Origin of the sequence: Streptomyces sp. NPDC059010 (genome assembly GCF_042740355.1) — a bacterium.
Classification (GTDB): domain Bacteria; phylum Actinomycetota; class Actinomycetes; order Streptomycetales; family Streptomycetaceae; genus Streptomyces.
Map to the genome: position 1 here is coordinate 143,688 of NZ_JBHYJA010000016.1, position 51,262 is coordinate 194,949.

Annotated in this window: 47 protein-coding genes and 1 riboswitch; of the genes, 17 read left to right on the forward strand and 30 right to left on the reverse strand. The window is 70.3% G+C overall.

The window, feature by feature from the left end; genetic code table 11:
- Positions 1-134 precede the first annotated feature (134 nt).
- Positions 135-1,487, reverse strand: a complete 1,353-nt coding sequence (locus tag ACFWYS_RS19400) for a class II 3-deoxy-7-phosphoheptulonate synthase (protein ID WP_384769996.1) — start codon at positions 1,485-1,487, stop codon at positions 135-137.
- 102 nt (positions 1,488-1,589) lie between these two features.
- Between ACFWYS_RS19400 and ACFWYS_RS19405 the strand changes: the two genes are divergently transcribed.
- On the forward strand, positions 1,590-1,652 hold the full coding sequence (locus tag ACFWYS_RS19405) for a trp operon leader peptide (RefSeq protein WP_384770181.1): 63 nt from the start codon (positions 1,590-1,592) through the stop codon (positions 1,650-1,652).
- Between the two features lie 93 nt (positions 1,653-1,745).
- A complete protein-coding gene (locus tag ACFWYS_RS19410) occupies positions 1,746-3,638 on the forward strand; it encodes an anthranilate synthase family protein (RefSeq protein WP_384769998.1) in 1,893 nt (630 codons plus the stop codon).
- Here the strand turns inward: ACFWYS_RS19410 and ACFWYS_RS19415 are convergent.
- From ACFWYS_RS19415 to ACFWYS_RS19435, 5 genes are all read right to left on the reverse strand, one after another.
- Complete coding sequence (locus tag ACFWYS_RS19415; RefSeq protein WP_384770001.1) at positions 3,590-4,585, reverse strand: 2-hydroxyacid dehydrogenase; 996 nt, start codon at positions 4,583-4,585, stop codon at positions 3,590-3,592. The two genes, ACFWYS_RS19410 and ACFWYS_RS19415, sit on opposite strands and share 49 nt — an antisense overlap.
- 96 nt (positions 4,586-4,681) lie before the next feature.
- On the reverse strand, positions 4,682-5,710 hold the full coding sequence (locus ACFWYS_RS19420) for a 6-phosphofructokinase (protein WP_384770003.1): 1,029 nt from the start codon (positions 5,708-5,710) through the stop codon (positions 4,682-4,684).
- A 169-nt stretch (positions 5,711-5,879) separates the two neighbouring features.
- Entirely contained in the window at positions 5,880-6,572 is a 693-nt protein-coding gene (locus tag ACFWYS_RS19425) for a response regulator (RefSeq protein WP_384770006.1), read from the reverse strand.
- Positions 6,569-7,798: a MacS family sensor histidine kinase gene (gene macS, locus ACFWYS_RS19430; protein ID WP_384770009.1), complete on the reverse strand. Its 1,230-nt coding sequence runs from the start codon at positions 7,796-7,798 to the stop codon at positions 6,569-6,571. The genes ACFWYS_RS19425 and macS overlap by 4 nt, the downstream gene beginning before the upstream one ends.
- Positions 7,799-7,843: 45 nt before the next feature.
- Complete coding sequence (locus ACFWYS_RS19435; protein WP_384770184.1) at positions 7,844-8,578, reverse strand: lysophospholipid acyltransferase family protein; 735 nt, start codon at positions 8,576-8,578, stop codon at positions 7,844-7,846.
- Between the two features lie 171 nt (positions 8,579-8,749).
- Here ACFWYS_RS19435 and ACFWYS_RS19440 point away from each other — a divergent pair, with 171 nt between their 5' ends.
- Together ACFWYS_RS19440 and ACFWYS_RS19445 are read left to right on the forward strand one after the other, a co-directional pair.
- Complete coding sequence (locus tag ACFWYS_RS19440; RefSeq protein WP_384770011.1) at positions 8,750-9,529, forward strand: alpha/beta hydrolase; 780 nt, start codon at positions 8,750-8,752, stop codon at positions 9,527-9,529.
- Positions 9,522-10,205: a hypothetical protein gene (locus ACFWYS_RS19445; RefSeq protein WP_384770014.1), complete on the forward strand. Its 684-nt coding sequence runs from the start codon at positions 9,522-9,524 to the stop codon at positions 10,203-10,205. The genes ACFWYS_RS19440 and ACFWYS_RS19445 overlap by 8 nt, the downstream gene beginning before the upstream one ends.
- A gap of 1 nt (position 10,206) precedes the next feature.
- Here the strand turns inward: ACFWYS_RS19445 and ACFWYS_RS19450 are convergent, their stop codons facing one another.
- The 6 genes from ACFWYS_RS19450 to ACFWYS_RS19475 all read right to left on the reverse strand — a co-directional run bounded on the left by ACFWYS_RS19450 (position 10,207) and on the right by ACFWYS_RS19475 (position 15,394).
- Entirely contained in the window at positions 10,207-10,956 is a 750-nt protein-coding gene (locus ACFWYS_RS19450; RefSeq protein ID WP_384770017.1) for an endonuclease/exonuclease/phosphatase family protein, read from the reverse strand.
- A 128-nt stretch (positions 10,957-11,084) separates the two neighbouring features.
- Positions 11,085-12,038, reverse strand: a complete 954-nt coding sequence (locus ACFWYS_RS19455) for an ROK family glucokinase (protein ID WP_384770020.1) — start codon at positions 12,036-12,038, stop codon at positions 11,085-11,087.
- A gap of 114 nt (positions 12,039-12,152) precedes the next feature.
- Entirely contained in the window at positions 12,153-12,647 is a 495-nt protein-coding gene (locus tag ACFWYS_RS19460; RefSeq protein WP_384770023.1) for a DUF5304 domain-containing protein, read from the reverse strand.
- A gap of 57 nt (positions 12,648-12,704) precedes the next feature.
- A complete protein-coding gene (locus ACFWYS_RS19465; protein ID WP_384770025.1) occupies positions 12,705-13,880 on the reverse strand; it encodes an ArsA family ATPase in 1,176 nt (391 codons plus the stop codon).
- A 75-nt stretch (positions 13,881-13,955) separates the two neighbouring features.
- On the reverse strand, positions 13,956-14,396 hold the full coding sequence (locus ACFWYS_RS19470; protein ID WP_384770028.1) for an SRPBCC family protein: 441 nt from the start codon (positions 14,394-14,396) through the stop codon (positions 13,956-13,958).
- Positions 14,397-14,596: 200 nt separating this feature from the next.
- A complete protein-coding gene (locus tag ACFWYS_RS19475) occupies positions 14,597-15,394 on the reverse strand; it encodes a metallophosphoesterase (RefSeq protein WP_384770031.1) in 798 nt (265 codons plus the stop codon).
- Positions 15,395-15,690: 296 nt separating this feature from the next.
- Here ACFWYS_RS19475 and ACFWYS_RS19480 point away from each other — a divergent pair, with 296 nt between their 5' ends.
- Positions 15,691-17,487 carry an AMP-dependent synthetase/ligase gene (locus tag ACFWYS_RS19480; RefSeq protein WP_384770034.1) on the forward strand — a complete coding sequence of 599 codons (1,797 nt, stop codon included), beginning with the start codon at positions 15,691-15,693 and terminating at the stop codon, positions 17,485-17,487.
- Between the two features lie 24 nt (positions 17,488-17,511).
- Here the strand turns inward: ACFWYS_RS19480 and ACFWYS_RS19485 are convergent, their stop codons facing one another.
- Positions 17,512-19,098, reverse strand: coding sequence for a GMC oxidoreductase (locus ACFWYS_RS19485; RefSeq protein WP_384770037.1), 1,587 nt, complete (start codon positions 19,096-19,098; stop codon positions 17,512-17,514).
- 199 nt (positions 19,099-19,297) lie between these two features.
- Positions 19,298-20,440, reverse strand: a complete 1,143-nt coding sequence (locus ACFWYS_RS19490) for a glycosyltransferase family 4 protein (RefSeq protein WP_384770040.1) — start codon at positions 20,438-20,440, stop codon at positions 19,298-19,300.
- 119 nt (positions 20,441-20,559) lie between these two features.
- Here ACFWYS_RS19490 and ACFWYS_RS19495 point away from each other — a divergent pair, with 119 nt between their 5' ends.
- Positions 20,560-21,795, forward strand: a complete 1,236-nt coding sequence (locus ACFWYS_RS19495; protein ID WP_384770043.1) for a glycosyltransferase 87 family protein — start codon at positions 20,560-20,562, stop codon at positions 21,793-21,795.
- Between the two features lie 92 nt (positions 21,796-21,887).
- Here ACFWYS_RS19495 and ACFWYS_RS19500 read toward each other — a convergent pair whose 3' ends face one another.
- From ACFWYS_RS19500 to ACFWYS_RS19520, 5 genes are all read right to left on the reverse strand, one after another.
- Entirely contained in the window at positions 21,888-23,081 is a 1,194-nt protein-coding gene (locus ACFWYS_RS19500; RefSeq protein WP_384770046.1) for a hypothetical protein, read from the reverse strand.
- 106 nt (positions 23,082-23,187) lie between these two features.
- Positions 23,188-24,201, reverse strand: a complete 1,014-nt coding sequence (locus ACFWYS_RS19505) for an NlpC/P60 family protein (protein WP_384770049.1) — start codon at positions 24,199-24,201, stop codon at positions 23,188-23,190.
- 228 nt (positions 24,202-24,429) lie between these two features.
- Complete coding sequence (locus tag ACFWYS_RS19510) at positions 24,430-25,464, reverse strand: NlpC/P60 family protein (protein WP_384770186.1); 1,035 nt, start codon at positions 25,462-25,464, stop codon at positions 24,430-24,432.
- Between the two features lie 211 nt (positions 25,465-25,675).
- Entirely contained in the window at positions 25,676-27,019 is a 1,344-nt protein-coding gene (locus ACFWYS_RS19515; protein WP_384770052.1) for an NYN domain-containing protein, read from the reverse strand.
- A 37-nt stretch (positions 27,020-27,056) separates the two neighbouring features.
- Positions 27,057-27,296: a hypothetical protein gene (locus ACFWYS_RS19520; protein WP_384770055.1), complete on the reverse strand. Its 240-nt coding sequence runs from the start codon at positions 27,294-27,296 to the stop codon at positions 27,057-27,059.
- Between the two features lie 165 nt (positions 27,297-27,461).
- On the opposite strand from ACFWYS_RS19520, the gene ACFWYS_RS19525 reads away from it, so the two are divergent.
- The 7 genes from ACFWYS_RS19525 to ACFWYS_RS19555 all read left to right on the forward strand — a co-directional run bounded on the left by ACFWYS_RS19525 (position 27,462) and on the right by ACFWYS_RS19555 (position 33,935).
- Positions 27,462-28,220, forward strand: coding sequence for a rhomboid family intramembrane serine protease (locus tag ACFWYS_RS19525; RefSeq protein WP_384770057.1), 759 nt, complete (start codon positions 27,462-27,464; stop codon positions 28,218-28,220).
- Positions 28,217-28,498 (forward strand): Lrp/AsnC family transcriptional regulator, encoded by a 282-nt coding sequence (locus tag ACFWYS_RS19530; RefSeq protein ID WP_272123209.1) that lies wholly within the window; start codon positions 28,217-28,219, stop codon positions 28,496-28,498. Before ACFWYS_RS19525 ends, ACFWYS_RS19530 begins: the two co-directional genes overlap by 4 nt.
- 78 nt (positions 28,499-28,576) lie before the next feature.
- Complete coding sequence (locus tag ACFWYS_RS19535) at positions 28,577-28,876, forward strand: small secreted hydrophilic protein (RefSeq protein WP_384770060.1); 300 nt, start codon at positions 28,577-28,579, stop codon at positions 28,874-28,876.
- A gap of 155 nt (positions 28,877-29,031) precedes the next feature.
- A complete protein-coding gene (locus ACFWYS_RS19540) occupies positions 29,032-30,471 on the forward strand; it encodes an ATP-binding protein (RefSeq protein WP_384770063.1) in 1,440 nt (479 codons plus the stop codon).
- The gene (locus ACFWYS_RS19545) at positions 30,468-31,130 is read left to right on the forward strand and encodes a response regulator transcription factor (RefSeq protein WP_384770066.1); all 663 of its coding nucleotides are present in this window, start codon (positions 30,468-30,470) and stop codon (positions 31,128-31,130) included. Before ACFWYS_RS19540 ends, ACFWYS_RS19545 begins: the two co-directional genes overlap by 4 nt.
- Positions 31,131-31,187: 57 nt before the next feature.
- Positions 31,188-32,603, forward strand: coding sequence for an SLC13 family permease (locus tag ACFWYS_RS19550; RefSeq protein WP_384770069.1), 1,416 nt, complete (start codon positions 31,188-31,190; stop codon positions 32,601-32,603).
- Positions 32,604-32,741: 138 nt separating this feature from the next.
- Complete coding sequence (locus ACFWYS_RS19555; RefSeq protein ID WP_384770072.1) at positions 32,742-33,935, forward strand: glycerate kinase; 1,194 nt, start codon at positions 32,742-32,744, stop codon at positions 33,933-33,935.
- On the opposite strand, the gene ACFWYS_RS19560 is transcribed toward ACFWYS_RS19555, so the two are convergent.
- From ACFWYS_RS19560 to ACFWYS_RS19585, 6 genes are all read right to left on the reverse strand, one after another.
- A complete protein-coding gene (locus ACFWYS_RS19560) occupies positions 33,890-35,257 on the reverse strand; it encodes an aminotransferase class V-fold PLP-dependent enzyme (protein ID WP_384770074.1) in 1,368 nt (455 codons plus the stop codon). The two genes, ACFWYS_RS19555 and ACFWYS_RS19560, sit on opposite strands and share 46 nt — an antisense overlap.
- A gap of 115 nt (positions 35,258-35,372) precedes the next feature.
- A riboswitch (SAM riboswitch) is annotated at positions 35,373-35,489 on the reverse strand.
- Positions 35,490-35,562: 73 nt separating this feature from the next.
- Positions 35,563-36,627 (reverse strand): anthranilate phosphoribosyltransferase, encoded by a 1,065-nt coding sequence (gene trpD, locus ACFWYS_RS19565; protein ID WP_384770077.1) that lies wholly within the window; start codon positions 36,625-36,627, stop codon positions 35,563-35,565.
- 141 nt (positions 36,628-36,768) lie between these two features.
- Positions 36,769-38,403 (reverse strand): cytochrome bc complex cytochrome b subunit, encoded by a 1,635-nt coding sequence (locus ACFWYS_RS19570; RefSeq protein WP_384770080.1) that lies wholly within the window; start codon positions 38,401-38,403, stop codon positions 36,769-36,771.
- Positions 38,400-39,449 (reverse strand): Rieske 2Fe-2S domain-containing protein, encoded by a 1,050-nt coding sequence (locus ACFWYS_RS19575; protein WP_384770083.1) that lies wholly within the window; start codon positions 39,447-39,449, stop codon positions 38,400-38,402. Before ACFWYS_RS19575 ends, ACFWYS_RS19570 begins: the two co-directional genes overlap by 4 nt.
- The gene (locus ACFWYS_RS19580; RefSeq protein ID WP_384770086.1) at positions 39,446-40,258 is read right to left on the reverse strand and encodes a c-type cytochrome; all 813 of its coding nucleotides are present in this window, start codon (positions 40,256-40,258) and stop codon (positions 39,446-39,448) included. Before ACFWYS_RS19580 ends, ACFWYS_RS19575 begins: the two co-directional genes overlap by 4 nt.
- An 81-nt stretch (positions 40,259-40,339) precedes the next feature.
- Positions 40,340-40,960, reverse strand: coding sequence for a heme-copper oxidase subunit III (locus tag ACFWYS_RS19585; RefSeq protein WP_384770088.1), 621 nt, complete (start codon positions 40,958-40,960; stop codon positions 40,340-40,342).
- A gap of 145 nt (positions 40,961-41,105) precedes the next feature.
- On the opposite strand from ACFWYS_RS19585, the gene ACFWYS_RS19590 reads away from it, so the two are divergent.
- Positions 41,106-41,507 carry a hypothetical protein gene (locus tag ACFWYS_RS19590; protein WP_384770091.1) on the forward strand — a complete coding sequence of 134 codons (402 nt, stop codon included), beginning with the start codon at positions 41,106-41,108 and terminating at the stop codon, positions 41,505-41,507.
- Between the two features lie 37 nt (positions 41,508-41,544).
- Here ACFWYS_RS19590 and ACFWYS_RS19595 read toward each other — a convergent pair whose 3' ends face one another.
- The 4 genes from ACFWYS_RS19595 to coxB all read right to left on the reverse strand — a co-directional run bounded on the left by ACFWYS_RS19595 (position 41,545) and on the right by coxB (position 46,031).
- The gene (locus ACFWYS_RS19595) at positions 41,545-42,807 is read right to left on the reverse strand and encodes an Ig-like domain-containing protein (protein ID WP_384770094.1); all 1,263 of its coding nucleotides are present in this window, start codon (positions 42,805-42,807) and stop codon (positions 41,545-41,547) included.
- Between the two features lie 130 nt (positions 42,808-42,937).
- A complete protein-coding gene (locus ACFWYS_RS19600) occupies positions 42,938-43,336 on the reverse strand; it encodes a cytochrome c oxidase subunit 4 (protein ID WP_384770097.1) in 399 nt (132 codons plus the stop codon).
- Positions 43,333-45,069: a cytochrome c oxidase subunit I gene (gene ctaD, locus ACFWYS_RS19605; RefSeq protein ID WP_384770099.1), complete on the reverse strand. Its 1,737-nt coding sequence runs from the start codon at positions 45,067-45,069 to the stop codon at positions 43,333-43,335. The genes ACFWYS_RS19600 and ctaD overlap by 4 nt, the downstream gene beginning before the upstream one ends.
- Complete coding sequence (gene coxB / locus ACFWYS_RS19610; protein WP_272123191.1) at positions 45,066-46,031, reverse strand: cytochrome c oxidase subunit II; 966 nt, start codon at positions 46,029-46,031, stop codon at positions 45,066-45,068. The genes ctaD and coxB overlap by 4 nt, the downstream gene beginning before the upstream one ends.
- A gap of 286 nt (positions 46,032-46,317) precedes the next feature.
- Between coxB and ACFWYS_RS19615 the strand changes: the two genes are divergently transcribed.
- Entirely contained in the window at positions 46,318-47,697 is a 1,380-nt protein-coding gene (locus ACFWYS_RS19615; RefSeq protein ID WP_384770102.1) for a cysteine desulfurase/sulfurtransferase TusA family protein, read from the forward strand.
- A gap of 103 nt (positions 47,698-47,800) precedes the next feature.
- Here ACFWYS_RS19615 and ACFWYS_RS19620 read toward each other — a convergent pair whose 3' ends face one another.
- A complete protein-coding gene (locus ACFWYS_RS19620; RefSeq protein WP_384770104.1) occupies positions 47,801-48,775 on the reverse strand; it encodes a carbohydrate kinase family protein in 975 nt (324 codons plus the stop codon).
- Between the two features lie 129 nt (positions 48,776-48,904).
- Between ACFWYS_RS19620 and ACFWYS_RS19625 the strand changes: the two genes are divergently transcribed.
- Positions 48,905-49,123 carry a hypothetical protein gene (locus ACFWYS_RS19625; protein ID WP_384770107.1) on the forward strand — a complete coding sequence of 73 codons (219 nt, stop codon included), beginning with the start codon at positions 48,905-48,907 and terminating at the stop codon, positions 49,121-49,123.
- A gap of 163 nt (positions 49,124-49,286) precedes the next feature.
- Positions 49,287-51,137 carry a hypothetical protein gene (locus tag ACFWYS_RS19630; RefSeq protein ID WP_384770110.1) on the forward strand — a complete coding sequence of 617 codons (1,851 nt, stop codon included), beginning with the start codon at positions 49,287-49,289 and terminating at the stop codon, positions 51,135-51,137.
- Positions 51,138-51,262: the final 125 nt, after the last annotated feature.

Here is a 51,262-nt window from a genome sequence, read left to right on the forward strand (position 1 = left end):
CATCGACCGACACACCCCCTCTCAGTCTCATAAACCCATAAAGACACCAACACACCTAGTGAGTCATGTTTAGACGAACTACTCATCAAACCCCCCCCCCCCCCCCACTCACGCCCCTGTAACAGGTGACCCCGTCACTGGTCCCTGTACATCTCCGCGACGAGGAACGCCAGGTCGAGCGACTGACTGCGGTTGAGCCGCGGGTCGCAGGCCGTCTCGTAACGCTGGTGCAGATCGTCGACGAAGATCTCGTCGCCGCCGCCCACGCACTCGGTGACGTCGTCGCCGGTGAGCTCCACGTGGATGCCGCCCGGGTGGGTGCCCAGCGACTTGTGGACCTCGAAGAAGCCCTTGACCTCGTCGAGCACATCGTCGAAGCGGCGGGTCTTGTGACCGGAGGCCGCCTCGAAGGTGTTGCCGTGCATCGGGTCGGTCACCCAGGCCACGGTGGCGCCGGAGGCGGTGACCTTCTCGACCAGCTCGGGGAGCTTGTCCCGGATCTTGTCGGCGCCCATACGGACGATGAAGGTCAGCCGGCCCGGCTCACGCTCCGGGTCCAGGCGGTCGATGTACTGCAGCGCCTCCTCGGCCGTCGTCGTCGGGCCGAGCTTGATGCCGATCGGGTTGCGGATCTTCGAGGCGAACTCGATGTGCGCGCCGTCCAGCTGCCGGGTGCGCTCACCGATCCACACCATGTGCCCGGAGACGTCGTACAGCTGGCCGGTGCGGGAGTCGACGCGGGTCAGCGCGGACTCGTAGTCGAGCAGCAGCGCCTCGTGCGAGGAGAAGAACTCGACCGTCTTGAACTCCTCCGGGTCGGTCCCGCAGGCGTGCATGAAGTTCAGCGCGTTGTCGATCTCGCGCGCGAGCTGCTCGTAGCGCTGGCCGGACGGGGACGACTTCACGAAGTCCTGGTTCCAGGCGTGCACCTGGCGCAGGTCGGCGTAGCCGCCGGTGGTGAAGGCGCGCACCAGGTTGAGCGTGGACGCGGACGCGTTGTACATCCGCTTCAGGCGCTCGGGGTCCGGGATGCGGGCGGCCTCGGTGAAGTCGAAGCCGTTGACGGAGTCGCCGCGGTAGGTCGGCAGGGTCACCCCGTCGCGGGTCTCGGTCGGCTTGGAGCGCGGCTTGGAGTACTGGCCGGCGATCCGGCCGACCTTGACGACCGGCACCGAGGCGGCGTACGTCAGCACGGCGCCCATCTGGAGCAGGGTCTTGAGCTTGTTGCGGATGTGGTCGGCGGACACGGCGTCGAAGGCCTCGGCGCAGTCGCCGCCCTGGAGGAGGAACGCCTCTCCCTTGGCGACGGCCGCCATCCGGGCGCGCAGCTGGTCGCACTCGCCCGCGAAGACGAGCGGCGGATACGACTCCAGCTCCGCAACGACTGCGCGCAGAGCCTCGGTGTCGGGGTACTCGGGCTGCTGCGCCGCGGGCAGATCTCGCCAGGTGTTGCCAGCGCTCGCGCTGGTCTTAGCGTTCACGGTCACGCCTCAACATTACGGGGTCGTGTCGGGCGTCCTGCCCCATGCCCAGCAATTGAGACACGGAGTACACGACCCGGACACCGCCCTTGGGGTAAGGTGCCTCGCATGTTCGCGCACTCGACCCAGATCCAGAACTGGTGGTGGACCGCTCATCCGGCGGCCCACTGACTGCGCGTACGAAAGACTTCGCGAAGGCCGCCCGAGGGGCGGCCTTCGGCGTTTCCCGGGGTCCGTTCCTCCCAGCGACAAGGAAACGGACCCATGCGTCTGCTCGACCTGCTCGACGATCCCCGCCCGTTCGCCCTCCTGCGACGCCGCACCCCGGGCCATGACCAGGAGACGGTCGAGGTCCTGATCGGCCCGGTCGCCGCCTGCGACCGCCTCGCCGACCTCCCCGACGAGGGCCTGGCGCTGGTCCCCTTCCGGCAGATCCGTGAGCGCGGCTTCGACGTCCGCGACGACGGCACGCCGCTGACGGTGCTGACCCCCGAGGAGTCGTACGAGATCCCGCTCGCCGACGCCCTGGACCAGCTTCCGTCCCACGAGGTGCGCGTCGAGGGAGGTGGATTCGATGTGGCCGACGAGGAGTACGCGGAGATCGTCGGACGCGTGCTGCGGGAGGAGATCGGGCGGGGCGAGGGCGCGAACTTCGTGATCCGGCGGACATATGAGGGGCAGATCCCGGGGTTCGGCCGGGCCGACGCGCTCGCGCTGTTCCGGCGGCTTCTTGAGGGCGAGCGGGGCGCCTACTGGACGTTCGTCGTGCACACCGGGGAGCGGACGCTGGTCGGGGCGAGCCCCGAGGTGCATGTGCGGATGTCGGGCGGCACCGTCGTCATGAACCCGATCAGCGGGACGTACCGCTATCCCGCGGAGGGGCCCACTCCCGAGCACCTGCTCGACTTCCTCGCCGACGGCAAGGAGATCGAGGAGCTGTCGATGGTCGTCGACGAGGAGCTCAAGATGATGTGCACCGTCGGCGACATGGGCGGGGTCGTGGTCGGGCCGCGGCTGAAGGAGATGGCGCACCTCGCGCACACCGAGTACGAGCTGCGCGGGAAGTCCTCGCTGGATGTGCGGGAGGTCCTGAAGGAGACCATGTTCGCGGCCACCGTGACCGGGTCGCCCGTGCAGAACGCGTGCCGGGTGATCGAGCGGCACGAGGTCGGCGGGCGCGGGTACTACGCGGGTGCGCTCGCCCTGATCGGCCGGGACTCCGGCGGCGCCCAGACCCTCGACTCCCCCATCCTCATCCGCACCGCCGACATCGACGCGGACGGCGGGCTGCGGGTGCCGGTCGGCGCCACGCTGGTGCGCGGGTCGGACCCGGCGAGCGAGGTCGCCGAGACCCATGCGAAGGCGGCGGGTGTGCTGGCCGCCCTGGGCGTACGGCCGTCCCGGCCGCGTGCGGAGCAGCACGCGCGCGTACCTCTCGCCGACGACCCACGCGTGCGTGCCGCGCTCGACGGGCGCCGGGCCTCCCTGGCGCCGTTCTGGCTGCGGATGCAGGAAGCCCCCAGGAAGGGCGCGGAGCTCACCGGACACGCCCTGGTCGTCGACGGCGAGGACACCTTCACGGCGATGCTGGCGCATGTGCTGCGGTCGAGCGGGCTTGAGGTGACCGTCCGGCGCTACGACGAGGACGGGCTGCGGGAGGCGGTGCTCGCGCACGAGGGACCGGTCGTGCTGGGCCCCGGCCCCGGTGATCCCTCCGACCTCACCGACCCCAAGATGCGCTTCCTGCGCGACCTCACCGCCGAGGTCCTGCGCGGCCACCGGCACGGCGTGCTCGGCGTCTGCCTCGGCCATGAGCTGGTCGCGGCCGAGCTGGGGCTGGAGATCGTACGGAAGGAAGTGCCCTACCAAGGCGCCCAGACGACGATCGACCTGTTCGGGCTGCCGGAGACGGTCGGCTTCTACAACAGCTTCGTGGCGCGCTGCGACGACGAGGCGTCCGCCGAGCTGGCCGAGCACGGCATCGAGGTCAGCCGGTCCGGCAACGGGGAGGTGCACGCCGTACGCGGACCGGGCTTTGCCGGCGTCCAGTTCCATCCCGAGTCGATCCTCACCCTGAACGGCGCCGCGGTCGTACGCGATCTGGTGGGTCAGCTGCGCGGCACGAGCACGTTCTCGGAGCGGCGGCCCGCCTTGTAGTCGAGGACGTTCTTCAGCGTGGCCTCGACGATCTGGCCGACGGCTTCCCGGGTGTAGTACGCCTGGTGCGAGGTGACCAGGACGTTCGGGAAGGTGACGAGGCGGGCCAGGGTGTCGTCCTCGATGGCCTGGAGGGACTTGTCGAGGAAGAACAGGCCCGCCTCCGCCTCGTACACATCGAGGCCGACGCCCGTGAAGCGGCCCTCGCGCAGCTCGGCGACGAGGGCCGCGGAGTCGATGAGGCCGCCCCGGCTGGAGTTGATCAGGATCGCGTCGTCCTTCATGGCCTTGAGCGCACCGGCGTCGATCAGGTTCCGGGTCTCCGGCAGCAGCGGGACGTGCAGGCTGACCAGGTCGGACTCGGCGAGGAGCTGGTCCTTGGGGACGTAGCGCATGCCGAGCTGCACACAGACGGGGTTCTCGGCGATGTCCCAGCCGAGCAGGTTCATGCCGAAGCCGTGGGCGATGCGGGCGAAGGCCTCGCCGATCTTGCCGGTGCCGAGGACGCCCACGGTGCGGCCGTGCAGGTCGCGGCCCATCAGGCCGTCGAGGCGGAAGTCGAAGTCACGCGTGCGCGTGGAGGCGCGCACGACACGGCGGTTGACCGCCATGGCGAGGGTCCAGGCGAACTCGGCCACGGAGTACGGCGAGTAGTACGAGACCCGGGCGACCGTCATGGCGAGGCGCTCGGCGACCTGGAGGTCGATGTTGTTGAAGCCGGTGGAGCGCTGGGCGACCATCTGGGTGCCGCCGGCCGCGAGGGTCTGCAGGACGCGGTGGCCGAGGTCGCAGTTGACGCTGGTGCAGACGACCTCGTAGCCGGTGGCGATCGGGGCGGTGTCCTCGTTGAGGAAGACGTCCAGGCAGCGCACCTCGTGGTGGCCCTGGAAGGCCCGCTCGACCAGGGGCTTCTCGTCCGCCTGCACGCCGAAGGCCAGGATCTCCAAGACTGCTCCCTTTTCGTAGGGTTATGGGCCGAATATACGGCCCACAACCCCGTGCCGCCGGAAGGAAAGCGGCCATCGAAAGGACCGTCGAACGGGTCAGCCGAAGAAGACCCCGACCTCCTCGTACAGCTTCGGATCGACCGTCTTCAGCTTGGCCGTCGCCTCCGCGATCGGGACGCGGACGATGTCCGTGCCGCGCAGCGCGACCATCTTGCCGAAGTCCCCGTCGCGGACCGCCTCGATGGCGTGCAGCCCGAAGCGGGTGGCGAGCCAGCGGTCGAAGGCGCTCGGAGTACCGCCGCGCTGGATGTGCCCGAGAACCGTCGTACGGGCCTCCTTCCCCGTCCGCCTCTCGATCTCCTTGGCCAGCCACTCGCCGACGCCGGAGAGCCGGACGTGCCCGAAGGAGTCCAGCGACTCGTCCTTCAGCACCATGTCGCCGTCCTTGGGCATGGCGCCCTCGGCGACGACCACGATCGGGGCGTACGACGCCTTGAATCGGGAGGTGATCCAGGCGCAGACCTTGTCGACGTCGAAGCGCTGCTCGGGGATGAGGATGACGTTGGCGCCGCCGGCGAGCCCGGAGTGGATGGCGATCCAGCCGGCGTGACGGCCCATCACCTCGCAGACGAGGACCCGCATATGGGATTCGGCGGTGGTGTGCAGCCGGTCGATGGCCTCGGTCGCGATGCCTACGGCGGTGTCGAAACCGAAGGTGTAGTCGGTGGCGGACAGGTCGTTGTCGATGGTCTTCGGCACGCCGACACAGGGCACGCCGTACTCGTCGGAGAGCCGGGCGGCGACGCCGAGGGTGTCCTCGCCGCCGATGGCGATGAGCGCCTCGACCTCCTGCTTGGCGAGGTTCTCCTTGATGCGCCGGATGCCGTCCTCCTGCTTCAGGGGGTTGGTGCGCGAGGAGCCGAGGATGGTGCCGCCGCGGGGCAGGATGCCGCGCACGGCGGGGATGTCGAGACGAACGGTGTCGTTCTCCAGTGGACCCCGCCAGCCGTCCCGGAAGCCGACGAAGTCATAGCCGTATTCCTGTACGCCCTTGCGGACGACGGCCCGGATGACGGCGTTGAGACCGGGGCAGTCGCCGCCTCCGGTCAGTACTCCGACCCGCATGGAAATGTCCCTTCGCCGCGGTTGCCTGGTGAGGCCACGCTAATGGTGAGCCAGGTCACAACGGGATGGGTCGGAACGGCAATTCCGGTGAATGGCCGGGTGTTCGGTTTACGCGCCGTCAAGGAGACGGCGGAGGGATCACTCGCCGACAAGACGGCGAGGCGGCGCGTCACTCGTCGTCGAGGCCACGCTCGATCGCGTAGCGCACCAGCTCCACGCGGTTGTGCAGCTGAAGCTTGCCGAGCGTGTTCTGCACGTGGTTCTGGACCGTGCGGTGGGAGATGACCAGGCGTTCGGCGATCTGCTTGTAGCTCAGGCCCTTGGCGACGAGCCGCAGCACCTCCGTCTCACGGTCGGTGAGCTGCGGGGCCCCCGGCTGGTCGGCGTCGGAGGCGGCGGGTACCGGCTCGGAGGCGAGGCGGCGGTACTCGCCGAGGACCAGTCCGGCCAGGCCCGGCGTGAACACCGGGTCGCCGACGGCCGTACGGCGCACCGCGTCCAGCAGCTCTTCCGTGGACGCCGACTTCAGCAGATAGCCGGTGGCGCCTGACTTCACGGCTTCGAGTACGTCGGCGTGCTCGCCGCTCGCGGACAGGACGAGGACGCGCAGCGCCGGGTTGTGGGCCACCAGCTCCTTGCAGACCTGGACGCCGGGCTTGGCGGGCAGGTTGAGGTCGAGCACCAGGACGTCGGGGGCGGCGGCCTTCGCGCGGCGTACGGCCTGGTCGCCGTCGCCCGCGGTGGCGACCACGTCGAAGCCGGACTCGCCGAGGTCACGGGCGACCGCGTCGCGCCACATCGGGTGGTCGTCGACCACCATGACCTTGATCGGGCCCTGCCGTCCGCTCGCGGTGTCCGTCATCGCTGCTCCGCCTTCCCCCGTGAAGCGCTGCTGTCCTTCGGTACCTTCAGTTCCACCTCGGTGCCCTGCCCCGGCACCGAGATCAGCTCGGCGGAGCCGCCGAGGTCCCGCAGCCGCCCCCGGATCGACAGGGCGACGCCGAGCCGCCCCTCGCCCTCGGCCTGCGCGAGCCGGCCCTCGGGAATGCCGGGTCCGTCGTCCCGCACGGTGACGATCACCTCGCCGGGCTCGTCCTCGACGAGGATCCACGCACGCGCGTGCTCCCCCGCATGCCGACGCACATTGTCCAGGGCCGCCCCCACGGCCGCGGCCAGCTCCCGCGCGGCTACCGGCGCCACGGGCACCGGAGCACCGGGCTCGGCGAGACTGACCTTCGAGCCGGCGTACGGGGCGAGCAGCGCGCGGAGATCGACGGGGCCGTCGGAGTCGTCCGGCTCGTCCACGGCCCGTACGACGGCGCCCTCGGCGGCCTCCTGCGACACCCGCGGCACGGGCACGAGGCCGCCCGAGACCAGCGTGCGCAGCGCCACCTCCTGCTCACCGGCCATCCGGCCCAGCTCGGCCGCCTCGCCGCCGATGACGGCACCGCGCCGCTGCACCATCGCCAGCACCTGGAGCACGCTGTCGTGGATGTCCCGGGCGAGCCGCTCCCGCTCACGGGTCGCCGCCTCGATCTCCAGGGCGCGGGCGAGGGTGCGCTCGGAGGCGCGGGCGACCTCCACGACGTAGCCGATGGCGATGGAGGCGATCCAGACGAGCAGCACCATGTGGACGGTGTCGCGGGTGGGCACGCCGGAGCGGTGGACCAGGTTGGCGGCGGCGACCAGCGTGGAGGCGAACGCGGCCCAGCGCCAACCGCCCTTGATGGCGAAGGCGAGCACGGCGCCCGCCGTCCATATCGACGGCAGGGTCGGGGCGCCTGCGTCGATCCGCTCGTGCGTCTCGGCGAGGCGGGTGAGCAGGATGCCGGCCAGGGCGATGGTGAGGTCCGCGGTGAGGAAGCGCTTGGTGCAGCTCGCCGCGTTCGCGACGCAGGGCAGGGTGGCCAGCGTCCACACGGCCAGGACGGCGAGGTAGGCGATGGACACCCAGGGGCGGGCGACCTCGTGGTAGGCGCTGATGAAGAGCCCGATGGCGTACACCATGGTCAGCACTCGGTAGCCGGCGAGCGCGCGCCACAGCGGCTGCTCGACGGACATCCTCATGACCCGCTCACGCTCGGCCATGCCCCCACCCCCCTGTTCGGGAAACCCAGGCCCAGACTGCCCGGCCTAGGCCCCGGACCGCTCGTCGTCCGCCTTCTTCGTCTTCTTCGTCTGTTCCTTGTCGGCCTTCGCCGCCTCCGCGATCTGCCGCTTGGCGGCGGTCGCGTACATGTCGACGTACTCCTGGCCGGAGAGCTTCATGATCTCGTACATGACCTCGTCGGTCACCGCGCGGAGCACGAACCGGTCGTGCTCCATGCCCTGGTACCGGCTGAAGTCCAGGGGCTTGCCGATCCGGATGCCCGGCCGCATGAGCTTGGGCATGACCTTCCCCGGCGGCTGGATCTTCTCCGTGTCGATCATGGCGACCGGGATGACCGGCGCCCCGGTGGCGAGCGCCACGCGCGCGAGGCCGCCGGGCTTGCCCCGGTAGAGCCGGCCGTCGGGCGAGCGCGTGCCCTCCGGGTAGATCCCGAACAGCTCGCCGCGCTCCAGGACGTCTATGCCGCTCTTGATGGCCGCCTCGCCCGCGCCGCGCGCCCCGGAGCGGTCCACCGGCAGCTGGCCGACGCCCTTGAAGAACGCCGCCGTCAGCCGGCCCTTGACGCCCGGGGTGGTGAAGTATTCGGCCTTCGCGATGAAGGTCACCTTGCGGTCGAGGACCGCGGGCAGGAAGAACGAGTCGGAGAAGGAGAGGTGGTTGCTGGCGAGGATCGCGGCACCCTCGGCGGGAACGTTCTCCAGGCCTTCCACCCAGGGCCTGAAGGCGACCTTGAGCGGTCCCCCGATGGCCACCTTCATAGCGCCGTACAACAACCTCGTGCCTCCTGTGTCTGTCGATCAGACCTTAACCCGGAGCACTGTCAAAGAGTTCGACGGCCCTGGTCGGTGTCAGTGCGGTCGCGTACGGTGAAGCACACCTGGCTGTATCGATCCCTTTACCGATCCCTTTCACGAACAGGAGACCGTAAGGTGCCGGTCCTTCCTGGAGCCGAGCCGTACCGCCACGAGGGCGGGGAGGTCGGGGTCCTCCTCTGCCATGGCTTCACCGGTTCCCCCCAGTCGCTGCGCCCCTGGGCCGAGTCTCTCGCCGAGCGCGGGCTCACCGTCTCGCTGCCGCTGCTGCCGGGGCACGGCACCCGCTGGGAGGACATGGCACTCACCGGCTGGCAGGACTGGTACGCCGAGGTGGACCGCGCCCTGCGCATCCTGCGCGACCGCTGCGAGCGGGTCTTCGTGGCCGGCCTGTCCATGGGCGGCGCCCTCGCCCTGCGGCTCGCCGCGAAGCACGGGGAGGACGTGGCCGGCGTACTGGTCGTCAACCCGGCGAACAAGGTGCACGGCCTGTCCGCGTACACCCTTCCGGTGTCCCGCCACTTGGTCCGTACGACGAAGGGGATCGCCAGCGACATCGCGAAGGAGGGCGCCGTCGAGCTCGGGTACGACCGGGTGCCGCTGCACGCGGCCCACTCCCTGCGGAACTTCCTCCGCCTGGTCGACGGTGAGCTGCCGCAGGTCACCCAGCCGCTGCTGCTTCTGCGCAGCGCGCGGGACCACGTCGTGCCACCGGCGGACTCGGCCCGGATCCTGAGCAGGGTGTCGTCCACGGACGTAACGGAGATCGTGCTGGAACAGAGCTGCCATGTGGCGACGTTGGACCATGACGCGGACCGGATCTTCAAGGAGAGCCTCGGCTTCATCGACCGGCTCGCAACCGGCGTGGGCAAGGAAGGGACGACCACAGGTGGCTGAGCACGACTCCGACCGCGAGAGGCGCGAGGACCGCGATGATCGCGAGCCGGAAGAGCAGCACGTGCCGTTCGACGAGGACGCCGCCTGGGCCGCGATCGTCGCCGGGTACGGCGACGAGCCGCCGGACCCGCCGGGCGCGAAGCCGTTCAAGTCGGTGGAAGACCTGGCGCTGCTGGAGTCCGGCACCAACGACGGGACGGACGACGAGACAGGCGGCGAGACGGACGACCGGCCCGGCGGCCCGAAGGCCGGGCAGCGGGAGAAGAGCGAGCAGGCCGACAAGGTAGACCGGGCCGACAAGGCCGGGGAGCCCAAGGAGGACGAGCCGGTCAGGCCGCTGGGCAGCTCCATCGCCTTCGCCCCCGGCGTCGGCCCGCGTGACTACAGCGCGCCCGAGCCGTCCGAGGACGACTTCGACGGTGACGACGAGGGCCACTTCGTACCGCCGGAGCCGCCGCCGCTGCCCGCCGCCGACGCGACCGCGAAGTTCGCCTGGCTCGGGGTGATCGGCGGGCCGGTCCTGCTGCTGCTCGCCGTCGTGTTCAGCTGGGACATGACCTGGTGGCTGGCCACGCTGGGCATCGGCGGGTTCCTGGGCGGGTTCGCCACGCTGGTGATGCGGATGAAGACGGACGACGAGGACGACGACGATCCCGGCCGGGGTGCCGTCGTCTGACCTACTGAGCTGCGGGAAGCCTGAGGGCGGCCAGGACCGGAAGGTGGTCCGTGGCCGCCCTCAGGTCTGTCTGCGTCACACCGGGCTGGCCGAGGGGGACACCGCAGCCGAGCACCTCGATGCCCTCGGTGGCGAAGATCGCGTCGATACGGCGGTGGGGCTCGTCCTGGATCCAGGTGTGCTCGCCGCCCCAGGGGACGGTGGCCCGGCAGTCCTGGAGGTGACCGGCGAGGCGCTGGAAAGTCGGGCCGGTGGGGCGCTCGTTGAGGTCGCCGCCCGCGATGGCGTGCGGGGTGTCGAGGCCGGCGAGGCGGTCCAGCAGCATGCCGCCCTGCTCGTGGCGCTCGTGTTTCTCCAGGGAGAGATGGCAGCTCAGTACGCCGATGCGGGCGCCGCCGAAGTGGACCACCGCGGTGGCGAAACCGCGTCGGTGGAGGCCGGGGGTGAGCGGGAGGAGTACATCCTCGGTGCGCTCGACGGTGGCACGGAGGTTGCAGAGGATCGCGGGGCCGGCCGCGGTGGCGCCGCCGGTGAGGGTGACGAGGTTCGCTGCGCGGGCCAGGCGGGCGAGTTTCTTGCGCCAGCGGAAGAAACGGGGGGCTTCCTGGATGAGGACCAGGTCGGGGTCGCAGGCGCTGATGATGCGGGCGAGGGCGGCTGTGTCGTCGCGCATCGAGCGGATGTTGTAGCTCAGGACGCGGATGGTGGCCGAACCGTCGGGCTCTGTGAGGGAGTTCGGGAGGAACGCCATGTGGATCAATCTACGCCCAACGGGGAGGGGCGCAGGGTGTGTGCGCGACTGCCGGTTCGTTGTGGCTGGTCGCGCAGTTCCCCGCGCCCCTGAGGGACATGCAGTCACCGCGCCCCGAGAAGTGGCCGCTACATGATCGGGTCGGGCTCCCGGGCCAGGTCCGCGGCACCGACCAACCCCGCCTTGTTGCCGAGCTGGGCCGCGATGACGTCGGCGACCGGGCGCCAGTTGCCGCCCACCAGCCAGCGCTTGTAGGACTTGCGGATCGGGTCGAGGACGAGTTCGCCCTCGTCGGAGAGGCCGCCGCCGACGATGAAGGCGGAGGGGTCGAAGAGGGAGGCGAGGTCGGCGAGGCCGGCGCCGGCCCAGCGGGCGAGTTCGCGGTAGGAGTCGACGGCGACCGGGTCGCCCTGGCGGGCGGCCATGGAGATGTGCTTGCCCTCGATGCCCTCGGGGCTGCCGTCGCCCATGCCGAGCAGGATCTCGGCGTTCTCGGGGGTGGCGTTGGCGCGCTGCTTGGCGTATCTGACGAGGGCGCGCCCGGAGGCGTACTGCTCCCAGCAGCCCTGGCTGCCGCAGCCGCACAGCAGGCCGTCCGGCACCATACGGATGTGGCCGAACTCGGCGGCGACGCCGTAGTGGCCGCGGCGCAGCTTGTTGCCGATGATGATGCCGCCGCCGAGGCCGGTGCCGAGGGTGATGCAGATGACGTTGCGGTGGCCCTTGCCCGCGCCGAACTTGTACTCGCCCCAGGCGGCGGCGTTGGCGTCGTTCTCCACGACGACCGGGAGACCCACGCGGGCCTCGACCTTCTGCTTCAGAGGCTCGTTGCGCCAGTCGATGTTGGGGGCGAAGTAGACCTCCGCGCGCTGCCGGTTGACGTATCCGGCGGCACCGATGCCCACGCCGACGATCTCGTGCCCGGCGCGCGCGCCCTCCACCGCGGTGGCGATGGCGTCCACGATTCCCTCGGGCGTGCCCGGGGTCGGCACCTTGTGGGTCGAGAGGATGTTGCCTTCCTCATCGACCACGCCGGCCGCGATCTTCGTGCCGCCGATATCGACGCCGATGGTGAGTCCCATGAATCCCTCAGTTTCGGTCGAGCCCCGCTACGGCCAACCGTACCCGAGGCCCCGTTGCCGGGTTCGCGTCGTCCGGCGGGCGGACAGGGCCTCCGGGAGGGAGTCGTACCGCGTTCAGTCCAGGTCGATGCGCTCTCCGGGGCCTGCGTCGTCGCCCCGGTCCCGCCGCTCGTCCAGGTCGTGATCGCCGCTGTCCCCGGTGGTCCAGCGCCGCTCCTGGTTCTGCACCGCGGAGCGGTACGCGGCGAGAATCTCGTTGCCGGCGGCGGCCAGGTGGTCGAAGACGTCCGGGTTGCGCTCGATGACGGGCTCGACGGCGGCCTTGGCCTGCTCCACGACCTGCTTGACCACCTGCTGGGCGGCCGGTCCGGCGACCGCGCCGAGCAGCGGGGACTGGATGGTCGAGAGCTTGTCCGCGACGGCGTCGACGAGCTTGCGCAGTTCCTCGGCGGCCGAGCCCGGCGGCGGGCCGTACTGGGTGCGGCGGCGGGCCTTCTCCGCCGCGAGGTCCTCGGCGCACGCCGTCGCCCAGGCGTCGGCGTCGGTCGCCCGTACCTCGTCGTCGGCCTGCCGGTCAGTGGCGTCGGACGGGGGGAGCTCTTCGCTCATGACGGACTCCTGACTACGGTTCGTCTCTACGACGTTACCCGAACGGCCGTGCCTGCTTCACCGGGTCCTCGGCCAGAGATCCGGATCCGGCGCGAACCGGATCCGCAGCTCGCCGTCGCGCAGTGCGGCGCCGTCCACGGCGCATCGGCGCAGGGCGGACGGCAGCGGCACGATACGCCGGAACTGCCCCGCGGTGAGGACGAGTTCGTCGCCGCGCCGGATGAGGTCGAGCTCGTCCCGTACCGCCCCGGGCAGGGGGATGTGCCAGACGAGGACGCCGTCCTCGGCGAGCCGGTCGGTGACGGGCCACTCGACGGTGGACGACGTGCCGTTGACGGCGGGCACGGCGAGGGCGGCGAGATCGTCGGCGCCGCGGGGGTCCCGCCCGAGATGGGCGACGTGGCGGACGTCGTACGCCTCCTCCCACGCCTCGACGGCCTTGCGCTGCTGGGCGACGGGCCCGGCGAGCCAGCTCCCGGCCGCCGCCTCGGTCTCCGGCAGGACCCGGTTGGCGATCAGCAGGTCGGGGCGCAGACCGCGCAGGGCGAGGGCGAGTCCGGCGGCACGCACGGCGTCGGCGCCGCCGGGGCCGGGTTCGGCGACGAGCCGTACGACGGTCTCCTTGTCGGCGACGACGGCCGCCACGGCGGCGAGCTCGACGTCCCAGCGGGTCGCGGTCTCGTACAGCCACTCCGCGGGCATCGGAACCCCGGCGAGCCGCCCCAGGACGGGCCGCAGCGCCCGCGCGGCCTGCCGTTCGGGCGGCAGCAGCCGACGCAGATAGCGGCGCAGCTCCTCGGGGAGGGACAGCAGGGCGAGCGCCTGCGGGGTGGCCGGCAGGTCGACGACGAGCAGTTCGTGCGCCTCGGCCAGCGCGGCATCCCGCAGCGCCCGCAGGAGCGCGAGCTCCTCGGCACCGGGGAGCGGAGTGACCTCCTCCGGGTCGAGCCGGGAGGCGCCGAGAAGCTCAAGCGCGGAGGCGGCACGCTCCTGGAAGGCGGCGAGATCGTCCCGGAACCCGGTGGCGGCGTCGGGCCGCCAGGCGGTGAGGTTCGGGGCGACGGGGACGGGGGCGGCACCGGTCCTCGTGCCGAGCGCCGCGCCCAGGGTGTCGGTGCGGTCGGCGCTGAGGACGAGGGTGCGGGTGCCACCACTCGCCGCCGTCAGCGCGGTGGCGGCGGCGACGGTGGTACGGCCGCTGCCGCCGGGGCCCGTGATCAGGATGGTGCGCATGGGGGTGAACGGTAACGGACGCCGAAGTTCGGCCCGGTTGGCAGGTACCCGGCGCGGGCGCTGGGCGGACAGGCCCTACTTGCCCGACTCCACCCGCTTCTTCAGGCCCGCCAGCGCCCGGTCGATGATGACCTTCTCGGCCTTCCGCTTGATCATCCCCAGCATCGGGATCTTGACGTCGACCGTCAGCCGGTAGGTGACCTCGGTGGCACCCGCCCCGGCCGGCTTGAGGAGGTACGTGCCGTCGAGCGAGCGCAGCATCTGGGACTTCACCAGCGTCCAGGACACCTCGTTCTCGCCGGTCCAGGTGTACCCCAGCACCTGGTCGTCCTTGATCGCGCCGGCGTCCATGACGAGACGGACCTGCTCGGCGCGGCCCTCGGCGTCGGTCTTGAGCACCTCCGCCTCCTTCACCTCACCGGTCCAGTCCGGGTAACGGGCGAAGTCGGCGATCACCCCCATGACGTCGGCCGGTGCCGCCTCGATCGTGATGCTCGAACTGGTGTGTTCCGCCATCGCCGGGGCTCCTCCAGATGCGGGCCGCTAAGAAGTCGTGATGCGCACGCGTGTGCAGCGTGAAGGCTACCGCGCGCCCGACCGGCCGAGTTCACCCCCACCTGCGCCGTCGTCGCGAAACCGCCCACCGGACCCCCGCCGGACCCCCACCAGCCCCTCGGCCGGAACCCCTCAGGAGCCCTGACCGGCCCCGGACCCGCTCACCATTCCAGCGCCCATGGCTTCCCGGATCCCGCGAAGTGCCCCACGTTCACGCACTCCGTCGCGCCGATCCGCATCCGCCGGACCAGCGGCTGATGGACATGACCGAAAAGGGAGTAGCGAGGGCGAGTACGGCGAATCGCCTCCAGCAGCGCCCGGCTCCCCCGCTCGAAGCGCCGCGCCACCACGTCGTACACCAACTCCGGAACCTCCGGCGGAATGTGGGTGCACAGCACGTCCACCTCGCCGACGGCCTCGATCTTCGCCGCGTACTCCTCGTCGCTGATCTCGTAGGGGGTGCGCATCGGGGTGCGCAGGCCGCCGCCCACGAAGCCGAAGGTCCAGCCGCCGATCTCCACCCGCTCCCCGTCCAGCACCGTCGTCCCCGGCCCGGCGTACTCCGGCCACAGGGGCGGCATGTCGACATTGCCGTAGGTGGCGTACGTCGGGGTCGGGAGCGCCGCGAACATCTCGGCGTATTGCTTGCGCACCGCCTTCTCGATCACCGCGCGCCGATCCGAGCCGATCCCGGCCCACAGCAGCGCCCCGAACTCCCGCGCCTCCTCGAAGCGCCGGGCGGTGCGCAGCTCGACGATGCGGTCGGCGTTCTCCACGCCGAACAGGTCGGGGAAGATGCCGCGCGAGTGGTCGGCGTAGTCCAGGAAGAGCACCAGGTCGCCCAGGCAGATCAGGGCGTCGGCGCCCTCGCCGGCCCTGGCCAGGTCGCGGACGTTGCCGTGCACATCGCTGACCACATGGACGCGTGTCCTGCGGTTTCCCCTCGGTGTCGGTGCCATGGCGATCAAGGGTAGGCGTGTGCGGCATACGTGAACAGTGGCGGCGGGACCGATGGTTACTGGCCAGTCGTCAGACAGCTCGACTACTCTGCGCGCAGAAACACCAATCCGTGTGACGCAGCGAACATCTCGCCGGGACCCCCTGTCGAAGAAGCCATACCGGCGGGTAACGTCCGGTCGGTCCAGTCGTGCTCTGGATTTCAACATGTGAATCCAAGAGCACTTGCCCGAGCCTTGGACCGCACCGTCGCATCACACAACGTCGTGGCGCCGGCGCCCTATGAGGAGCAGCAGTCTTGCGCGAGTTCAGCCTTCCGGCTTTGTACGAGGTCCCTGCGGACGGCAATCTGACCGACATCGTCCGCAGAAACGCCGCGCAGCACCCGGACGTCGCCGTCATCGCCCGCAAGGTCGACGGTGTCTGGCAGGACGTGACGGCCACCGCCTTCCTCGCCGAGGTGCGCGCGGCCGCGAAGGGGCTCGTCGCCGCCGGGGTCCGGCCGGGCGACCGGGTCGGCCTGATGTCCCGCACCCGCTACGAGTGGACCCTGCTCGACTTCGCGATCTGGTCGGCGGGCGCGGTCACCGTGCCGGTGTACGAGACCAGCTCCCCGGAGCAGGTGCAGTGGATCCTCAGTGACTCTGGTGCCACCGCGGTGATCACGGAGCTGGACAACCACACGGCCGCCGTCGAGTCGGTGCGCGACCGGCTGCCCGCGCTGAAGCACGTCTGGCAGATCGAGGCCGGCGGTGTCGAGGAGCTGGGCCGGCTGGGCCAGGACATCAGCGACGCCACGGTCGAGGAGCGCAGCTCGCTGGCGAAGGCCGACGACCCGGCGACGATCGTGTACACGTCCGGCACCACCGGGCGCCCCAAGGGCTGTGTCCTCACCCACCGCAGCTTCTTCGCGGAGTGCGGGAACATCGTGGAGCGCCTGCGGCCGCTGTTCCGCACCGGTGAGTGCTCCGTGCTGCTCTTCCTGCCGCTGGCGCATGTCTTCGGCCGGCTGGTGCAGATCGCTCCGATGATGGCGCCGATCAAGCTGGGCACCGTCCCGGACATCAAGGACCTCACCGACGAGCTGGCCGCGTTCCGCCCGACGCTGATCCTGGGTGTGCCGCGCGTCTTCGAGAAGGTCTACAACTCGGCGCGCGCCAAGGCGCAGGCCGACGGCAAGGGCAAGATCTTCGACAAGGCGGCGGACACCGCGATCGCCTACAGCAAGGCGCTGGACACTCCGTCCGGTCCGTCGGTCGGCCTGAAGATCAAGCACAAGGTCTTCGACAAGCTGGTGTACAGCAAGCTGCGCGCGGTGCTCGGCGGCCGTGGCGAGTACGCCATCTCCGGCGGCGCCCCGCTGGGTGAGCGCCTCGGCCACTTCTTCCGCGGCATCGGCTTCACGGTCCTGGAGGGCTACGGCCTGACCGAGTCCTGTGCCGCCACCGCGTTCAACCCCTGGGACCGGCAGAAGATCGGCACGGTCGGTCAGCCGCTGCCGGGCTCGGTGGTGCGGATCGCGGACGACGGTGAGGTGCTGCTGCACGGCGAGCACCTGTTCAAGGAGTACTGGAACAACCCGGGCGCGACCGAGGAGGCGCTGGCCGACGGCTGGTTCCACACCGGTGACATCGGCACCCTCGACGAGGACGGCTACCTCAGGATCACCGGCCGCAAGAAGGAGATCATCGTCACCGCGGGCGGCAAGAACGTCGCGCCGGCCGTGATCGAGGACCGTATCCGGGCGCACGCACTGGTCGCGGAGTGCATGGTGGTGGGCGACGGGCGGCCGTTCGTGGGCGCGCTGGTCACCATCGACGAGGAGTTCCTGGGCCGTTGGGCCGCCGAGCACGGCAAGCCCGCGGATGCCACCGCGGCGTCGCTGGCCGGGGACGCGGACCTGGACGCTGCGATCCAGGCCGCGATCGACGACGGCAACGCCGCGGTGTCGAAGGCGGAATCGGTGCGGAAGTTCCGCATTCTGCCCTCCCAGTTCACGGAGGAGTCGGGCCATCTGACGCCGTCGCTGAAGCTCAAGCGCAACGTCGTGGCGAAGGACTTCGCGGACGAGATCGAGGCGATCTACCAGAAGTAGCCAGTCAAGCGGCTCGTACGACGACTATGGCGCGGTGTCCTCCACGAGGACCCGCGCCATCGTGCGTTCGGCGAGTGCGGTGATCGTCACGAACGGGTTCACCCCGATCGACCCGGGCACGAGCGAGCCGTCGGTGACGTAGAGCCGTGAATACCCCTTCACCCGGCCGTAGTTGTCGGTCGCCCGCCCCAGCACACAGCCGCCGAGCGGGTGGTAGGTGAAGTCGTCGGCGAAGACCTTGCTGCCGGAGCCGAACAGGTCGTACCGGTAGATCGTGGCGTTGGCCGCGTTGATCCGGTCGAACAGCTTCTTCGCCATGCCCACCGACACGGCACTCTGCGCGGCGCTCCACCCGAGCCGTACGGCCCCGCTTGCCGAGTCGTACGAGAACGACGCGCGCTCGGGGTTCTTGGTGATCGCCAGATAGAGGCTGACCCAGTGCTCCAGCCCCGTCGGCAGGGGCGCGATCTCGGCGAAGACGGGGTTGGCGGTGTTGGCCCAGTCGTCGATGCCCATGACCGGCATGGTCGACTGGTTGGCCCCGACGGTGTCCCACAGGTGGTTGGCCCGCCCGAGCATCACGTTGCCGTTGGTCCCCCACCCGGTGCCGACGCTGGCGTCCAGGGCGGGCAGGGTGCCCGACTCCCGGGCGCGGACGAGGAGTTCGGTCGTTCCGATGCTGCCGCCTCCGAGGAAGAGGTACCTGCAGCCGTACTCCTTGGTCTCCACGACGGTGCCGGTGTCGTCGATCCGGTCGGCGGTCAGGACGTACGTCCCGTCGGCGGCCCTGCTGATCGACCTCACCCGCTCCAGGGTGTGGATGGTGACGTTCCCGGTGCCGAGCGCGGAGGCGAGGTACGTCTTGTCGAGGGTGCGCTTGCCGTGGTTGTTGCCGTAGATGACCTCCTGGCCGAGCGCGGACCTGGTCGCCGTGCCGGCGGCCTCGCGCTGCATATGGTCGAAGTCGTAGACGTTGGGCACGAAGGTCGTCCTGAGGCCGGCGTTGGCGGCGTGCTTGCGGGAGATCCGCGTGAACCGGTACCACTCGGTCGACTCGAACCACGCGGGGTCGATGGTGTTGACGCCCAGCATGGAGCGGGCTCGCGGGAAGTACGTGCCGTACATCTCCGCGGTGTCCACGGTGGGGAACTGCTCGGCGAAGTAGGACTGGAGCGGGGTGACGGCCATGCCGCCGTTGACCAGGGAGCCGCCGCCGACGCCCCGGCCGACGTAGACGGACATGTCGGCGTAGCGGACCCGGTCCAGGACGCCCGGGTAGGGGCTGATGTCCTTGTTGACGACGTCCAGCCACAGGAAGGTGGCGAGCGGGGCCTCGGTGCGGGTGCGGAACCACATGGAGCGCCGGTCGGGGGCGGCGGTGGAGCAGAAGATCCTCCCGTCGGGGCCGGGGGTGTTCCAGAGGCGGCCCATCTCCAGGACGAGCGTGCGGATGCCTGCCTGGCCGAGGCGGAGGGCGGCTACGGCGCCGCCGTAGCCGGAGCCGATGACTATGGCGGGGGCGGATTCGACTGCGTCGGGCTCGGCGGACTGGGCCGACTTGAGGCCGATGCGGGTGAAGCCGAGGGTGGCGGCGGTTTGGAGGGCCGCCATTCCCAGGATTTGACGTCTTGTCAGCTGACGCTGCATCAGGTTTGATGTCATGTGCGCAGCATGGGCGGATTATTGGGTTCCGCCTAGTGGCTCCGCCGGTTGAACCGTGTGCCATCTGGGCTGCCGGGTAATCGTCGTTGGCGTCTGCGGGTTGTTGGTGGTTGATCGCGCAGTTCCCCGCGCCCCTGAGGGCGTTGTCCTACAGCAGCTTTTTCAAGTTCTCCGCCAGCAGGTCCCAGCGCCACTTCTCCTCGACCCATTCCCTGCCCCGCTCCCCCATCCTCCGGCGCAGCTCGGCGTCTCCCAGGAGTGTGACGATGCGGTCGGCGGCCTCCTCGGGGGAGCCGCCTCCCACCACCCACCCCGTCTCGCCGTCCAGTACGGCGTCCGGGGCGCCGCCCGAGTCACCCGCGACCACCGGCAGGCCCGTCGCCGACGCCTCCAGGTAGACGATGCCGAGGCCCTCCACGTCGAGCCCCCGCCGCCTCGTCCGGCACGGCATCGCGAAGACGTCGCCGGCGCCGTAGTGGGCGGGCAGCTCGGACCAGGGCACCGGGCCGGTGAAGCGGACCGAGTCGGCGACGCCCGTCTCGTGCGCCAGCCGCCGCAGGTCCTGCTCGTAGGGGCCGCCCCCGACGATCAGCAGCACGGTGTCCGGCTCGGCGGACAGGACGCGGGGCATGGCCTGGATCAGGGTGTCCTGGCCCTTGCGGCGGACCAGACGGGAGACGCAGACGACGACCGGCCGGTCCGTCAGCCCCAGCCGCGCCCGGACCTCGTCGCCCCCCGACCCGGGATGGAAGGTCTTCTCATCCACCCCCGGTGGCAGTTGCACCATCCGCGAGGCCGCCTGCGGGGTCAGGGCGGTGGCGATGCGTGAGCGCGTGTACTCGCCGAGGTAGGTGATCGTGTCCGTCGACTCGCCGATCCGGCGGAGCAGCTGCCGGGAGGCGGGCAGCTGGGCCCAGCCCGCCTCGTGGCCGTGGGTCGTGGCGACAAGGCGCCGGGCGCCCGCCTTGCGCAGTGCCGGGGCCATCAGGCCGAGCGGGGCCGCGGCACCGAACCAGACCGACGTGCAGCCGTGCTCGCGCAGCAGGCCCACCGCCCGCCGGGTCGCCCCGGGCGTCGGCAGCAGCATCGTCGTACGGTCCCGTACGACCGTGAAGGGCTGCTCGGCGTCGAAGGCGGCGGTGGCCTCGGTGCCCTCGTGGCCGCGCTTCCAGGTGGAGGCGTAGACGACCAGCCGCTCCGGGTCGAGGCGCAGCGCCATGTTGTGCAGGAAGGCCTGGATGCCGCCGGGGCGGGGCGGGAAGTCGTTGGTCACGATCAGGGTCTTGTGCATCGCCGCCGACTTTATCGAAGCCGCCGTTCACAGCCGGGGCTCGGCCACGCTTATGGCCTGCTCACAGCTGGACAGGACATCATGTCCATGAAGGCGGTGTGCGAACGGCAGGGGATCCGGTGGAGACGACGGGCGGGCGGCGGTCCCTGGCGTGGCTGCTGGGTGTCTGGGGTCTGACCAGAGCGGTACTGCTGCTCTTCGTGTTCAAGGTGTACGTCTTCCCCGGCCCGGACGTCACCAGCGACGTGTCGGTGATCTACCAGGCCTGGTACGAGGTGCTGCGCACCGGGACGTTCCCGCTGGACGACGTCACCTGGCAGTACCCGCCCGCCGCGGCCCTCCCGGTCCTCTCCCCCGGGCTGGTGTTCTGGCTGGACTACCCGTCGGCGTTCTTCGTCCTCTGTTTCGCCGCCGACCTCGCCGTCCTGCTGCTCCTGCTGTACGCCGGCCTGCGCCCGGGCCGCTCCCTGCGCGGGGCCTGGGTGTGGGTGGCGGGCGTACCGCTGCTCGGCCCGACCGTGTACGCCCGCTACGACGTGATGGTCACCGCCGTCGCCGTGGCCGCGCTGCTCGCGGGCGCCCGGCATCCCCGGCTGATGGGTGCGCTGACGGCCTTCGCGGCGATGCTGAAGGTGTGGCCGGTGCTGCTGCTGGTCGCGGCCCGCAGGCGCGCCGCCTGGGGCTGGGCCGCGCTGACCGCAGGCGTCCTGGCGGCGGGGTTCGCCCTCACCATGCCCGGCGCCTTCGCCTTCCTGACCTTCCAGCGCGACCGCGGCACCGAGGTGGAGTCGCTGGGCGCGCTGGTCTTCCATGTGGCCCGGCAGTACGGCTGGGACGGCCAGGTGCTGCTGAACTACGGCTCGGTGGAGTTCCTCGGCCCGTATGTCGACGTCGTCAGCACGGCCGCGCTGGTGCTGAGCGGGCTCGCCTTCGGCTGGCTGCTGCTGTGGCGGCTGCGGGCGAGGCGGTTCGGGTCGCACACGCTCGCGGACGCGGCCTTCGTGGCGGTGCTGATGTTCGTGACGACGAGCCGGGTGATCAGCCCGCAGTACATGGTGTGGCTGGTCGGTCTGGCGGCGGTGTGCCTGTGCTTCCGCGGCAGCCGGATGCGGCTCCCCGTCGCGCTCGTCCTGGCGGCGTGCTTCGTGACGGTCCTGGAGTTCCCGGTCTGGTTCGCGCACGTCGTCGCCAGCGACGCCCTCGGCGTCACCCTGCTGTCCCTGCGCAACGGCCTGCTGGTCCTCGCCACACTCCTCGCGGCCCGCGCACTCTGGCGCTCGACGGTGCCCCGCACCACCCCACTCCCCGTACCGGCTCAGACGACCCGCGCCAAGGAGACGTCGCTGCCCTCCTGACCCCGGGCCGTGCGCAGCGACACCAGCACCGCCGCGCACCGCACGCCCATGGAGTGCCTGCGGCACCGTGCCCCTAACAGGCCCTCTGGCCGTCAGCCGAGCTGAGCGCTCAGGTACTGCTGCCAGCGGGCCGTGAAGTCCTCCAGCGACGTCCCGAGTACGTCCTTCAGCGCGTCCTCGACCGCCCCGGCCCGCCGCTCGTGCGCGCCCACGGCCCGGTAGAACTCGACGAGTCTGACCTCGCCCCAGCGCTCCGCGATCATCCGGCAGGCCATCCACCCGCTCTCGTAGGCCCGGGCCAGCCTGCCCGAGTCGCCGGTGAAGCCGAAGTCCGCGTCGGACGGCAGCGTCTGCGGCGGCCGGCCCTCGCTCACCACACGTCCCAGTTCGGGCGCGACCTGGGACGGGGAGCGGCCGCTGCCGAGGTAGCCGACCCAGTCGGCATAGCCCTCGGAGAGCCACAGCGGGGTGGCGGCGGTGGTGTGGACGCGGGTGGCGACATGGGTGGTCTCGTGGGTCAGGACGACCTGCCTGCCGCTGCCGCCGAGCACACCGTACGCGTCGGGGTTGACGATGATCCGGTCCGCGGGCGCGCTCGCCGGGGCGCCGGTCTCGCCCGTGGTGACCGCGGCTATCCCGCGGTAGGCGGACTCGGGCGAGCCCAGCAGCCCCGCCATGTCGGCGAGGGAATCCGGGACGAGGACCACGATGTGCCGGGGCCAGTCCGTGCCCCACGCCTGTGACACCGCCGGTACCGCGTCGTCCGCCAGCTCCGCGTACGACCGCAGCTGCGCGGCGGACTGCCCGACGCCCAGCACGAGGCTGTGCTCACCGCGGGCGAGGCCCACCCTGCCCTGGTCCCACAGCTGCTCCGCGGAGCCCTTGGCGGGCCGCTCGGCCTCGATGTACCAGCCGCCCGACGCGTCCTGGCGCAGGCTCAGCGTGCGGCCGGCGCTGACGGGCGCCCGGTCGTAGCCCTGGACGCGATAGCGCAGTTCGGCCTCGGCGGTGGCGGTGTCGCCGGTGCGGCGCAGGGTGGTCAGGCGGTACGACCAGTCGGCGAGGGGCACCGCACGCAGGTTGCCGAACCAGTCCCGGGCGCCGGTGCGCAGGAACGCCGCCTGGTCGCGGTCGAGTATCGCCTCCGCCCGCCGGTCGAGGAGGCGCTGCACCTCGGCCTGCGTGCCGTCGGTTGCGGACCGCCCGCCGCAGCCCACCAGTGAGACGAGCAGCAGACAGAGCGTGACGACCATGCGCGCTCCGGACGCCCGCCTTCGACCAGCCATTTCCCGATCGTACGGCGACGCGGGCGCGAAGGTCAGACCCGCGTCGGGCCCCGGTGACCTTCGGTCCCACAGTCCCCGGGCCTTCGGTGCCTCAGTCCCTGGACGTTCAGACCCTGGTGACCGTCGCCCCCGGGATCATGCCCACCGGGTCGTAGCGCACGGGCGCGCCGGGGTAGGGCGCGTGGACCACCTGGCCGTTGCCCATGTACATCCCGACATGGCTGGCGTCGTTGCGGTAGGTGACGATGTCGCCGGGCTGGGCCTCGGCGAGCGGGATCTGCCGGCCCGCGTACCGCTGGCCCTGCGAGGTGCGCGGCAGGGAGACGCCGGCCTGGGCGTACGACCACTGGATCAGGCCCGAACAGTCGAAGCCGGAGGGCCCGTTGGCGCCCCAGATGTACGGCCGGCCCAGCGCGGACTGGGCGGCGGCGACGGCGGCCGCGGCGCGCCCCGAGGCCGGGAGGGCGCCGCCGAAGCCGGGCAGGTCGATGCGGTCGGAGCGGGAGGCACGGTCGTAGGCGGCGCGGTCGGCGGCCGTGAGGGAGTTCAGCAGCCTGCGGGCGTGGGCGAGTTTGTGCTCGACGGTGCGCTTGTGGGCGACGACGGCCTTGCGGCTCTTCTCCAGCTCGGTGAGCTTCCTGGTCGCCTCGGCACGCTCCTGCGCGAGGACCCGCATGGCGTCCTGGAGGTCCTTCAGCTGGCCGGCCTGGTGGGCGCTGATACGGGCGATCCGGGCGGCCTTGTCGAGATAGTCGGCCGGGTCGTCGGAGAGCAGCAGGACCAGGGAGGGGTCGATGCCGCCGGACCGGTACTGGGCACCGGCCAGCGAACCGAGCGCGTCCCGCATGGAGTTGATGCTCTCCTGCTGCCGGGCGATCCGGTCCTGCGACCTGCTCACCTGCTCACGCAGCTTGTCGGCGCGCTCGTCGGCCTTGTTGTAGGCCTCGGTGGCCTTCTCGGCCTCTTCGTAGAGGCGGTCCACCTTGGCCCGGGTGTCGTCCTGTGGCGCGGCCGTGGCCGGTACGGCCCCGAGGGCCGCGGCGGCGGCCGACATGATGCAGAGCGCTGCGTTGGCGCCCCGGTCGAACCCGGACGCTGCAAGACGGCGATGGGACACCACGGGAAGCCGCACTCCTTCCGCTGGCGGACAAGGACCTTCCCCGGCGTCGGGGAAACGCGGCAGACAGTAGCTCCGTGCGGGGGCGCCGACCAACGACCGTCGTGGGCACACAAAGTGACGCCCCGCCTCTGACGCAGGTCATGGGCGGGGCGTGGGGTCAGGCGGCGGTGCCGGAATTCGCTCGTTCGGGCGGCACTCTGTGTTGATCTTGCAGGCGCTCGGCCGGGGTCAGATGCGGACGCCGAACTGGAACGGCATGTTGTTGATCGACTCGTAGCGGACGACCGTGCCGGTGCGCGGGGCGTGCAGCACCTGGCCGTTGCCCGCGTAGAGGCCGACGTGGTGCAGGTCGCCGTAGAAGATGACCAGGTCGCCGACCTGGAGCTGGGACTGGCTGTACAGGCGCGTGCCCGCGTTGGCCTGGGCCTGCGAGGTGCGCGGGATGGAGACGCCGGCCTGGGCGTAGGCCCAGGAGGTCAGGCCCGAGCAGTCGTAGGAGGCGGTGCCGGTGGCGCCGTAGACGTACGGCTTGCCGATCTGGCTCTGGGCGGCCTGGAAGGCGGCCTGGGCCCGGCCGGAGGCGGAGCCGACGTTGCCGAGGTCCACGCGGTCGGCGGCGGAGCGGCTGGCGCGGGCTTCCTCGGCGGCGAGGGCGGCCTTCTCGGCGGCCGTCAGGGAGTTGAGCAGCTTCTGGGCCTCGGCGAGCTTCGCCTGGACCTGCTTCTTCTTCTTGCCCAGTTCGGTGCGGGTGGAGGCGAGGTCCTTGAGCTTCGCGGACGCCTCGGCGCGCTCCTGGGCGAGTTCGCGCTGCTTCTCCTGGATCTTCTTCAGCGCCTCGACCTGCTGGGCGCTGAGCTGGTCGGCGGTGGACGCCTTGTCCAGGTAGTCGTCGGGGTTCGACGACAGGAAGAGCTGGAGGGAGGAGTCGATGCTGCCCGTGCGGTACTGGGCGGCGGCCGCCAGGCCCATGCCGTCGCGCAGCTCGTTCAGGTCTTCCTGACCGCGCGCGACGTTGTCCTGGATGGTGGAGATCTCCTTCTGGAGCTTCTCCTGCTTCTCCTTGGCCCCGTTGAACTTCTCGGTGGCCTGCTCGGCCTCCTCGTAGAGCTTGTCGACCTTGGCCTTGACCTCGTCCTTGCTCGGCTTCTCGCTGGGGGCGGCGTTGGCCGCCTGAGAAGAGATGGCCACGGCAGCAGCTGCAGCGGTGGTCAGCACGGTCACGCGTGCTCGGCTGGGCTGCTTCGGTCGACGGTGGGACGCCACGGAGGTGAAACCCTTCTTGTGAGTGATCACCCGCTCGGAGGTTCGAGGCCAGACCCTAGTGACCCTCTTGTGATCAGATCAAATCCTCAGAAGAAAATTCTCGTCACACACTGCATTCTTTACACACAACTCACAAGCCGTGACCCAAGCTTGACGGAGGGTGGCGCGACGGTCAGGTCAATTCGGGCATTGCCCCTGTACGTTGACCGATTCAGGACAGTCGCTTGAGAAGCACCGCAGAAGCCACCGGCCGGGCTCCGGCCCTGGCCACCCCGTCGGCGACCTCACGGTCGGTGGAGGCGACGATGACCGGGCGGCCGGGCGGCTCGGCGCGCACCAGCTGGCGGATCAGCTCGTCGGCGGTCACGCCCGGCTTGGAGAACAGCACCCGCACGCCGCGCGGCGGGGCCAGCAGTACCGGCGCGGCCAGCTCGGCCCCGTCGAAGACACAGGTCACCTCGGCGCCGGTCTGGGCGGCGAGCTGCGAGAGCTGGCCGAGCAGCCTGAGGCGCTGCTTCTCCAGGGGCATCTGGGGGTAGCCGGTCTTGGTGACGTTGTAGCCGTCGACCACCAAGTGGGCCTGCGGCAGGGCGAGAAGCTGGTCGAGGATCGCGGGGTCGTTCTCGGACAGCGCCCGTGCGGCGATGTCCTTCGGGGTCATTCGTCCCGGTTCGACCGCGTCCACGGTCTCGGCGGGGCGCACGGAGACCGGCGGCAACGCCAGTTCCCGGCGCAGTCCTTGGGTGGCGTCCAGGAGGGTGTCAAGGAGCAGCCGGACGCGCATGTCCTCGACACTGCGCCCCTCGCGTGCCGCTCTGCGCGTGGCCTCCAGGGCGGCCTCGGCCTCCCCGAGCCGCGCCTTGAGCCGCCGGGTCTCGCTCTCGGCCGCGGAGACATGGGCCTGCCCCTCGGAGCGCAGGGTCTCCATGTCGCTCTGGACCTTGCGCAGGGCGGCCTCGCCGCGCTTGACGTCACTGAGGGCGGAGCGCAGCTTTCGGTGAAGCGATTCGGCTTCCTTCTTGGCCGCGTCCAGCTCGGTACGCAGCCGCTCGGTCTCGTGCCGGGTGTGCTCCCGGGCGTGGTCGAGCTCCTCGCGCAGCCGCTCCAGCTCGGCGCGGCTCTCCTCGTCGGCGCGCTCGGCGTCGGCCCGCTGGGCCTCCTCGCCGGCCGCGGTGACCAGCTTGACCCAGCCGGTGGGCCGCAGAACATAGGCCGCGGCCGCCACATCGAGCGGATCCGCGGCCGCAGGCGCCGAGCCGGAGTCGAGAGCGCCGGAGAGCTCCGGCTGGGCCTCTCTGAGCTTCTCCCCGATCCGCTGCCGGAACACCGGATCGGTCTCCAGCGCCGCCGCCATCGCGTTGCCGGCGAACTTGGCCCGGCGGTTCGGTGCGAACCGGGCGTACTGCCGCAACTGTGTGGGCAGTTCGCCGACGGTCAGACCGCCGAACCCGTCGGACACGATCTGTACGACCTTGCGCCGTACCCCGTCGGGCAGCGGACGGTCGAGCACCTCGGCGGCGCCGTCGCCCGGCCCCCCGCCTTGTGTCTCCACCATCCGTCACACCCCAATGCCTGTGCGGGGCCAGCTCCCGTCAGGAGTCGGCGCCCGGCCTGTCCACGAGTTCCACCTTGTCCACCGCGTTGCACCAGCGGCAGCGCACCGACTCGATCGTCTCACTGAGCACCTCGCGCTCCTCGACCTTGGACTCGCCGGCCAGATCGAGGTGGACGTACTCCACGACCCTGGACGAGCGCGTCACGTCGAAGCGGGTGAGGTTGCCGCAGAGGGTGCAGCGCCACCGCGTCGTGTCGGTGGGCAGGGGAACCGTCATCGTGACCGTGCTCTTTCCTTCTAGGTCTTCTATTGTCCGCGACGCTCCGGCACCCCGGTGCGTGTGGCTCGTAACCCTACGGCCTGGCGGGTACTCGCCGCCCGTCCGTCTCGGGCGGCGAGGCGGTCTGTGCGCGTGCGTCCTGTTACGTCATGCTCTGTAGCCATGATCGGCAACTGGAGCGTGGCGCGTTTCGGGACTCGGTTCGGCAGAGCGGGCCTGTCGGTCCTGCGGTCGCCGGCTCCGGTGACGTACGGGCTGATCACGCTGTGCTGCCTGCTCTTCCTGATCGGCCCGGCGGCGGGACTCAGTCCGCAGTACGGCTCCGGGGAGGGGCTGCTCGCCGCACAGCGGGCCTACTTCCACCGCTGGGGCGTGGTGCCCGCGGAGCTGTTCGAGGGCGCTCCCCGGGCCGCCCTGACGCCTGCCACGGCCCTGTTCGTGCACGGCAGCTGGGTGCACCTGCTCGGCAACATGCTCTTCCTCTACGTCTTCGGCGTGATGACCGAGGAACGGATGGGCCGCGTCCAGTTCACGCTCTTCTACCTCGGCTGCGGCTGTCTGGCCCTGCTGGGCTACGCCGCCGCGAACGACGACTCCACCCAGTCCCTGGTCGGCGCGTCCGGGGCGATCTCGGCCGTCCTGGGCGCGTTCCTGTTCCTCTTCCCCGGGGCGCGCGTGACAAGCCTGCTGCCGTTCCTGCTCTTCCTGCCGCTGCGCTTCCCGGCGTGGGTGGTGCTGCCGTTCTGGGTGGGCCTGCAGTGGGTGGCGGCGGGGCGGGCGACGCAGGGGCCCGGGGTGGCGTATCTGGCGCACCTGGTGGGCTTCGGACTGGGCTTCGGCTACGCGTGGGTCCGCTTCGGTCGGCCTACTAGAGTGAAAGCCGCCCCAGCTCCGGCCCCCGAGGGAGAGAACCAGCCGTGATCACCGCGATCGTCCTGATCAAGACCAGCGTGGACCGGATCCCCGAGATCGCGGAGCGCATCGCTTCGCTGGAGAACGTGACCGAGGTCTTCTCCGTCACCGGCACCTACGACCTGATCGCCATGGTGCGGGTCAAGGAGCACGAGGAGCTGGCCGAGGTCATTCCCGGCCGGATCAGCAAGATCCCCGGCGTCGAGGGCACGGACACGCACGTGGCGTTCCGTACCTACTCCCAGCACGACATCGAGGCCGCCTTCGCCATCGGCCTGGACAACTGACGTCCCGGTCCGCCGGATGAAGAGTTCTTCATCCTGCGCTCATCCGCGGCGCCGGGTGCCGGGGGCACGATCGGCCGCATGGTCTTCTCGCACCGGATCGCGGCCCTGGCCGCCGTAGTGGCGATCCCGCTGGGCATCGCCGCGACCAGCTTCGCCCTCACCGACCGGCAGGAGTCGCCGAAGGTCCCGCCCAGGGTGGAGCTGGACAGCGGCTCCCCCACCCCGGCATCCACCCGGCCCACGCCGACGCCGACACCGCGCGACGAGGTCGTGTCCAGGCCCCCGGTGACCGACAGCTCCCCGAGTGACGACGATGACGACGCCCCCGACCGCGAGCCCTCGGACGACGACCGCGGTGAGGTCGGGGACGACGGCTGAGCGCTCCGCCGGCGGAGCCGCGATCGGCCGTCGATCATCTGCGGGTCCATCGTGGCTGGTCGCGCCCGCGCGGCGGAGCCGCAGATGTCACAGCCCCGCGCCCCTGGAAGGCGGCTACACCGCCTGTCGGGCGCGGCCGCGAGGAACGGTGCCGTATGGCGACGCCCCCTAGTCCTGTGCGCCGGCGGATCTCGGCCCGGGTCCGGATCCTGCTCTGGCTGCTGCTGGTGATGGCCGTGGGGCTGGTGTCCGTGGCCACGACCACGCGCTCGATCCTGCTGCGGGACGTCGACCACCGGGTGGACGGGCTGCTCGCGCAGGAGGCCGGTGAGTTCGCGAACTTCGAGGAGCGGGGCGTCGACCCCGAGACCGGCCGTCCGTTCACCGACCCGTCCAGGCTGCTGCGCGAGTTCCTGGTACGGCAGTACGCCGACCCGGACGAGGAGCTGATCGGCCTGGTGGGCCGGCCGGGCGGCACCCCGGCGCAGTTCAGCCAGCCCCGCGACATCCCCGTCGCCCTGCCGCTGCACGAGGACACCGACGCCCGCCGCCGGATCTTCGACTCCCCCGACTCCACGGGCACGCTGCACCGCGCGTCGGGCGAGGTCCGCTGGGCCAAGGTGGCCGTCGCCCGGGTCGGCGGCGACACGGAGGCCGCGTTCGTCGTCGCCTTCCACCCGGGGCGCGAACAGGCCGCGGTGAACGAGGAGTTCCGTATCCTGCTCGCCATCTCCGGCGTCGCCCTGCTGATGATGACCGGCGTCGGCTGGGCGGTCTCCGGCCGGATCCTCAAACCCGTACGGCTGGTGCGCACGGCGGCGGCGCAGCTCACCGAGCAGGACCTCACCCGCCGTATCCCGGTGCACGGACGCGACGACATCGCCGCGCTCGCGGAGACCTTCAACGCGATGCTCGACCGGCTGGAGGGCGCCTTCGCCGCCCAGCGGGAGTTCGTCGACGACGCGGGCCACGAGCTGCGCACGCCGATCACCATCGTGCGCGGCCATCTGGAGCTGATGGGGGACGATCCGGCCGAGCGCGAGGAGACGATACGGCTGGTCACCGACGAGCTGGACCGGATGAGCCGCATCGTGGAGGACCTGCTGCTGCTCGCCAAGGCCGAACGCCCCGACTTCGTCACCCCGGAGCCGGTCCAGCTCGCCGAACTCACCGCCGACGTCTACGTCAAGGCCCGCACCCTCGGCGAACGGGACTGGCAGCTCGCCGAGGTGGCCGACGTGGCGGCCGGGCTGGACCCGCAGCGGATCACCCAGGCGATGGTCCAGCTCGCCCAGAACGCCGTGCAGCACACCACGCCCGGCCAGACCGTCCGGATCGGCTCCCGCGCCGACGGACAGGGCATCGAGCTGTACGTCGCCGACTCCGGGTGCGGTGTGCAGCCGCAGGACGCCGAGGTGATCTTCGAACGCTTCCGGCGCGGCACCTCCCGGCGCGGCGCCCGGGGCTCCGGCGCCGGGCTCGGCCTGTCGATCGTCCGGGCGATCGCGGAGGCACACGGCGGCCGGGTGCGGCTGCGCGACACGGCGGGCGGCGGCGCCACCTTCGTACTGGCACTGGGAGAGGGACACACGTGAACCGGATCCTCATCGTGGAGGACGAGGAGCGCATCGCCTCCTTCGTCGAGAAGGGCCTGCGCTCGAACGGCTTCACCACGACCGTCGTCGGCGACGGCGAGGCGGCGTACGAGTACGCCGTCACGGGCGCCTTCGACCTGGTGCTCCTCGACATCGGCCTGCCCGGCCGGGACGGCTTCACGGTGCTGCGGGAGATGCGCGAGGCCCGCGTGACGGTCCCGGTGATCGTGCTGACCGCACGGGACTCCGTACGGGACACGGTGGCCGGTCTGGAGGGCGGCGCCGACGACTGGATGACCAAGCCGTTCCGCTTCGAGGAACTCCTCGCCCGGGTACGGCTCCGGCTGCGTACGGCGGCCCGGGCGCCCGAGGTGACGGTGCTGCGGTCCGGCCCCCTCACCCTGGACCTGCGCACCCGGCGGGCCCGGTCCGGGGAGCGGACGGTCGACCTGACGGCCCGTGAGTTCGTGCTCCTGGAGCTGTTCCTGAGGCACCCGGGGCAGGTACTGTCCCGCGAGCAGATCCTGTCGCACGTGTGGGGCTACGACTTCGACCCCGGGTCGAACATCGTGGACGTGTACGTGCGGGCGCTGCGCAGGAAGCTCGGCGCCGAACGGGTCGAGACGGTGCGCGGCGTGGGGTATCGCCTCCCCGCGTGAAGTCCCTTTCATGTACGGCTCATCGAGGGCTCACGGCCCGGGTGAACCCTCGATGACGTGACCCTGAACCTCCGTCCGCTCGCGGCCCTCTGCGTGGCGCTCTCCCTGTGCGCGCTGCTCGCGGTTCCCGCCAACTTCCCCGGCCTGGGCGCCGACGCCCGTTTCACCCTCGCCGTGTTCGCCCTGGCGACCTGCGCCTGGATCGCCACCCCGGTCGACGACACCTACATCGCGCTCGGCGCCGGACTCGCGCTCACGGTGACCGGAGTGATCAGCAGCGACACCCTCTTCGGCACCCTCGGCGACTCCACCGTCTGGCTGCTGATCTGCGCCTTCGTGCTGGCGGCGGCGGTGACCCGGACGGGGCTCGCGGGACGGGCGGCGGCGTTCCTGGTCGGCGGGGCGCGCACGGTGCGGCAGCTGGTGCATCTGACCACGGCCGCGCTGGTCGTCACGGCGTTCGCGGTGCCGGCCACCTCGGGGCGGGCCGCCCTCGCCCTGCCGGTGTTCCTCGCGCTGGCCAGGGCGCTGGCCGACCGGAAGCGGCTGGTGGTGATGCTGGCGCTGCTGTTCCCGACCGTGATCCTGCTGTCGGCGGTGGCGACCCTGATCGGGGCGGGCGCGCACCTGATCACCGTGTCGGTGCTGTGGCAGGCCACGGGCGACCGGATCGGCTTCACCCAGTGGCTGCTGCTGGGCCTGCCGCTGGCCGTGGCCTCGTCCCACCTGGCCGCCGAGGCCGTACTCCTGACGAGCACCCGGCGCGCGGACCGCAAGGGCCCCGTGCACATCACCCCCGCGCAGATCCAGGAGCACAGCGACCACCCGGTCACCGGCCCCTGGTCGCAGGCCGAGAAGCGGTGTGCGCTGCTGCTCGGCACGGTCGTGATGCTGTGGTGCGGCGAGCCGCTGCACCGGGTGCCGCCCGCCGTCGTGGCACTGATCGGTGCGGTGGTGGCGGCTTCTCCGGTGCTCGGGACGGTGCATCTGAAGGACGCGCTGAAGACGGTTCCCTGGTCGTTGCTGCTGTTCATGGCCGCGACGATGGCGATGGGGGTGGCGCTCGCGGACTCCGGGGCGGCCGAGTGGCTGGTGGACGGGCTTCCCGGCGGCGTCAGCCCGGTGTTGTTCCTGGTCGTCGTGATCGCGATCAGTACGACGGCCCATCTGGTCCTGCAGTCCCGGTCGGCCCGTTCGTCGGTGCTGGTGCCGCTGGTGGTCGCTGCGGCGGTGGGGGCCGGGGTGAATCCGGTCGCGGCGGCGCTTGCGTCCACTGCGGCGGCGGGGTTCTGCCATACGCTGCCGGCCTCTGCGAAACCGGTGACTCTCTTTTCCGACCTTCCTGGGACGCCGACTTATACGCCGCGTGATCTGTTGCGGCTGGCCGCGGTGCTGGCTCCGTTGACCGCCGCGGTCGTTCTGTTGTTCGCCGTTGTCGTGTGGCCGGTGCTTGGCGTGCCGGTGACGCGATGACGGTGCCGCGTGTGTGTCGTCTTTCGTCTGCCGCGCCGTCGTGGCTGGTCGCGCCCACGCGGCGGAGCCGCATATGTCACAGCCCCGCGCCCCTGAAAGAAGGGCGTTGCCCTTCCCCTATCTGCTTAGGAGCCCCTGATGCTGACCCGCGTCGTCGTAGCCCCCAGTGGGTTCAAGGAGTCACTGTCCGCCCAAGCCGCCGCCGATGCCATTGCCGACGGGGTGCGGCGGGTGCTGCCGGAGGCCGTGCTCGACCTGATCCCACTGGTGGACGGGGGCGAGGGCACCGCCACCGCACTGGCCGCCGCGACCGGCGGACGGCTCGTCGCCCTGCCCGCCACGGGCCCGGTCGGCGAGCAGGTCGGTACGCACTTCGCGCTGCTCGGCTCCCAGGACACGGCGGTCGTGGAGATGGCCGCGGTGGCCGGGCTGTCCCTCGTGCCACGCGCCCTGCGAGACCCGGGGGCCACGACGACGTACGGCGTCGGCGAGCTGATCAGTGCCGCGCTCGACATGGGCGTACAGCGGATCCTGGTCGGCTGCGGTGACTCGGGGACGTCCGACGGGGGCGCGGGAGCCCTCCAGGCGCTCGGTGCCAGGCTGCTGGACGCCGATGGCTTCAAACTCCCCCACGGTGGGCGGGAGTTGACGCGGCTCGCCCGGATCGACCCGTCCGGCCTGGACCCGCGGCTGCGGGACGTCGAGCTGCTGGTCGCCTGCAACCCGTACAACGTGCTGTGCGGCGAGCGCGGTGTGGCCCGGGTCTTCGGGCCGCAGAAGGGGGCGACGCCCGCCCAGGTCGAACATCTGTCGGCGGGGCTTGAGACCTGGGCGGACGTCCTCACCCGGGATCTGGGGGCCGTGGGCACCGACCTGCGCCACGGCCCCGGCACCGGGGCCTCCGGCGGTCTGGGCGCGGGCCTCGCCGCGCTGGGCGCCCGTCTCCTCCCCCGCTTCGACGTGCTCCTCGACCACCTCGACCTGGACGCCCGCCTGGCCCGCGCCGATCTGGTCGTCACCGCCGAGGGCGCCCTGGACCACCAGACGCCCCGTGGGAAGGTGCCGGCCGAGGTGGCCCGCCGGGCCAAGCTGTACGGCCGCCCGGTGCTCGCGCTGGCGGGCACCCTCGGCGAGGGCGCGCACGACGTGCCGGGTGTGGACGCGTACAGCGGGATCCTGCCGGCGCCGATGGCCCTGGCGGAGGCCCTGGTGCGGGCCTCCGAACTCCTCACGGACGCCACCGAGCGCGCCCTGCGGATGATCCTGCTGGGCGCCCGGCTACCGGCTCACGCGGAGGTGTCCGGCACGCAACGGCCGTCCTCGGTGCGGTAGTTCCACCGGGCGCCGTCCGTGACGAGCTCCTTGACGGCGTTCACGAACCGCTCGACGTGCTCGTCCGGCGTACCGGCACCGAAGCTGACGCGGATGGCGTTGAGGGACTTCTCGCCGGGCGCCGCCTCCGGGGCACCGCACTCGCCCTGCGCCTGCGCGTCGCTGCCGAGCAGGGTGCGGACCAGCGGGTGGGCGCAGAACAGGCCGTCCCGTACCCCGATGCCGTACTCGGCGGAGAGGGCGGCGGCGAAGTGGGAGCTGTTCCAGCCGTCGACGACGAAGGAGATGACGCCGACGCGGGGGGCGTCATCGCCGAAGAGGGAGAGGATCCGGACCTCGGGAACCTCGGCGAGACCTTCCCGCACCCGCTCGATCAGGTACTGCTCACGGGCGACCAGGCTGTCGAAACCGGCCTCGGTCAGCGCCTTGCAGGCGGAGGCGATGGAGTACGCGCCGATGACGTTGGGCGACCCGGCCTCGTGCCGTGCGGCGCTCTCGTGCCACTCGACGTCCACTCCCCCGTCCTCGCGCCGCGACACCTTGCGGCTGGCGCCGCCGCCCGCGAGGTACGGCTCGGCCTCGCGCAGCCAGTCGGCGCGGCCGGCGAGGACGCCGGAGCCGAACGGGGCGTACAGCTTGTGGCCGGAGAAGGCGACCCAGTCGACGTCCAGGTCACGGACGCTCACCGGGTGGTGCGGGGCCAGCTGCGCGGCGTCCAGCACGATGCGGGCGCCGTGGGCATGGGCGGCTGCCGCGAGCTCCCGTACGGGCCACAGCTCGCCGGTGACGTTCGAGGCGCCGGTCACGCAGACCAGGGCCGGGCCGTGCGGGTCGCGGTCGGCGAGGGCGCGCTCCAGGGTCTCGACGGCCTGGCGGGGGGTGCGGGGCGCGTTGAGGCAGGTGACGCGGGCGTCGCGCCAGGGCAGCAGGGAGGCGTGGTGCTCGGTCTCGAAGACGAAGACCTGGCAGTCGGCCGGAAGGGTGGCGGCGAGGAGGTTCAGGGAGTCGGTGGTGGACCGGGTGAAGACGACCTGGTCGTCGTCCCGGCAGTCCAGGAACTCGGCGACGGTCCTGCGGGCGTTCTCGAACAGGTCGGTGGAGAGCTGGGAGAGGTACCCGGCGCCACGGTGGACGCTGCCGTAGTACGGCGCGTAGGCGGCCACGTCGTCCCAGACGCGCTGGAGGGCGGGGGCGCTGGCGGCGTAGTCGAGCGCGGCGTAGGTGACCTCGCCGCCGGTGACGAGCGGGACGGTGACATCACTGCCCAGAACGGGCAGCGGGGTGCAAAGGGACCGGTCGGCGGCAGCGGTGAAGACAGACATGGGGAACTCCCGTGAGAGGCATGCGAGTCGAACGCATGCAGAGAAGAGAAAAAGGGTGCGCGGAGGCGGGGCTCGGCGGCCCTATCGCATTCGCTTGCTCACGGAAATCTCCAAGGTCACGTGCTTGCCGCAGACCTCGCTGCCTACGGCCTGGTCCTCACCCGGGGCACCCCGCCACGGACGGAGGGTTGCCGGACAGTCGGCCGGGGCCTCATGACTGTCACTCATGACCTGATCGAGAACGTACGCGAAATGATCGTGGTCCCGCAACCCATGTCCGAATCGCGGGACCACATGCGTAGGGGTTACGCGTTGCTGGCTGCCACCCACCGGTCCAGCGTCCGCTTGGCCGCGCCGGAGTCGATCGCCTCCGCCGCCTTCGCCATCCCCGCCCGGATCTGCTCGGCGAGCGGGGCCCCCGTCGGGTTCAGCGCCACCAGTGCGGCGGCCGAGTTGAGCAGTACGGCGTCCCGTACGGGCCCCGTCTCGCCGTTCAGCAGGCGCAGCGCCACATCGGCGTTGTAGGACGCGTCGGCGCCCCGCAGCGCCTCCACCGGCACCAGCTCGATGCCGACGTCGCGCGGGTCGAAGGCCTCCTCGGTGACCTTGCCGTCGCGCACGACCCACACCCGGGAGGTGGCGGTCGTCGTCAGCTCGTCCAGGCCGTCGTCGCCACGGAACACCAGCGAGGAGTTGCCGCGCTCGGCGAAGACGCCGGCGACGATGGGTGCCATGCGCGGGTCGGCCACGCCGACCGCCTGGGCCCGTACCTTCGCCGGGTTGGTCAGCGGACCGAGCACGTTGAAGGTGGTCCGGATGCCCAACTGCCCGCGTGCGGCGGCCACATGGCGCAGTGCCGGATGGAACTTCACCGCGAAGCAGAAGGTGATCCCGGCCTCCTCGGCGACCTGGGCCACCCGCCCCACCGGCAGGTTCAGATTGACGCCCAGCTTCTCCAGCACGTCCGAGGCACCCGACGCCGAGGACGCCGCCCGGTTGCCGTGCTTGACGACCTTCGCGCCGGTGCCGGCGATGACGATCGCCGACATGGTGGAGATGTTGACGGTCTTCGCGCCGTCGCCGCCCGTGCCGACGATGTCGACGGTCGGCCCGGGCACCTCGATCACGTTGGCGTGCTCGTACATCGTGCGGACGAGCCCGGTGATCTCCTGCACCGTCTCGCCCTTGGCCCGCAGTGCCACCACGAATCCGGCGATCTGCGCGTCCGACGCCTCGCCGCGCATGATCAGGTCCATCGCCCACGCGGTGTCGTCGGCGGACAGGTCCCGGCCGTCCAGCAGGCCGTTCAGCAGCAGGGGCCAGGAGCGGCCCGCCGCGGTGTCGCCTCCAGCGGGGGTCACAGCGCTCATAAGCCGCTCCAGGATCAGGCGTCCCGCACTACGGGACGAGAGTCTCAACGAGGTCCACCCTATCCAGCCCCGGGGCACGGAGAAGGGCCCCGTCCGATGTACGGACGGGGCCCTTCTGCCGTGGCGTGGCGTGCGCAGCGATCAGTGGTGGCCGTGGCCGCTCGTGATCTCCTTGTACTCCTCGACGCTCGGCTTGGGGATCTGGCCGTCCTCGCCGAAGTAGGACTTGCTGAGCTTGGCGCGCAGCTTCTCGGTGGCCTTCACCTTGCGTTCGACACCGTTCTCGTCGACCGTCGGGCCGATCTCGGCCGGCTGGTACTGCTCGTGGGCGGTGAGCGTGTACAGCGCGTCCTGGCTGAGCGGCTCGTGGACCTCGATGAACTCACCGTGCGGCAGGCGCTTGATGATGCCCGACTCGCGGCCGTGCAGCACCTTGTCCTTGTCCCGGCGCTGCAGGCCGAGGCAGATCCGCTTGGTGACGATGAACGCGATGACCGGTCCGGCGAAGAAGGAGATCCGCACGAACCAGGTGATGGCGTTGAGGGACAGGTGGAAGTGGGTGGCCCACAGGTCGTTGCCACCACCGACCAGACCGATCATGTACACCGTGACCCAGGCGACGCCGAACGCGGTACGCGTCGGAGCGTTGCGCGGGCGGTCCAGGATGTGGTGCTCGCGCTTGTCGCCGGTGACCCAGGACTCGATGAACGGGTAGAGCGCGATGGCCATCAGCACCACGCCGAACAGGACCAGCGGGATGAACACACCGAGGATCAGCGTGTGACCCCAGAAGTTGACCTCCCAGCCCGGCATGTACCGGACCAGACCCTCGGCGAAGCCCATGTACCAGTCGGGCTGGGCGCCCGTGGACACCTGGTCCGGCCGGTAGGGGCCCATGGCCCAGATCGGGTTGATCTGGGCGACCGCCGCGATGGCCGCGATGACACCGAAGACCAGGAAGAAGAAGCCTCCGGCCTTGGCCATGTAGACCGGCAGCAGCGGCATGCCGACGACGTTCTTGTTGGACTTTCCGGGGCCCGCGAACTGCGTGTGCTTGTGGTAGAAGACCAGGATCAGGTGGCCGACCACCAGACCGAGCATGATGCCCGGCAGCAGCAGGATGTGGATCGAGTAGAAGCGGGCCACGAAGTCGACGCCCGGGAACTCGCCGCCGAAGAGGAAGAACGAGATGTACGTGCCGACGATCGGCATGGACAGGATCGCGCCCTCGGTGAAGCGGACACCGGTGCCGGAGAGCAGGTCGTCCGGGAGCGAGTAGCCGGTGAAACCGGTGAACATGCCCAGGACGAACAGCAGGAAGCCGAACAGCCAGTTGATCTCACGCGGCTTGCGGAACGCGCCCGTGAAGAACACGCGCATCATGTGCACGAACATGCCCGCGAGGAAGATCAGCGCGGCCCAGTGGTGGATCTGCCGGATGAGCAGACCACCGCGCACGTCGAAGGAGATGTGCAGCGTCGAGCTGAACGCCTCCGACATGAGCTGGCCCTGCAGCGGGACGTAGCTGCCGTGGTACTCCACCTCGTTCATCGACGGGTGGAAGAACAGCGTCAGATACACACCCGTGAGGATGATGATGATGAAGCTGTAGAGGCAGACCTCGCCCAACATGAACGACCAGTGGTCGGGGAAGATCTTGCGCATGTTGGCCTTGGCCAGGGAGTAGATCCCCAGTCGGCCGTCGGCCCAGTCGGCGACGCGCTCGCCGGCCGGTGCCTTTCCGCGAGAGCGGTCGGTGGTCTCTGTAGTGCTCATCCGCGCTCCCAGAATGCAGGACCGACGGGCTCTTCGAAGTCGCCGAGCGCCTCAAGGTAGCCCTCGTCGTTCACGCCGATACGCAGCTGCGGCAGGGCGTGACCGGCCGGGCCGAAGATCACTCGGGCACCGTCGGAGAGGTCGAAGGTGGACTGGTGACAGGGGCAGAGCACGTGGTGCGTCTGCTGCTCGTACAGGGAGATCGGGCAACCGACGTGGGTGCAGATCTTCGAGTACGCGACGATGCCCTCGTGCGACCACTCAAGCTCTTGCTTGTCCTTGATGTCGTCGGGCTGGAGCCGGACGATCATCAGAGCGGCCTTGGCGATCTCGTTCTGGAAGTCGTGGTCGTGCTCCTCCAGGCCCTCCGGCTTGGCGAAGGTGAGGGAGCCGACCGCGACGTCCGAGGGACGCAGCGGCTCGTCGGTGTTCATGTTGACGAGCAGCTTGCCCTTGGACCACAGGGTGTGGCGCAGCTTGGTGCCGGGCAGCGGGCCGAGGTCACGCAGCAGGACGACACCGGAGAGCGGGAACAGGGCCAGCGCGCCGAACATCGTGTTGCGGATCAGCTTGCGGCGACCCAGCGCGGACTCCTTGGCGCCCTGCTTGAAGTCGGCCATGACCTTGGCCTTGACCTCGGGCTCCGCCGCGATCGGGTGCCGCTCGTCCGCGACCTCCACGTCGGACATCAGGGTGCGGGCCCAGTGGACCGCGCCCGCGCCGATGCAGAACAGCGCCCCGCCGAGGGTCAGCCCCAGCGCGAAGTTCAGCGCGTTGAGGTGGCCGATCGGGAAGACGAAGATCGACTTGTCGTGCGGGATCGTGACGTACGAGGCGATGAAGCCGACGGTGGCCAGCATCGACACCGTGAACAGCAGGGCGACCGTGCGCTCGGACCGCTTGGCGGCCCGCTCGTCGATGTCCTGGATCCGGTGCTCGTGGGGCGGCAGGCCGGGATCGGCGAAGGGGTCCTTCTCGTCCGCTACCGCGACGTGGGCGTCCTGCTCAGCGGGCAGGTTCTCTTCTGGAATGTCTTGGCTACTCATGACTTCTTGGCCTTTGCGGTCCGAGCGGCGACCCAGACGGCGACCGCGATCAATCCGCCGAGACCGAAGATCCAGGCGAAGAGGCCCTCACTCACCGGGCCGAGGCCGCCGAGCTCCAGACCACCGGGGTTGACCGTCTCGTCGCTGTTGACCGCGTGGAGGTACGCGATGATGTCCTTCTTGTTCTGCTCCGACAGCGTGGTGTCGGGGAACGACGGCATGTTCTGCGGGCCGGTCTGCATGGCCTCGTAGATGTGCTTCGGGTCGACGCCCTCAAGCGTCGGCGCGTACTTGCCGTGGGTCAGCGCGCCGCCCTTGCCGGTGAAGTTGTGGCACTGGGCGCAGTTGTTGCGGAAGAGCTCGCCGCCCTTGGCGATGTCCGCGCCCTCGGGGCCGTACTGCGCCTCGGTCGGGACGGACGGGCCGGCGCCCAGCGAGGCGATGAACGCCGCGAGCTGGTCGATCTCGGCCTGCGAGTAGATGTTCTTCTTGGCCGGGACCTGGGCGCCCTGGGAGGTGGCGGCGGGCATACGGCCCGTCGACACCTGGAAGTCGACGGCGGCGGCGCCGACGCCCACCAGGCTGGGCCCGTCGGAGGTGCCCTGACCACTGGCTCCGTGGCAGCTGGCGCAGCCGACGGTGTAGAGCTTCTTGCCCTCCTCGATGGTGAGGGACTGGGCGGATTCCTCGGCCTGCGCCTTGTCCGCGGGCGCGAACACGGCGTACAGCCCCCCCGTGCACGCCAGCGCGAGGAGTAGGACGACGACTGCCGCCAGCGGATGGCGTCGTCGTGCGGAGAGCTTTTTCACGGATTACCCCGGTGTCAGGATCTTCTGCGTCGATGCTTCTGTTTGGTGCGCTTTGTGGAACGCGCGCGGGATCGGGCCCGGCTACTTGATCATGTAGATCGTGGCGAAGAGGCCGATCCAGACGACATCGACGAAGTGCCAGTAGTAGGACACGACGATCGCGGCGGTCGCCTGCTCATGCGTGAACCTCCGGGCCGCGTAGGTACGGCCGAGGACCAGCAGGAAGGCGATGAGACCGCCCGTCACGTGCAGGCCGTGGAAGCCGGTGGTCAGGTAGAAGACCGAGCCGTACGGGCCTGACGAGAGCGAGATGCCCTCGTGCTTGACCAGCTCGGTGTACTCGTACACCTGACCGCCGATGAAGATCGCACCCATGATGAAGGTGACGATGAACCAGCCCCGGAGCTTCTTGACGTCACCGCGCTCGGCGGCGAAGACGCCGAGCTGGCAGGTGAGCGAGGAGAGCACCAGGATCGTGGTGTTCGTCGCCGAGAACGGGAAGTTCAAGGCCTCGGCCTGTGAATCCCAGTACTCGGGCCCCGTCACCGATCGCAGGGTGAAGTACATCGCGAAGAGGGCCGCGAAGAACATCAGCTCGGAACTCAGCCAGATGATGGTTCCGACGCTGGTGAGGTTCGGTCGATTGACCGACGGGTGCGCGTGACCCTTGTCTACTGTCGTTGCTGTCGCCACGACCGACATTATGTCGGTCGCTTATCCCGCCCTCACTCCGGGGGGTGCCGTTCGGAGTGTCTTCGCCGTTCATACCGGTGTTGACGTGGTGTTCAAGGGAGTAGCATCCGGCCCAACGGGCCTGTCCTTACGACGCTGACGTCACGGAGGAACAATGCAGCCGACCGCCACGGTGCTGGTCTACAGCGACGACTCCAACACCCGCGAGCAGGTGAGGTTGGCGACGGGGCGGAGGCCTGCTCCGGATGTCCCTGTGGTGGAGTTCGTGGAGTGCGCGACCCCTGCCGCCGTCGTCAAGGAGCTGGACAAGGGCGGGATCGACGTCTGCGTCCTGGACGGCGAGGCGGTGCCCATGGGGGGCATGGGGGTCTGCCGGCAGATCAAGGACGAGGTGTTCAACTGCCCGCCGGTACTGCTGCTGATCGGCCGCCCGCAGGACGCTTGGCTGGCCACCTGGAGCCGGGCCGAGGGGGCTGTGACGCTGCCTGTGGAGCCGGTGGAGTTCGCGGCCGCGCTGGCCTCTCTGCTGCGGACCAAGAGGCTGCAGAGCGCTTAGGGGTTCCCAGGAGTTCGTCGCGGCCCCGGGGTCCGTCTCAGACGCTCTGGGGCCTCAGCCTTGCCCGCTCCGACGGACTCGGGCCGTCCGGGGTGCCGGCGATCAGGGCGCTGCCGTTGCGCCAGCTCTTCCAGGGCAGGTTCCAGTCGCCGAAACCGTTGCCGAATGATTCCATCGTGTTGCCGTACGAGTTGATGACCTTGACGACGTCGCCCTCGCGGACGTTGTCGAAGAACCACTCGGCGTTGGCGGTGCTCATGCCGGTGCAGCCGTGGCTGACGTTGGCGTAACCCTGGGAGCCGACCGACCAGGGGGCGGCGTGCACGTACTCGCCGCTCCAGGTCACCCTGGTGGCGTAGTAGACGGGTAGGTCGTAGGAGTCCGCGGAGCCCTCCGCTATGCCTATGCTCGTGCCGCGCATGCGTACGAAGTACTCCTTGGCCAGTACGACCTTGACTCCGTTGCGGGTCTCGTAGCCGGGCTTGCCGGTCGTGACGGGTATGGACCGGACCTCCTCGCCGTTGCGGTAGAGCGTCAGCTGGTGGGAGGCGGCGTCCGTGACGGCTATGACCTGCTCGCCGATGGTTATCTTCAGGGGCTTGACCTTGCCGCCCCATATCCGGTCGCTGATCTTGACGCCGTCGAGGTTGCTGCGGGCCCGGATCGTGGCGCCGGTGGGCCAGTACTCCTTGGGGCGGTAGTGGAGTTCCTTGTCGTCCACCCAGTGCCAGGTGCCCTCCACGCCGGGCGTGGAGTCGACCTTGAGGGCCCGCTCGACTATGGCGCGCTGCTTGCGGTCCTTGACCGCCTGGTTCAGCTTGGCCGTGATGGGCTGGCCCACGCCGTACTTGCCCGCCTTCGGGCCGAACTCCACCGTCAGATGCTTCTTGGTGGTCGGCTTGCTGGTGACGAAGGCGAGGGTCTTCCGGCCGGGGGCGCCGTCCTCGTCCTCCGTGCTCACACGGACCGTGTAGCGGGCGTGGGCGGCGAGCGGGGAGGTGCTGTGCCAGCGGGTGCCGTCGGCGGAGAGTTCGCCCGCGACATAGCGTCCTGCGGCGTCCCTGGCGGTGACGTCCGTGATACGGCCGTCCGAGTCCTCCGTGGTGATCTCCAGGGGCTTGTCGGGGTCGGCTTTCTTGCCGCCCCCCGAGGGGCCGTTGAAGGCGATCTGGTCGGCCGCGTCATAGGGCTCGGCGGACAGCGGGTTGCCGTCGCTGCTGCATCCGGCGGCGCTCGCGCCGAGGGCGATCAGCAGGAGCGTGCAGCCTATGACGGCGCTCGTGCGCGGTATTTCACTCATGGCCTCACGCTAGGAAGCCACGTCCCCGGCGGCGCGCCGGGTGGCTCGTTCGGGTGACGCCGATTGCTGCAAAAGCGGGAGCCCGGACACTCCTGACGGAATGTCCGGGCTCCTGTGGGCTCGCTTCGTGTTACTGGGTGCGGTTCTCACCGCGGTAGTACTCGAAGACCCAGCCCCAGAGACCGATGAGGAGCAGCGGGGCCGAGAAGTAGAGCAGCCACCAGCCGACCGCGATCCCCAGGAAGGCGAGCGCGCCGCCGATACCGAGGGAGAGCGGCTGCCAGCTGTGCGGGCTGAAGAACCCGACCTCGCCGGCGTCGTCCGCGACGTCCGCCTCCTTGTTGTCCTGCGCGCCCGCGTCGACCCGCCGGGCGGTGAAGCCCAGGTAGAAGCCGATCATGATGCACAGGGCGAAGGCCAGGAAGAGGGCAGTGGTGCCGGCCGGCTCCTTCGACCAGACGCCATAGACGATCGCCATGCCGAGGACGAAGACGCTCAGCCAGGTGAACATCGTGCCTTGGGTCTTCACTTGCCGGCCTCCTTGCCACCAGCCAGGGCCTTCTCACCGTGAGGAGCGTTCTCAAGCTGGTCGAGAGCGGCGATCTCAGGGTGATGCAGGTCGAACGCCGGGGATTCGGAACGGATCCGCGGCAGGGTGAGGAAGTTGTGCCGCGGCGGCGGGCAGGACGTCGCCCACTCCAGGGAGCGGCCGTAGCCCCACGGGTCGTCGACGCCGACCGGCTTGCCGTACTTGGCCGTCTTCCACACGTTGTAGAAGAAGGGCAGCAGCGACGCGCCGAGCACGAACGAGCTGATGGTGGAGATCGTGTTCAGGGCGGTGAAGCCGTCGGCCGCGAGGTAGTCCGCGTAACGACGCGGCATGCCCTCGGCGCCCAGCCAGTGCTGGACGAGGAAGGTGCCGTGGAAGCCGATGAACAGCGTCCAGAACGTGATCTTGCCGAGGCGCTCGTCGAGCATCTTGCCGGTGAACTTCGGCCACCAGAAGTGGAAGCCGGAGAACATCGCGAACACGACGGTGCCGAAGACGACGTAGTGGAAGTGCGCCACCACGAAGTACGAGTCGGACACGTGGAAGTCCATCGGCGGCGAGGCCAGGATGACGCCGGTCAGACCACCGAAGGTGAAGGTGATGAGGAAGCCGGTCGCCCACAGCATCGGTGTCTCGAAGGACAGTGAGCCCTTCCACATGGTGCCGATCCAGTTGAAGAACTTCACGCCTGTTGGTACGGCGATGAGGAACGTCATGAAGGCGAAGAACGGCAGGAGTACACCACCTGTGACGTACATGTGGTGCGCCCACACCGTCACGGACAGACCCGCGATGGCGATGGTCGCCGCGATCAGACCCATGTAGCCGAACATCGGCTTACGGGAGAAGACCGGGATGACCTCGGAAATGATGCCGAAGAACGGTAGCGCGATGATGTACACCTCTGGATGGCCGAAGAACCAGAAGAGGTGTTGCCATAGCAACGCTCCGCCATTGGCGGCGTCGAAGACATGCGCACCGAACTTGCGGTCCGCCTCCAGCGCGAACAGCGCCGCCGCGAGGACGGGGAAGGCGAGCAGGACCAGCACCGCGGTCAGCAGCACGTTCCACACGAAGATCGGCATGCGGAACATGGTCATGCCCGGCGCACGCATGCAGATGATGGTGGTGATGAAGTTGACCGAGCCGAGGATGGTGCCGAAGCCGGAGAAGGCCAGGCCCATGATCCACAGGTCGGCGCCGATGCCCGGGCTGCGGACCGCGTCCGACAGCGGGGAGTAGGCGAACCAGCCGAAGTCGGCCGCGCCGCTCGGCGTGAGGAAACCGCCGACCGCGATGAGCGAGCCGAACAGGTACAGCCAGTAGGCGAACATGTTCAGCCGGGGGAAGGCCACGTCCGGCGCGCCGATCTGCAGCGGCATGATCCAGTTCGTGAAGCCGGCGAACAGCGGCGTCGCGAACATCAGCAGCATGATCGTGCCGTGCATCGTGAACGCCTGGTTGAACTGCTCGTTCGACATGATCTGCAGACCCGGACGGGCCAGCTCGGCACGCATGAGCAGCGCCATCACGCCGCCGATCACGAAGAACGCGAACGACGTGACGAGATACAGCGTCCCGATCGTCTTGTGGTCGGTGGTGGTGAGCCACTTGATCACGACGTTGCCGGGTTGCCTGCGCCTGACCGGCAGCTCGTTCTCGTACGAGTCCTCAGCTGCGGCGGCACCCTGGGGTTCGTTGAGGATGCTCACAGGTTGTTCGTCTCCCGGTTCTTCTCGTGGCTCGTCTGCGCGATGCCGGCGGGAACGTAACCGGTCTGCCCCTTCTTGGCGAGGTCCTTGAGGTGCTGCTCGTAGCGCTCGGGGGAGACGACCTTCACGTTGAACAGCATCCGGGAGTGGTCGACGCCGCACAGCTCGGCGCACTTGCCCAGGAAGGTGCCCTCACGGTTGGGGGTCACCTCGAAGGCGTTGGTGTGGCCCGGGATGACGTCCTGCTTCATCAGGAACGGCACCACCCAGAAGGAGTGGATGACGTCACGCGAGGTGAGGACGAAGCGGACCGTCTTGCCCTTCGGCAGCCACAGGGTCGGGCCCGGGTTGCCGGTCTGCGGGTTCCGGGTGCCCGGGGTGCCGGCGTCGTAGACACCGCCCGCGTTCGCCGGGAAGTCCTCCTTGAACCGGTCCGGAATGGCGGCCAGGTTCTTGTCGGTCTTCGCGTTGCCGCTGGAACCTTCGACGGGCTGGACGTAGTTGAAGGCCCAGCTCCACTGGTAGCCCACGACGTTGACGGTGACGTCGGGCTTGTCCTTGAGGCTGAGGAGCTTCGTCTCGTCGCGGGCCGTGAAGTAGAACAGCACCGAGACGATGATGAGCGGAACCACCGTGTACAGCGCCTCGATCGGCATGTTGTACCGGGTCTGCGGAGGAACCTCGACCTTGGTGCGGCTGCGCCGGTGGAAGATCGTGCTCCACAGGATCAGGCCCCAGACCAGCACGCCCGTGGCGAGCGCGGCCGCCCACGATCCCTGCCACAGGGAGAGGATCCGCGGAGCCTCTTCCGTGGTCGGGGTGGGCATACCAAGGCGGGGGAAGTCTTCCCAGTTGTACGAGCAACCGGTGGCTGTCGCCAGGACCAGGCCCGCGGTCATTGCCTGCAGCAGCTTCCGCCGCATCGGGCGCCGCGGCGAGCGGTCGGAGCCGTTGGGACTCACGTAGCGCCTTCCCGAGAGTCTCGCCCGCGCGGTATGGCTGCGGCCTGCCTTCTCGGTGGTCGGTCGCCGCCCTGCGACGGGCAGGGGTTTGGATGTTTATGCGGACCAAACCCTAGCCGACGCTCTCCGAGGGTTCGCGGGGAGGGGTGCCTATGAGGTGGGGTGGTTCGCTGGTTTGGCGGGTGCGGGCTGTTTGTGGCTGGTTGCGCCCCGCGGCGGAGCCGCTGATGTCGCGCCCCGCGCCCCTGAAGGGCGTCGCAGTCACCGGACGATTTAGCGTTGCTGTGTGAGCTACTTCGACGCTGCTTCCAGTGCTCCTCTTCATCCTGTTGCCCGGCAGGCGCTACAGGCTTCCCTTGATGAGGGATGGGCTGATCCTGCCCGTCTCTATCGGGAGGGGCGGCGGGCTCGGATGCTGTTGGACGCGGCTCGGGAGGCTGCCGCTGAGGCTGTGGGGTGTCGTACCGACGAGTTGGTGTTCACCTCGTCGGGGACGAAGGCGGTCCACTCCGGCATCGCGGGCGTGTTGGCGGGCCGTCGCCGGATCGGACGCCACCTGATCGTGTCCGCCGTCGAACACTCCTCTGTGCTCCATGCGGCTGACGCGCACGAGGCCGACGGGGGTTCGGTCACTCAGGTGGCGGTGGACCGGGGCGGGGCGGTGGCCGTGGGGGCGTACGCGGATGCCCTCCGTCCGGACACCGCGCTGGCCTGTCTTCAGTCGGCCAACCACGAGGTGGGGACCGAGCAGCCGGTGGGCGAGGTGGCTGCCGTGTGCCGGGCGGCGGGGGTGCCGTTGCTGGTGGATGCGGCGCAGTCGCTGGGGTGGGGGCGGGTCGAGGGCGACTGGTCGGTGTTGACCGGGAGTGCCCACAAATGGGGCGGTCCGTCGGGGGTCGGGCTGCTTGTCGTACGGAAAGGGGTGCGGTTCGCCGCACAAGGGCCCGCGGACGAGCGGGAGTCCGGGCGGGCGGCCGGGTTCGAGAACATCCCGGCGATCGTCGCCGCTGCGGCCTCACTGCGGGCCGTTCGGGCGGAGGCCGCCCAAGAGGCGGTACGGCTGCGGGAGCTGACGGAGCGGATCCGGGCGCGGGTGCCGCGGCTGGTGGCGGATGTGGAGGTGGTCGGCGATCCGGTGCGGCGGCTGCCCGGCATCGTCACCTTCTCCTGTCTCTATGTCGACGGGGAGACTTTGCTGCACGAGCTGGACCGGGCCGGGTTCTCGGTCTCGTCCGGTTCGTCGTGCACGAGCAGCACGCTGACGCCCAGCCATGTGCTGAAGGCGATGGGTGTGCTGAGCGAGGGGAACGTCCGGGTGTCCCTGCCGCTCGGGACCGCCGCGGAGGACGTCGAACGGTTCCTGGAGGTGCTGCCGGGGGCGGTTGCCGGAGTGCGGGAGAAGCTGGGAGCGCCGATGCCGGAGAAGGTCGTACAGGACGAGGACGTCCTGGTCGTGGACTCCCTCGGCAAGCGCTGCCCGATCCCCGTCATCGAGCTGGCGAAGGTCATCGGAGACGTGCCGGTGGGCGGGCTGGTCCGGGTCCTGTCGGACGACGAGGCGGCCCGCCTGGACATCCCGGCGTGGTGCGAGATGCGGGGCCAGGAGTACGTGGGCGAGGAGACGGCGGAGAATGGGACGGCGTACTTGGTCCGCCGGGTGAGCTGAACTCCCTCAGGCCTTTAGGGGCGCGGGGAACTGCGCGAACAGCCCCCGCGCACCGGCAGCCGACAACGAACCCGCCGAGGCAGACGAGTAGTCGCACCCGGCCTCAGCCGAGGTGCTTGCGAACCTCCTCGGCGGCAGCGTCCCCGTACGCCTTCATGAACCGCTCCATGAAGTGCGCCCGACGCAGCTGATACTCCTGCGTACCCACCGTCTCGATGACGAGCGTCGCCAGCATGCAGCCGACCTGCGCGGCCCGCTCCAGGGACACACCCCACGCAAGTCCCGACAGGAACCCCGCGCGGAAGGCGTCGCCGACACCCGTGGGGTCGGCCTTGCGCTCCTCCTCGGCACAGCCGACCTCGATCGGGTCCTGGCCGGCCTGCTCGATACGTACGCCGCGCGAGCCGAGGGTCGTGACGCGGTGGCCGACCTTGGACAGGATCTCCTCGTCGGACCAGCCGGTCTTGGACTCGATGAGGCCCTTCTCGTACTCGTTGGAGAAGAGGTACGTCGCACCCTCCAGCAGTATCCGGATCTCGTCACCGTTCATACGGGCGATCTGCTGGGAGAAGTCGGCGGCGAAGGGGATCCGGCGCGAGCGGCACTCCTCGGTGTGCCGGAGCATGCCCTCCGGGTCGTCGGCGCCGATGAGGACCAGGTCGAGGCCGCCGACGCGGTCCGCGACGGTCTTCAGCTCGATCAGCCGGGCCTCGCTCATCGCACCCGTGTAGAAGGAGCCGATCTGGTTGTGGTCGGCGTCGGTGGTGCAGACGAAGCGGGCGGTGTGCAGGGTCTCGGAGATACGGACCGAGCCGGTGTCGACGCCGTGCCGGTCGAGCCAGGCCCGGTAGTCGTCGAAGTCGGAGCCCGCGGCGCCGACCAGGATCGGGTTCGTGCCCAGCTGGCCCATGCCGAAGGCGATGTTCGCGCCTACGCCGCCTCGGCGTACGTCCAGGTTGTCGACCAGGAACGAGAGCGAGACCGTGTGCAGCTGGTCCGCGACGAACTGGTCGGCGAAGCGGCCGGGGAAGGTCATGAGGTGGTCGGTGGCGATGGAGCCGGTGACTGCGATGCGCACGGCGTGGAGTCTCCTGCGGGAGGGGGAGTTGACATTCCACGCTACCGTGCGTGACCGGGAGTCTGAAGTAGCAAAAATACCTGATAGTAGATCTTTCTTCGCGGGCTCTGGCGTGCATACGGTGCCACCATGACGAAAATCGAGGTCCACGCCCCCGCTCCGGCCGAGCCGGAGGTCGACATGGTCGACCTGGCGTCGTTGCTCGGTGACTGCGCGCGGATGGCTCCCCACTGGACCGTCCCTGACCGCGTCCTTTCCCTTCCGGTCTCCCCGTCACGCATCCACGGGGTGACCGTGCCGTCGAGGTCGGCGCGACTGCTGGACGCGATGTCGGACTACGGCGACTGATACGGCGGCCGAATCCGCGCCGTTCAGGGAACCGTGCGCTCCCCCGCTGCGTCCCATCGCTGTCCCCCGTAGAGGGGATGCGGGATACGACCCCGTGGACCGTCCTTTTTGACAGGGTCGGGTCAGGGTCATGGGACATGTGCGCAGCCGAAGGAGCGATGCGGTGAACACCGAGCGACCCGAGAACGACGACCCGGGCGCCGAGGGCTCCGCCGAGGAGCAGGGCGTTCAGGAGGAGCAGGGCGCTCCGGAGGAGAAGGGCGCCGCCGAGACCGGGGCCTCCGGCGACACGGGCGCTTCCGGCGATGCCGAGGCATCCGGTGACACCGAGGCTTCCGCCGAGGCTGGGGCTTCCGCCGGCACCGAGGCTTCCGCCGAGACCGGGGCTTCCGGTGCCGGTGAGGAGAGCGGGTCCGGCGTCGTCGGTGGCGAACCGGCTGGTGGCGCCGAGGCCCCGGCTCCCGCCGCCTCCGTCCCCGCCTCCGCTCCGGCGCTTGAGGAGTCCGGTGACGAAGGGGACCGGGCCGACGGCTCGCCCCGTCACCGCTCCCCCGTGATCATCGCCTCCGTCGCCGCCGCCGTACTGCTCGTCGGGGGCGGCGGGGCCTACCTCGCCGCGAACGCGTCCGGTGGGTCGGACGGTGGTACGACCTCGGCGGCGTCCGGCGGTGAGACTCCGCCGCCGCTTCACCTCGACGGGTTCACCGGGAGCGACGCCGGAGGCGGTACCGGCGGGATCGCGCCAGGCGAGCCGAACCCGTACGGCGTCACCTACAAGGCCGACGGGGAGCTCGCGGACGGGCCCGGCTCGGCGCCGGTGTACCGGGCGGCGGGCCAGGTCGGTGCGGAGGAGGTGGCCCGGCTGGCGAAGGCGCTCGGAGTGGACGGGGCGCCGGTGGCGCAGGGGCAGACCTGGCGGGTCGGGGCGCAGGACGGGGCGGGGCCCAGTCTGCAGGTGAACAAGCAGGCGCCGGGGACCTGGACGTACTACCGGTACACGCCGGGCACCGACAACTGCCAGAGCACCACGGTGTGCCAGAAGAACTCCGCCGAGCGGGCCGGTGACCCGGTCGGCGAGGAGGCCGCGAAGAAGGCCGCCGCCCCGATCCTGAAGGCGGTGGGTCAGGACGACGCGAAGCTCGACGCGAGCCAGGTCATGGGCGGCCAGCGGGTGGTGAACGCCGATCCCGTGGTCGGCGGGCTGCCCACCTACGGCTGGACGACCGGGGTGACCGTGAGCGCCCAGGGTGAAGTGGTCGGCGGGAGCGGCCAGTTGAAGGCGCCGGTGAAGGGGGACACGTACCCCGTGCTGGACGCCGAGAAGACGCTGAAGCTGATGAACGCGGCGCCCGCGACCGACCACCGCATGGGCATCGGCGGCTGCGCCAGTCCCGTACCGCTGAAGGACCGTCTTGAGGCGCCCTGCGGTCAGGAGGGTTCCACCGGAGCGGCGCCGTCGAAGGACACCGTGACCGTCGAGAAGGCGGTGTTCGGGCTGGCCTCGCACTATGTGGACGCGCGGCAGGCGCTGGTGCCGTCCTGGCTGTTCCAGGTGAAGGCGCCGGGCGCGCAGGACGGCTTCACGGTCACGTATCCGGCGGTCGACCCGAAGTACCTGGTTTCGGCCACGCCGTCCGGGGAGCCGACCGGGCAGCCGAGCCCGCGGCCGACCGGGCCCAAGGACGAGCCGACGTCGGCGCCGGTCACCCGCAATGTGACGGTGGACGGCTACACGGCCGACGGTTCGGAGCTGACCGTCGCCTTCACGGGCGGCGTGTGCGCCGACTACAAGGTGACGGCGGACGAGAGCGGTGACCAGGTGACGGTGCGGGTGACCGAGACCTCGCAGCCGGAGAAGGTCTGCATCCTGATCGCCAAGGTGTTCCACAAGACCGTGCAGCTCGACGAGCCGCTCGGCGACCGGAAGGTCGTGGGCACGGACGGCCAGAAGATCCCGCTGGAGAAGCCCGGGGCGCGGATCCCGGACGCACCCGAGACGTCCGGGGCCCAGTAGGAGCCGGTCAGGCTCCGAAGGCCCGCGGACAGCGAAAGGCGGGGGGCCCCGCGGGGGGGGGCGCCCCCCCTCGACTCGGCCGTACCGGCGTTCCGGCGCGACGACCTGGGGCCGCTGATCGCGGT

Bases quoted from the DNA above. Each gene is read 5' to 3' on its own strand.
- ACFWYS_RS19410 (WP_384769998.1), top strand. From the start codon at position 1,746: ATGCGTCTGCTCGACCTGCTCGACGATCCCCGCCCGTTCGCCCTCCTG.
- ACFWYS_RS19420 (WP_384770003.1), bottom strand. From the start codon at position 5,710: ATGCGGGTCGGAGTACTGACCGGAGGCGGCGACTGCCCCGGTCTCAAC.
- ACFWYS_RS19425 (WP_384770006.1), bottom strand. From the start codon at position 6,572: ATGACGGACACCGCGAGCGGACGGCAGGGCCCGATCAAGGTCATGGTG.
- macS (WP_384770009.1), bottom strand. From the start codon at position 7,798: ATGGCCGAGCGTGAGCGGGTCATGAGGATGTCCGTCGAGCAGCCGCTG.
- ACFWYS_RS19435 (WP_384770184.1), bottom strand. From the start codon at position 8,578: ATGAAGGTGGCCATCGGGGGACCGCTCAAGGTCGCCTTCAGGCCCTGG.
- ACFWYS_RS19450 (WP_384770017.1), bottom strand. From the start codon at position 10,956: ATGGCGTTCCTCCCGAACTCCCTCACAGAGCCCGACGGTTCGGCCACC.
- ACFWYS_RS19455 (WP_384770020.1), bottom strand. From the start codon at position 12,038: ATGGGACTCACCATCGGCGTCGATATCGGCGGCACGAAGATCGCGGCC.
- ACFWYS_RS19460 (WP_384770023.1), bottom strand. From the start codon at position 12,647: ATGAGCGAAGAGCTCCCCCCGTCCGACGCCACTGACCGGCAGGCCGAC.
- ACFWYS_RS19465 (WP_384770025.1), bottom strand. From the start codon at position 13,880: ATGCGCACCATCCTGATCACGGGCCCCGGCGGCAGCGGCCGTACCACC.
- ACFWYS_RS19470 (WP_384770028.1), bottom strand. From the start codon at position 14,396: ATGGCGGAACACACCAGTTCGAGCATCACGATCGAGGCGGCACCGGCC.
- ACFWYS_RS19475 (WP_384770031.1), bottom strand. From the start codon at position 15,394: ATGGCACCGACACCGAGGGGAAACCGCAGGACACGCGTCCATGTGGTC.
- ACFWYS_RS19485 (WP_384770037.1), bottom strand. From the start codon at position 19,098: ATGGCGGCCCTCCAAACCGCCGCCACCCTCGGCTTCACCCGCATCGGC.
- ACFWYS_RS19490 (WP_384770040.1), bottom strand. From the start codon at position 20,440: ATGCACAAGACCCTGATCGTGACCAACGACTTCCCGCCCCGCCCCGGC.
- ACFWYS_RS19500 (WP_384770046.1), bottom strand. From the start codon at position 23,081: ATGGCTGGTCGAAGGCGGGCGTCCGGAGCGCGCATGGTCGTCACGCTC.
- ACFWYS_RS19515 (WP_384770052.1), bottom strand. From the start codon at position 27,019: ATGGTGGAGACACAAGGCGGGGGGCCGGGCGACGGCGCCGCCGAGGTG.
- ACFWYS_RS19520 (WP_384770055.1), bottom strand. From the start codon at position 27,296: ATGACGGTTCCCCTGCCCACCGACACGACGCGGTGGCGCTGCACCCTC.
- ACFWYS_RS19525 (WP_384770057.1), top strand. From the start codon at position 27,462: ATGATCGGCAACTGGAGCGTGGCGCGTTTCGGGACTCGGTTCGGCAGA.
- ACFWYS_RS19535 (WP_384770060.1), top strand. From the start codon at position 28,577: ATGGTCTTCTCGCACCGGATCGCGGCCCTGGCCGCCGTAGTGGCGATC.
- ACFWYS_RS19540 (WP_384770063.1), top strand. From the start codon at position 29,032: ATGGCGACGCCCCCTAGTCCTGTGCGCCGGCGGATCTCGGCCCGGGTC.
- ACFWYS_RS19555 (WP_384770072.1), top strand. From the start codon at position 32,742: ATGCTGACCCGCGTCGTCGTAGCCCCCAGTGGGTTCAAGGAGTCACTG.
- ACFWYS_RS19560 (WP_384770074.1), bottom strand. From the start codon at position 35,257: ATGTCTGTCTTCACCGCTGCCGCCGACCGGTCCCTTTGCACCCCGCTG.
- trpD (WP_384770077.1), bottom strand. From the start codon at position 36,627: ATGAGCGCTGTGACCCCCGCTGGAGGCGACACCGCGGCGGGCCGCTCC.
- ACFWYS_RS19570 (WP_384770080.1), bottom strand. From the start codon at position 38,403: ATGAGCACTACAGAGACCACCGACCGCTCTCGCGGAAAGGCACCGGCC.
- ACFWYS_RS19575 (WP_384770083.1), bottom strand. From the start codon at position 39,449: ATGAGTAGCCAAGACATTCCAGAAGAGAACCTGCCCGCTGAGCAGGAC.
- ACFWYS_RS19585 (WP_384770088.1), bottom strand. From the start codon at position 40,960: ATGTCGGTCGTGGCGACAGCAACGACAGTAGACAAGGGTCACGCGCAC.
- ACFWYS_RS19590 (WP_384770091.1), top strand. From the start codon at position 41,106: ATGCAGCCGACCGCCACGGTGCTGGTCTACAGCGACGACTCCAACACC.
- ACFWYS_RS19595 (WP_384770094.1), bottom strand. From the start codon at position 42,807: ATGAGTGAAATACCGCGCACGAGCGCCGTCATAGGCTGCACGCTCCTG.
- ACFWYS_RS19625 (WP_384770107.1), top strand. From the start codon at position 48,905: ATGACGAAAATCGAGGTCCACGCCCCCGCTCCGGCCGAGCCGGAGGTC.